Annotated in this window: 51 protein-coding genes and 1 tRNA gene (1 of these 52 running past the window's edge); 36 read left to right on the forward strand and 16 right to left on the reverse strand. The window is 65.7% G+C overall.

Annotated elements, in window-relative coordinates; all coding sequences use genetic code 11:
• Positions 1 to 263: 263 nt before the first annotated feature.
• Positions 264 to 1,892 (forward strand): ABC-F family ATP-binding cassette domain-containing protein, encoded by a 1,629-nt coding sequence (locus VM054_11085; protein HUT99602.1) that lies wholly within the window; start codon positions 264 to 266, stop codon positions 1,890 to 1,892.
• Between the two features lie 81 nt (positions 1,893 to 1,973).
• Complete coding sequence (locus VM054_11090; GenBank protein ID HUT99603.1) at positions 1,974 to 2,918, forward strand: hypothetical protein; 945 nt, start codon at positions 1,974 to 1,976, stop codon at positions 2,916 to 2,918.
• A 453-nt stretch (positions 2,919 to 3,371) separates the two neighbouring features.
• Here VM054_11090 and VM054_11095 read toward each other — a convergent pair whose 3' ends face one another.
• Positions 3,372 to 3,857, reverse strand: coding sequence for a tetratricopeptide repeat protein (locus VM054_11095; protein HUT99604.1), 486 nt, complete (start codon positions 3,855 to 3,857; stop codon positions 3,372 to 3,374).
• A 78-nt stretch (positions 3,858 to 3,935) separates the two neighbouring features.
• On the opposite strand from VM054_11095, the gene VM054_11100 reads away from it, so the two are divergent.
• Positions 3,936 to 4,802, forward strand: a complete 867-nt coding sequence (locus VM054_11100) for a GNAT family N-acetyltransferase (protein HUT99605.1) — start codon at positions 3,936 to 3,938, stop codon at positions 4,800 to 4,802.
• 132 nt (positions 4,803 to 4,934) lie between these two features.
• Here the strand turns inward: VM054_11100 and VM054_11105 are convergent, their stop codons facing one another.
• The 3 genes from VM054_11105 to VM054_11115 form a co-directional block, all read right to left on the reverse strand.
• Positions 4,935 to 5,114: a hypothetical protein gene (locus VM054_11105; protein ID HUT99606.1), complete on the reverse strand. Its 180-nt coding sequence runs from the start codon at positions 5,112 to 5,114 to the stop codon at positions 4,935 to 4,937.
• The gene (locus VM054_11110; GenBank protein ID HUT99607.1) at positions 5,111 to 5,629 is read right to left on the reverse strand and encodes a hypothetical protein; all 519 of its coding nucleotides are present in this window, start codon (positions 5,627 to 5,629) and stop codon (positions 5,111 to 5,113) included. Before VM054_11110 ends, VM054_11105 begins: the two co-directional genes overlap by 4 nt.
• Before the next feature lie 66 nt (positions 5,630 to 5,695).
• The gene (locus VM054_11115) at positions 5,696 to 6,112 is read right to left on the reverse strand and encodes a universal stress protein (protein ID HUT99608.1); all 417 of its coding nucleotides are present in this window, start codon (positions 6,110 to 6,112) and stop codon (positions 5,696 to 5,698) included.
• A gap of 128 nt (positions 6,113 to 6,240) precedes the next feature.
• Between VM054_11115 and VM054_11120 the strand changes: the two genes are divergently transcribed.
• From VM054_11120 to VM054_11175, 12 genes are all read left to right on the forward strand, one after another.
• On the forward strand, positions 6,241 to 6,576 hold the full coding sequence (locus tag VM054_11120) for a hypothetical protein (GenBank protein ID HUT99609.1): 336 nt from the start codon (positions 6,241 to 6,243) through the stop codon (positions 6,574 to 6,576).
• Between the two features lie 12 nt (positions 6,577 to 6,588).
• Complete coding sequence (locus tag VM054_11125; protein HUT99610.1) at positions 6,589 to 7,260, forward strand: hypothetical protein; 672 nt, start codon at positions 6,589 to 6,591, stop codon at positions 7,258 to 7,260.
• Between the two features lie 128 nt (positions 7,261 to 7,388).
• A complete protein-coding gene (locus VM054_11130) occupies positions 7,389 to 8,120 on the forward strand; it encodes a ParA family protein (GenBank protein ID HUT99611.1) in 732 nt (243 codons plus the stop codon).
• A 392-nt stretch (positions 8,121 to 8,512) separates the two neighbouring features.
• Positions 8,513 to 9,058, forward strand: a complete 546-nt coding sequence (locus VM054_11135) for a hypothetical protein (protein HUT99612.1) — start codon at positions 8,513 to 8,515, stop codon at positions 9,056 to 9,058.
• A 30-nt stretch (positions 9,059 to 9,088) separates the two neighbouring features.
• Positions 9,089 to 9,847: a zinc ribbon domain-containing protein gene (locus VM054_11140; protein HUT99613.1), complete on the forward strand. Its 759-nt coding sequence runs from the start codon at positions 9,089 to 9,091 to the stop codon at positions 9,845 to 9,847.
• A 158-nt stretch (positions 9,848 to 10,005) separates the two neighbouring features.
• Entirely contained in the window at positions 10,006 to 11,985 is a 1,980-nt protein-coding gene (locus VM054_11145) for a hypothetical protein (GenBank protein HUT99614.1), read from the forward strand.
• A 179-nt stretch (positions 11,986 to 12,164) separates the two neighbouring features.
• Positions 12,165 to 13,004 (forward strand): inositol monophosphatase family protein, encoded by an 840-nt coding sequence (locus tag VM054_11150; GenBank protein ID HUT99615.1) that lies wholly within the window; start codon positions 12,165 to 12,167, stop codon positions 13,002 to 13,004.
• Between the two features lie 10 nt (positions 13,005 to 13,014).
• On the forward strand, positions 13,015 to 13,896 hold the full coding sequence (locus VM054_11155; GenBank protein HUT99616.1) for a tetratricopeptide repeat protein: 882 nt from the start codon (positions 13,015 to 13,017) through the stop codon (positions 13,894 to 13,896).
• Positions 13,886 to 14,683, forward strand: a complete 798-nt coding sequence (locus tag VM054_11160) for an RsmE family RNA methyltransferase (protein HUT99617.1) — start codon at positions 13,886 to 13,888, stop codon at positions 14,681 to 14,683. The genes VM054_11155 and VM054_11160 overlap by 11 nt, the downstream gene beginning before the upstream one ends.
• 15 nt (positions 14,684 to 14,698) lie before the next feature.
• Complete coding sequence (locus VM054_11165) at positions 14,699 to 15,040, forward strand: histidine triad nucleotide-binding protein (GenBank protein HUT99618.1); 342 nt, start codon at positions 14,699 to 14,701, stop codon at positions 15,038 to 15,040.
• Complete coding sequence (locus tag VM054_11170; protein ID HUT99619.1) at positions 15,040 to 15,816, forward strand: biotin/lipoate A/B protein ligase family protein; 777 nt, start codon at positions 15,040 to 15,042, stop codon at positions 15,814 to 15,816. The genes VM054_11165 and VM054_11170 overlap by 1 nt, the downstream gene beginning before the upstream one ends.
• 31 nt (positions 15,817 to 15,847) lie before the next feature.
• The gene (locus tag VM054_11175) at positions 15,848 to 16,765 is read left to right on the forward strand and encodes a peptidylprolyl isomerase (protein HUT99620.1); all 918 of its coding nucleotides are present in this window, start codon (positions 15,848 to 15,850) and stop codon (positions 16,763 to 16,765) included.
• A gap of 31 nt (positions 16,766 to 16,796) precedes the next feature.
• Here VM054_11175 and VM054_11180 read toward each other — a convergent pair whose 3' ends face one another.
• Positions 16,797 to 18,218 (reverse strand): radical SAM protein, encoded by a 1,422-nt coding sequence (locus VM054_11180; protein ID HUT99621.1) that lies wholly within the window; start codon positions 18,216 to 18,218, stop codon positions 16,797 to 16,799.
• A gap of 134 nt (positions 18,219 to 18,352) precedes the next feature.
• Here VM054_11180 and VM054_11185 point away from each other — a divergent pair, with 134 nt between their 5' ends.
• Positions 18,353 to 20,137 (forward strand): M14 family zinc carboxypeptidase, encoded by a 1,785-nt coding sequence (locus tag VM054_11185; GenBank protein HUT99622.1) that lies wholly within the window; start codon positions 18,353 to 18,355, stop codon positions 20,135 to 20,137.
• 242 nt (positions 20,138 to 20,379) lie between these two features.
• Here the strand turns inward: VM054_11185 and VM054_11190 are convergent, their stop codons facing one another.
• Complete coding sequence (locus VM054_11190) at positions 20,380 to 21,729, reverse strand: sigma-54 dependent transcriptional regulator (protein HUT99623.1); 1,350 nt, start codon at positions 21,727 to 21,729, stop codon at positions 20,380 to 20,382.
• Positions 21,730 to 22,102: 373 nt separating this feature from the next.
• A complete protein-coding gene (locus VM054_11195; protein HUT99624.1) occupies positions 22,103 to 23,155 on the reverse strand; it encodes a branched-chain amino acid aminotransferase in 1,053 nt (350 codons plus the stop codon).
• A gap of 596 nt (positions 23,156 to 23,751) precedes the next feature.
• Between VM054_11195 and VM054_11200 the strand changes: the two genes are divergently transcribed.
• The 7 genes from VM054_11200 (at position 23,752) to VM054_11230 (ending at position 28,700) form a co-directional block, all read left to right on the forward strand.
• A complete protein-coding gene (locus tag VM054_11200) occupies positions 23,752 to 24,018 on the forward strand; it encodes a hypothetical protein (protein ID HUT99625.1) in 267 nt (88 codons plus the stop codon).
• A 74-nt stretch (positions 24,019 to 24,092) separates the two neighbouring features.
• Positions 24,093 to 24,581 carry a LysM peptidoglycan-binding domain-containing protein gene (locus VM054_11205; GenBank protein HUT99626.1) on the forward strand — a complete coding sequence of 163 codons (489 nt, stop codon included), beginning with the start codon at positions 24,093 to 24,095 and terminating at the stop codon, positions 24,579 to 24,581.
• 434 nt (positions 24,582 to 25,015) lie between these two features.
• Positions 25,016 to 25,092, forward strand: a tRNA-Val gene (locus VM054_11210).
• Between the two features lie 261 nt (positions 25,093 to 25,353).
• On the forward strand, positions 25,354 to 26,217 hold the full coding sequence (locus VM054_11215) for a hypothetical protein (GenBank protein HUT99627.1): 864 nt from the start codon (positions 25,354 to 25,356) through the stop codon (positions 26,215 to 26,217).
• A gap of 4 nt (positions 26,218 to 26,221) precedes the next feature.
• Entirely contained in the window at positions 26,222 to 26,683 is a 462-nt protein-coding gene (locus VM054_11220; GenBank protein ID HUT99628.1) for a DUF488 domain-containing protein, read from the forward strand.
• A gap of 75 nt (positions 26,684 to 26,758) precedes the next feature.
• Entirely contained in the window at positions 26,759 to 28,291 is a 1,533-nt protein-coding gene (locus VM054_11225) for a Do family serine endopeptidase (protein ID HUT99629.1), read from the forward strand.
• 22 nt (positions 28,292 to 28,313) lie between these two features.
• Positions 28,314 to 28,700 (forward strand): hypothetical protein, encoded by a 387-nt coding sequence (locus tag VM054_11230; GenBank protein HUT99630.1) that lies wholly within the window; start codon positions 28,314 to 28,316, stop codon positions 28,698 to 28,700.
• 242 nt (positions 28,701 to 28,942) lie between these two features.
• Here VM054_11230 and VM054_11235 read toward each other — a convergent pair whose 3' ends face one another.
• The 6 genes from VM054_11235 to VM054_11260 all read right to left on the reverse strand — a co-directional run bounded on the left by VM054_11235 (position 28,943) and on the right by VM054_11260 (position 36,500).
• Positions 28,943 to 29,611 carry a tetratricopeptide repeat protein gene (locus VM054_11235; protein HUT99631.1) on the reverse strand — a complete coding sequence of 223 codons (669 nt, stop codon included), beginning with the start codon at positions 29,609 to 29,611 and terminating at the stop codon, positions 28,943 to 28,945.
• Positions 29,612 to 29,729: 118 nt separating this feature from the next.
• Complete coding sequence (ppdK, locus tag VM054_11240; protein ID HUT99632.1) at positions 29,730 to 32,444, reverse strand: pyruvate, phosphate dikinase; 2,715 nt, start codon at positions 32,442 to 32,444, stop codon at positions 29,730 to 29,732.
• A gap of 280 nt (positions 32,445 to 32,724) precedes the next feature.
• Entirely contained in the window at positions 32,725 to 33,393 is a 669-nt protein-coding gene (locus VM054_11245) for a GDSL-type esterase/lipase family protein (protein HUT99633.1), read from the reverse strand.
• 209 nt (positions 33,394 to 33,602) lie between these two features.
• Positions 33,603 to 34,859, reverse strand: coding sequence for a Glu/Leu/Phe/Val dehydrogenase (locus tag VM054_11250; GenBank protein HUT99634.1), 1,257 nt, complete (start codon positions 34,857 to 34,859; stop codon positions 33,603 to 33,605).
• A 195-nt stretch (positions 34,860 to 35,054) separates the two neighbouring features.
• Positions 35,055 to 35,396, reverse strand: coding sequence for a hypothetical protein (locus tag VM054_11255; GenBank protein ID HUT99635.1), 342 nt, complete (start codon positions 35,394 to 35,396; stop codon positions 35,055 to 35,057).
• 102 nt (positions 35,397 to 35,498) lie between these two features.
• The gene (locus VM054_11260) at positions 35,499 to 36,500 is read right to left on the reverse strand and encodes a hypothetical protein (protein ID HUT99636.1); all 1,002 of its coding nucleotides are present in this window, start codon (positions 36,498 to 36,500) and stop codon (positions 35,499 to 35,501) included.
• A gap of 278 nt (positions 36,501 to 36,778) precedes the next feature.
• On the opposite strand from VM054_11260, the gene VM054_11265 reads away from it, so the two are divergent.
• From VM054_11265 to VM054_11305, 9 genes are all read left to right on the forward strand, one after another.
• Positions 36,779 to 37,855 carry an alanine--glyoxylate aminotransferase family protein gene (locus VM054_11265; protein HUT99637.1) on the forward strand — a complete coding sequence of 359 codons (1,077 nt, stop codon included), beginning with the start codon at positions 36,779 to 36,781 and terminating at the stop codon, positions 37,853 to 37,855.
• A gap of 78 nt (positions 37,856 to 37,933) precedes the next feature.
• A complete protein-coding gene (locus tag VM054_11270) occupies positions 37,934 to 38,842 on the forward strand; it encodes a hydroxyacid dehydrogenase (GenBank protein HUT99638.1) in 909 nt (302 codons plus the stop codon).
• A 135-nt stretch (positions 38,843 to 38,977) separates the two neighbouring features.
• On the forward strand, positions 38,978 to 40,975 hold the full coding sequence (locus VM054_11275) for a tetratricopeptide repeat protein (protein HUT99639.1): 1,998 nt from the start codon (positions 38,978 to 38,980) through the stop codon (positions 40,973 to 40,975).
• A 124-nt stretch (positions 40,976 to 41,099) separates the two neighbouring features.
• Positions 41,100 to 42,590, forward strand: a complete 1,491-nt coding sequence (gene glnA / locus VM054_11280; GenBank protein HUT99640.1) for a type I glutamate--ammonia ligase — start codon at positions 41,100 to 41,102, stop codon at positions 42,588 to 42,590.
• Positions 42,591 to 42,976: 386 nt separating this feature from the next.
• Entirely contained in the window at positions 42,977 to 44,221 is a 1,245-nt protein-coding gene (gene coaBC, locus VM054_11285; GenBank protein ID HUT99641.1) for a bifunctional phosphopantothenoylcysteine decarboxylase/phosphopantothenate--cysteine ligase CoaBC, read from the forward strand.
• Positions 44,222 to 44,381: 160 nt separating this feature from the next.
• A complete protein-coding gene (locus tag VM054_11290; GenBank protein ID HUT99642.1) occupies positions 44,382 to 45,005 on the forward strand; it encodes a uracil-DNA glycosylase in 624 nt (207 codons plus the stop codon).
• Positions 45,006 to 45,014: 9 nt separating this feature from the next.
• On the forward strand, positions 45,015 to 45,860 hold the full coding sequence (gene kdsA / locus VM054_11295; protein ID HUT99643.1) for a 3-deoxy-8-phosphooctulonate synthase: 846 nt from the start codon (positions 45,015 to 45,017) through the stop codon (positions 45,858 to 45,860).
• Complete coding sequence (locus VM054_11300; GenBank protein ID HUT99644.1) at positions 45,853 to 46,425, forward strand: hypothetical protein; 573 nt, start codon at positions 45,853 to 45,855, stop codon at positions 46,423 to 46,425. Before kdsA ends, VM054_11300 begins: the two co-directional genes overlap by 8 nt.
• 363 nt (positions 46,426 to 46,788) lie before the next feature.
• Positions 46,789 to 47,784, forward strand: coding sequence for a KpsF/GutQ family sugar-phosphate isomerase (locus VM054_11305; GenBank protein HUT99645.1), 996 nt, complete (start codon positions 46,789 to 46,791; stop codon positions 47,782 to 47,784).
• A gap of 153 nt (positions 47,785 to 47,937) precedes the next feature.
• Here VM054_11305 and VM054_11310 read toward each other — a convergent pair whose 3' ends face one another.
• Complete coding sequence (locus VM054_11310; protein ID HUT99646.1) at positions 47,938 to 48,912, reverse strand: M23 family metallopeptidase; 975 nt, start codon at positions 48,910 to 48,912, stop codon at positions 47,938 to 47,940.
• A gap of 220 nt (positions 48,913 to 49,132) precedes the next feature.
• Here VM054_11310 and VM054_11315 point away from each other — a divergent pair, with 220 nt between their 5' ends.
• Positions 49,133 to 50,011, forward strand: a complete 879-nt coding sequence (locus VM054_11315; GenBank protein ID HUT99647.1) for a DMT family transporter — start codon at positions 49,133 to 49,135, stop codon at positions 50,009 to 50,011.
• A gap of 261 nt (positions 50,012 to 50,272) precedes the next feature.
• On the opposite strand, the gene gyrB is transcribed toward VM054_11315, so the two are convergent.
• Both gyrB and VM054_11325 read right to left on the reverse strand, forming a co-directional pair.
• Complete coding sequence (gene gyrB, locus VM054_11320; GenBank protein HUT99648.1) at positions 50,273 to 52,681, reverse strand: DNA topoisomerase (ATP-hydrolyzing) subunit B; 2,409 nt, start codon at positions 52,679 to 52,681, stop codon at positions 50,273 to 50,275.
• A gap of 24 nt (positions 52,682 to 52,705) precedes the next feature.
• Positions 52,706 to 53,413, reverse strand: coding sequence for a DUF5683 domain-containing protein (locus tag VM054_11325; GenBank protein ID HUT99649.1), 708 nt, complete (start codon positions 53,411 to 53,413; stop codon positions 52,706 to 52,708).
• 323 nt (positions 53,414 to 53,736) lie between these two features.
• Between VM054_11325 and VM054_11330 the strand changes: the two genes are divergently transcribed.
• From VM054_11330 to VM054_11340, 3 genes are all read left to right on the forward strand, one after another.
• Positions 53,737 to 56,205: a PBP1A family penicillin-binding protein gene (locus VM054_11330; protein ID HUT99650.1), complete on the forward strand. Its 2,469-nt coding sequence runs from the start codon at positions 53,737 to 53,739 to the stop codon at positions 56,203 to 56,205.
• A gap of 70 nt (positions 56,206 to 56,275) precedes the next feature.
• The gene (locus tag VM054_11335; protein HUT99651.1) at positions 56,276 to 56,845 is read left to right on the forward strand and encodes a DUF5655 domain-containing protein; all 570 of its coding nucleotides are present in this window, start codon (positions 56,276 to 56,278) and stop codon (positions 56,843 to 56,845) included.
• A gap of 8 nt (positions 56,846 to 56,853) precedes the next feature.
• Positions 56,854 to 57,671, forward strand: the 5' portion of a protein-coding gene (locus VM054_11340) for an NlpC/P60 family protein (GenBank protein ID HUT99652.1). Its footprint extends 490 nt past the window's final position; only the first 818 of its 1,308 coding nucleotides appear in the window; it begins with the start codon at positions 56,854 to 56,856; the stop codon falls past the right edge of the window.

The following is a 57,671-nucleotide window of genomic DNA, read 5'->3' on the forward strand; positions in this document are numbered from 1 at the left end:
TTGGGGCGGGTGTCCACACCCGCCCGCCTCTCCTTGCCGAATCCCGCCGGTTCGACTATACTCTATCCGTGCCTCCTTCCGACGGTGGATGACGACTCAACCAAGGGAACCCCGCCCGATGTTCTAAGGCGCGACCCGACCCGACCTCCCGGTTCAACCGCGTTTAAAAAAAACGCGGTGCGCTTCGCGCCGTATTTATAAAACAACTGAACCTCTGGGGCGGTCGGCGAACCCGGCCGCCCCTTTTTCTTTGCAGGGAAAAAATGCTGCAACTCCACGCCATCCGCAAATCCTTCGGACCCGCGGAGGTCCTGCGCGGCCTGGACCTGTCCGTGGGCCGCCGGGACCGCCTTGGCCTGGTCGGGATAAACGGCAGCGGCAAATCCACGCTCCTGCGAATCGCTGCGGGCCTCCTGACCCCGGACTCCGGCACGGTGGCCCTGGCGGGCGACGCGACCGCGGCCTACCTGGAGCAGGGGGCGGCCGAGGAGGCCTGGCGCTCGGGGACCGACGGAGATGAAAGCAGGCGTTCGCTCCTCGTGCGCGGCCTGGACCGCCTGGAACGGACCTTGGGCGCGCTTTGGGAAAGAAGCCTGACCGGCGACACCGGCGCGGTGGACGAGCTGGTGGCCCGGAGTGGCTACGAGAAGGTCGAGCGCGTCTCCCGCCTCACCCGGCGGCTGGGCCTGACCCCGGAGCGGCTGGAGCGCCCGGCGCTCGAGCTCTCCGGCGGCGAGCTGGCCCGCTTCGATCTCGCCCTCCTGTTGGCCGGGGAGCCGGACCTTCTGCTCCTGGACGAGCCGACCAACTTCCTCGACGTGGACGGCCTGGCCGAGGCGGAGAAATTTCTCTCGCGCTACGGCAGGGCCTTCATCGCGGTCAGCCACGACCGCGCATTCCTCGACGCCGCGGTGGGGGGGATTCTGGAGCTGGAGGACGGGCTCCTGCGGCGCTACCACGGCGGTTACACGGATTACCGCCGCCGGCGCGAGGAGGAAATCGCCGCCGCCTGGGAGGATTTCCACCAGGCCAAGCGCGAGCGGAAAAAGCTCCTCGAGGGGCTGAACCGGAGGCTGGGGCTCCTGCACCGGATGGAGGGGGGAGGATTCACCGGCACGGCCCACGCCAACCGGGCCGGCTCGGACACCTTCAGCCGCCGCGCGGCCAAGGTGGCCCGCACCGCCCGGACCGTCAAGCGCCGCGTCGCCCGCCTCGAATCCGACCGGCTGGTCCAGCCCAAGACCTACGGGCTGAAAATCAGGCCGCCGTTGAACTCGCCCGCCCGCGCCGGCGAGGTCATCGCCCGGGCGGAAAATCTACGCTTCGCCCACCCCGGCGGCGCCGAGCTCTTCCACGGCCTCGATTTCACCCTGTACCGCGGCGAGCGGGTCCAGCTCACCGGCCCCAACGGCTCGGGAAAAACGACCCTCCTGCGCCTCCTGTTGAGCGAGCTTAAACCGGCGGGCGGCGCGGCGGGGCTGGGCCTCAACGTGCGCGCCTTCCACGCCGACCAGCGCTCCCTGGGACTGCCCGCCTCCGGGACGGTCTTCTGTGCGCTGCGCCGGAGCACCGAGCTCACCCGCAACGGGATACGCTACCTCCTGGCCAGGCTCCTCTTCCGGCGCGAGGAGGCGGAGAAGCCGGTGGCCTCCCTCTCGGGCGGCGAGCGCGCCCGGCTCTTCCTGGCCGTCGTCTCCGCCACCGACGCCAACCTCCTCATCCTGGACGAGCCGACGGCCCACCTGGACCTCGCGTCAATCGAGGCCCTGGAGGGGGCGCTGGCGCGGTATCCGGGGACGGTGCTCTTCGTCTCCCACGACCGGGCCTTCGGCCGCACCGTTGGTAGTCGCCGATTCACGCTCGCCCCGACGATTTTCTTGAAATCGGAGTGAAAAGCTGCTACTATTAGTCAATTCGCCTGTCAACGCTAGTCCAAGCTATCCCCCCGAGGGGGCAGAACGAAAGGACCTCCAATGAAACGCCTCTTCGTCATTCTTCTGGCTCTGGGCCTCATATCCGGAGCCCTCGCCGTCACGGCGCAGATAGACACCACCGGCAACATGATCAAGGTCGAGCAGCGCTCCACCCAGGAGCTCGAGGGCGGCAAGGCCGTCACCACCATCTTCCTGGAGTGGGGGAACATCAACGAGGTGTCCGGCGTCGGTTTCCACGCCTTCGACGGCTTCGTGGACCCGGAGCACGGTGAGATTGCCGTAACCGACGTGCGCATGTTCGATTCCGGCGGCGCGTACCGCATCGGCTGCGACGACAAGGTCACCAACGAGGGCCCGGACTACGTCGAATGGCGCGCCAGCACCCTGGGCGCCACCGACGGCCTGACAGTCCGCATCGTCAGCGACCGCGACACGGCAATCCACGTCAAGGTGGGCGATTGGTACGGCGAGTTCCAGCTCAAGGCCGGGAAGGTCGTAACCGACTCCCTGCGCGCCACCACCAGTGTCTGGAGCCCCGGCAGCTCTGCCTCCGCGACCGTTCACGTGACCACGACCACCGGCACCAACCGCGCCAACGCCTGGACCAAAGACATGATCATCCTGGTCCGCTGGGGGAATCTGGACAAGTACGACACCACCCCCTTCGAGAGCTTCGACGGCACCGCCACCGTCATCTCGGGCGACGCGACCATCAAGGTCGAGAACTGGGTCAACTGGGAGAAGGGCGGCCAGTACGCCCAGGGCAAGGACGACTCGGTGACCAAGAACGGCCCCAAGGAGATCAAGTGGCGCGCCTCGATCAAGGCCGGCGACACCGACGGCATTGACATCCTGGTTACCCCCAAGTCCGGCACCGTCAAGGTCAAGGTCGTCGTCGGCGACTGGAGCAAGACCTTCACCTTCAAGACGACCACCAGCAGCGGCGGCGGTGGCGGCGGCGGCGTCTGGGGCCCGACCCCCTAAGTCCGACCGTTGATAATAAAGAGGGATCCCAAGGGGTCCCTTTTTATTGGGGGAAGAGGGCCGCCTGCGGGTCGGGGTGAGAGTCGTGGCGGTCCCCCTCTCCCCGTGGGAGCGGCGCGCCGACGGGACCGGGGTGAGGGCTGCATTAGAAAAAAGGGCCGACATGCGGTCGGCCCGAGACCGCGAATCAAACCCGTAGGGGCGACCGTCCACGGTCGCCCGTTCGATTGTAACTCGTAGGGGCCGACCTTCAGGTCGGCCCGCGGGCGGGTGTGGACACCCGCCCCTACGTCATCGCAAACCGGGGTGAGGGGCGCATCGGTTTCCCTCTCCCCGTGGTAGAGGGGTTATGGGTGAGGGCTACATTAGAAAAAAAGGCCGGAATTATCCCGAAAGCGGCGGCCCGTAGAAGGACCGCCCTACGGCATGGCAAGCCCCGTACCGCGCCACGGCTCAACCCCCGGCGCCGTTCCGCTCCAGGCCGCGCAGGCGCCCCAGAAGAGCCCGGATACGCTCCCCCTCCACGGCGTCGGCACGCAGCCGGAGGTACGCCTCCAAGTGCTCGATTCCCCGGGCGTAGTTCGTCGTGACCGCGGCGTAGGTCATCCCCAGGAGGTAATGGGTGTCGGCGTCCCCGGGGTTGAGCTCGAGCTCCTGTTCCAAAACCTCGATGGCCCGGTCGTAGAGCCCGGTTTCGGAGTAGGCCAGCCCCAGGTTGTGGTAGGCCAGGTGGAGGTCTTTTTTTATCTCCAGGACCCGGGTCAGGTCCTTGACCGCCTGGTCGTACCAGGGCTCCTCGACCAGCGGCTCCACGTTGAACCCCCGCCCGCACCAGGCGCAGCGCACCCGGGGCTGAGGGCGGGTCGGGTAGCTCGCGCGCCGGCAGTACGGGCAGCGCAGGACCCTCTCCTCGCGACTTACCGGCGGACCGTCGGTCATCGAAATCCTTTTCTATCGGGTGCCCGGTGGGCTATTATAGCGGAGAGGTGAACCCACCGCCACACCCGAGGAGGGGAAGTGGAGTTCCGACCCGCCGGTCCCGAAGACGCCGAGCGCGTCCGTGAAATCTGCCGCGACATCTGGGAGGGCCGCGACTACCTGATGCGGGCCATTGACCGCTGGATCGCCGAGGGCGGGGTCTACGTGGGAGTCGTGGGAGGCGCCCTCGTCGGGATGTCGCGGATCAAGCGGCTGGGCGCCGACGACTGGTGGCTCGAGGGCCTGCGCGTGGCGCCCGGAAGGCAGGGGAAGGGTTACGGCAGGCTCCTGCACCGGGCCACGATGGAGGAGCTGCGCCGGCGCGCGCGCGGGGTGGTCCGCTTCTGCACCGCCGACACCAACCGCTCGGTGCCGCTGGCCCGCCGGGACGGTTTTACCGAAATTTTAAACCTCCCCTTCCTCGACCGGAGCTACGGGGGGGAAAGTCCCGGGCCGCTGGAGGAGGCGCTGGCGCGGAACGGCGCCCGGGAGGCGAAGCCCGGTGAGCCCGGGTTGCTCGAATTTTTACTCAAGGCCTGCCGGGGGGACTACGCCGGGCTCCTGCCCCGGGGCTGGCACCACCGGACGGCCACGGCGCCCACACTTTCGGAGGAGCTGGCCGGGGCGCGGATTCTGGCCCGGGGCGGCGCCGGAGTCGTCGAGGCGGCACTGGTCTCCAACCCCAGCTCGCAGTACGACGGGGACCTGGACCTGAACCTGGTCGCGGGCCCGCCGGAAGCGGTCGGGAGCCTCCTGCCATGCCTGGGGCCGCTGGCCGTGGAGATGGGGCGGACGGAGGTCGGAGGCGCCGTCCCGGAGAGGTTTGTGGAGAAATTCCTCTCGGCCGGGTTCCGGGTCCCCGAGGGGTTCACGCGGCAGATGGTCTTCGAGCTGCGGTTGCCGTGATGGGAATCGGCGATTTTCTTGCGGGCGACCGTGGAGGACTCGTCCTACCGGTCGCCCCTACGGGTCTGTTTCGCGGTTTACGTAAAGGCGGGTACCCGCACCCGCCCGCCGAATCACCGCTCACCCGGCCCCTCAGGCGTTGACCAGCCCCACGATCCACAACGCCCAGAACGCCAGCAGCAGCCCGCCCCAGAAGAGCGCCTTCGGGCCGATGAACTTCACCTCGGGCGTCACGGCCCGGCGCAGGAATCCGAAGGCGCAGCCGATCCACCCCAGAAAGCCGATCACCACGGCCGCCGACCAGAGGCTCATCCCTCACCCCCCGTTGCGCCGTCGCCCACGGCGGCGAAAATTTGCATGAGCTCTCCGGTCGCCTCCGCGGAGACACCGGTGAAATCGTCGTCGGCGAAGAGCACCAGCAGCAGGTTTCCCGAGACGGTCCACCGCAGCGGGGGACCGTCCCCGCCTTCCCAGCGCTCCCCGGCCTCCCGGGCCTTCGATTCGTCGTCGAAGGTCCAGAACAAGAGGTCCACCCCCACGAGGTCGCAGCGCAGCGCCCGACCGCCGTCGGCGCCGTACTGGTTGGGGTCGGGGTTGACGATGGCCGCCAGGGGGTAGCGGGAATCCTCGAGCCGCTCCTCGACCCGATCCAGGTCGGCCTGCGTATCCCACAGATGGAGGGTGACTTCCGACGGAGCGGAGCCGGTCTGGGATCCGCCGTGGGCGACCGGCGGTTCATCCCTGGTGCACCCGGCGACCAGGAGAAAGACGAAAAAAGTGGACGCGAGTAGCGCCGGGGTCGTGCGCCTACGGAAACGACCGGCCACGGGCCCGGCCGACCCTTCTCGTTTTTTATTATTGGATACGGGTCGGTTCATGACGGGGGACGGATTTTAGAAATCCTCCAGGCTGGGAACCAGAAGGATGGGGACGTTGGTCAGCCGCGACAGCTCCGTGATGACCTCGTCGGGGGCGTTGTCGTCGGGTCCCAGTCCGAGGGTGATGATGTCGGCCTCCTCCTCGGCGGCGACCTGGGCGATGACCTGGGGTGCGCGACCGATGCGCAGGAGCGTGCGGACGTTTATCTTGGCCCCCTTGACGTCGTACAGGGATAGGGCCCAGTCCCCGTCCTGCCACCGGCTCTCGTCCTCGATGACGTGGAGGACCAGCAGCTCGGCGCCGAGGTGCTCGGCCACGTGGATGATGTAGGCGCCCTTGTGCCGCGCCGGGACGCTTCCCGAGGTGGTGGCTAAAATCCTCAAACGTCGGCCGCCCTTGCGACCGAAGATTCCAAGGATACCCTTTTTCAAAGACCCTCCCCCTGGCTTTTTTAGTGGAAAGGAGCCGTGACCGACCGCAAGTCCATTATAGCCCAGCCGGTCGCCGTTGGCAAACCCGAACGCTTGACAGGGGGGAGGCTCCGGGTTAAGCTTTTTACGTGGCAAAGGCTTGGCTCATCCGCTTCTGGTCCCTCGGCTCCCTCTTTCTGGCGGCTCTCGGGGCCCTCCTGGGGCTCCTTCCCTTCACCACGGCCTGGGGCGTGGTCCTTTTGTCCCTTTCTCTCGTCTCCGGAGCCGCTTTTCTCATCGTGGGGAGGGGCCGCTTCGGGGAAGCCTGGCCAAAGGCGGTCCGCTTTTTCGGCTGGTGGACCGTGGCCCTCGCCGTTTTCGCTCTGACGCTGACCCTGTTGCTCACCGGCGCCTTCGGTGGTTGCGAGCGCGAGGTCGAGGGCGCGGCCGAAGGGGCGCGGAACCGTGAAATTGTGGGTGAGTGAGAGGAGGTCTGTATGACGGGAGAGGATTTACGGCTACGCCGTCGCAGATACACGACCCGGGCGCTGGGGACGGCCGCCCTCACCGCGGCGCTCCTCGACCTCCCCGTGGCCGCGAATTACCTGGTGCCTGTCTTCTTCGAGGTTTACCTCGAGCCCTGGTTCTGGCCCGCACTGGCCGCCGTCGTCACCTGCGCCGTTTTCCTCCGGCTGCTCTTCTCCGCCCGGCGCTCCGGGGAGGGGAAGCCCTTCCGCACGGCGCTCCGGGGGATGATCTTCCTGGGATCGAACGACCACGCCGCGCGGTCGGTACTGCCCGCCGTGGTCTGGCCGATCTGGGCGGCGGCCCTGGTGATGGGTTTCCGCGCAGTGGGGCCGCTTTCGGTCTGGCCCGGCGCCGCTCTGACCCTCGGGGACGAGGCCGGCTCCCTGGTGGCCCAGCTCAGATTCACCCTCCCCTTCGTCGTCTGGCCCGCTCTCAGTCTGGCCCTGGGTGTCGCCGCGCTCGTGGTCGCGCTCAGGAAAAGCCGTCCCGTCGTTCTGCCCCTCGTCGCCGTGGCTCTATCCCTTTTATTCATCGCCGGGGACTTTATCCTGCGCTCCGTGGGAGCCCGAATCAACGCGAGTTCCGAGGAGATGCTGGAAGATGAGATACAACGGATGATCGAGGAGGCGAAGACGGAATGACGCAATCCATTGACAGTTAATCTATTCTACATTAAAATCTCTTGTGGATTGTCGGATTAATCCGCATCCGGTGGCCCATAGGGGCGTCGCGGGGCGGCTCGGGTTCACATTAAGAACATTCAGGAACCGTGAAGAAGCTCAGCGTATTCATCGCCAAGGGCGGCACTGGCAAGACGACTACCGCGGTCAACCTGAGCGCCGGCCTGGCCGAGCGCGGCAAGCGGGTCGTCCTGGTGGACGCCGATCCGCAGGGTTGCGTCTCCTCCTACTTCAACATCGCGCCTACCGGTGGGCTGGCCGAGCTCATCCTCGGCGAGAAAATCAAGCTGGTGCGGCTGCGGAACAACTTCGTGGTGATGACCTCCGGCGGGTCCTGCCTGTGGGACGTGACGGGCAAGCTCAGCCAAACTCCCGATCGCTACAACCACGTCTCGAAGGCTTTCGCCCGACTGCGCGATTGCGACTTCATCGTCTTCGACTGCGCCCCGAGCCTGGACGTGCTGACCTACAACGTGCTCAACTACACCGACAACGTTCTCGTCCCGGTCTCGATGGACTATCTCTCCGCCCTGTCGGCGGTGGAGACGGTCAACGCCATCCACCAGTTCAGGGAGACGGGGAACGGCCGGGTCTTCGGCGTGCTCCCCACCTTCTACGATAAGCGCACCCGGATGTCCCGGATAATCCTGCGGATGATCAAGGATCACTTCGGCAAGCTGGTGACCGAGACCATCATCCGGACCAACACCCAGATAAACGAGGCCCCGAGCACCGGTTCCACCATCTTCGAGCACGCCCCGTACTCTTACGGCGCCGCCGACTACCTGAACCTCGTGGACGAGATAGACGCCAGGCTCTAGGCGCACCGGTCGGATTGGACGGTGACGGTCGAGCGGGCGTGACGATAAACGGTGCGGAATCGGCGGGCGTGCGTCCTCGGCACGCGATGCCCCGGGTAAAGCGGAGTACGCGACCGACGACCGAGCGGCAGGCCCGCTCCCGGTGGAACTACCGGGGTATGGAAATTGCTGTTCACATCGGACCGAAAAGCTGGTAATCTTTCCCCTGTGTATCCGGGTCCCAAGACAGCGTAGTGAGCTTGGCGGTCTGGAGGACCTGACTTTAACCCCCGGTTTTCCGAGCTCGATCCAGACCGTTCCGGACCCCGTACCGCGGCGGCAGGACTGTACGGGACAGGCGCAACGTCCGGGACGGCCCGCACCGACCTAGGACCGAATCTTCTGGAGGATAAATGGCCGCAGAAAAGGCCAAGAACGGTGAAACGGTACTGGAGATGATCATCCTGAAGCAGCGGATGCATTGGTCGGAACGCGGCTTCAGCATTCTGTTCTCCTGGGTGATGATCGCGCTGGTCATTGCCGGAGGCTTTTTCACCTCGCGGATCATCAACCTGTTCGAGAGCTACGGAATCTATCTGGACTTATCCATGGTGGTGTTCTGGATTCTCGTGATCCCGTTCATCGTCAATATATACATCACGCGTCTGTCCCAGCCTTTCTACGCCGTGACCGACACCCGGGTGGTCATGACGAAGTCGTACTCGAAGGACGTGGCCGTAGCTCTCCCCTTGAATGAAATCGTCCGGGCGGAGATAGTCTCGAAGCGCGGCGGTTCCGGCAACGTAAACATTTACACCAACGTGAACAGCGGCAACCGCCTCCTGATAACCAGCGAAGGGGAGTTCGGCGTCGCCTCGATGACGAACGTGGCCAAGCCGGAGAACTTCGTCAACACGCTCAACGCTGCCAGACGCAGCCTGAGCATGGGCGGCGAGTAGGGGTGCCGTTCAGGGTCTGGGGTTTTGTTCATGGGACAAATCGAGTGCCAATCCTGCGGTCGGTCCATCTCCTCTGACTCCACCGCCTGTAAATACTGCGGCGAACCGGTGAAGTCGGCGCAGGTCGTAGAGTCCACCCTTTCCAACACAGTCACCTGTCCCGGGTGCGGCCAGACCGTCAAGGCCGGCTTGGAAGTCTGCCCCCACTGTGGTTTCGAGCGGAAGGTCGCGAGGAAAAAAACGCCCCTGAAGACGAAGCCGGAGAAGGCTCCGCCCCAGGTCATCGTCCCCCGGAAGAAGGCCGCCGTCGAAGCGCCTCCGGCCGCAAAGGTCGCACCGCCTCCGGCCGCGAAGGCCGTCCCGCCTCCCGTCGCCAGTGTCGCGCCTCCACCGGAAGTTCATGCCACCGAGCCGAATGTGGCCCCTCCGGGTAAATCGGAGCCGGCCACCTCGACGAGGGAGCCCCGGACCCGGACCCCCGAGCCGCCGACAAAAATTGACCAGGAGCGCATAGACGCCACGAGGCATACTTCCGCCACCACGGAGCTGCCACCACCGCCTCCGGGTCTGGACTCCGACTACCTGCCGGAGCGCCCCGAGGGTCTGATCTCCAGCAAAATACACGTCTTCCTCCGCGGCCTTCAGCTCGGCGTCAAACCCATGGACTACCCGGCCCTCATCACCAACATCCGCTCCCACAAGGTCAAGCTCAACGATTTCATCTATGACGAGGCGTGGAAGAGCTGGCGGACCATCGCCGACATGTTCAACCTGCCCGAGATGGAGTGAAACTGCGGTTTGAGTTGGCGGCGGCGGCATGTTGACCTTCACTTACCACCGGGCCCGGCCCGGTTTTTTAAAATGAAGTAAAACCTTTGCTGAAAAAAGTAACGGTCCCGGCGAAACGAAGTGACGCCCCCGGCGACACTACAACGGCGCTGCCGTGAATGGCCTTTCCACTTTTTAAGACACCGAAGAGACTGGCGGTCTTCCTCCTACTGACCGCCGCGGGACTGCTGGCGGCGGCGCACTTGGCCGTCGGCTGGCTCTGGCCCGCGGCCGATGAGGCGCGGGAGCTCCGGGAGAATCTGCGGACCGCGGGCATCGGCCTGAGCTGGGAGGCCGCCGGGCGCGACCTGGCGCTGAATCTGGTCCTGGACGGTGTCGAGGTGGGCGGGCTCCCCGCCGAGCGGCTGACCCTGGGGGCCGACCGGTTCGCCCTGGAGGGGGCGGCTCTCGGGGTGGACGAGCTGGCCTCGCTCGCCGGGATGGCGCGTGCGCTGGGGAAAAGCGGCCTGTCGCTCGGGGGAACCCTGGACCTGGGTCGGGGTCTTCGTCTCCTCGGTGTGTGGAACGGCGTCGTCGCCGACGACCGGCTTACACTGGCCGGGGACGCAGTCCTCGCCCGCCGGGGGCGCGAGCTCGAGGTTTTCACGTCATTTCACCTCGCCCGTGGGGCGATTTGCCTCACCCTGGAGTCGGAGGGGAGCCTGGTCGTCGGACGGCTCGACTCCGGGGGCTTTTTCTTTTCCCCCCGTCTGGAGGCGGCCGAGCTCACCGGGCTCTGGGGCGGCGATCCGGTTCAGGCGGGCGGAACCGTCTGCGGCCTGGGTTGGCCCGGCGAAAATCGCTGGCTCGTCTGGAGCTCCGGCTTCGGGTTGCGCCGGCGGGGGGCGCCCGAGGAGTTCTCCTCCGGGCCCTTCTTCTTCGAGTACGACGGGGGAGACTGGACCGCCTGGCTGGCCGATACGGGAACGGCCCGCGGAACGGACGGCGAGCTCGCCGAGCTTTCCCTCTCCGCCGACCTGGACGTCCGCCACCTGGCCCGGTCGGTGCTCCCCCTGGGCAGCACGGGGTCCGGCCTGGTCGGGTGCGAGGTTCTCTTCCACAGGCTGCAAGCGCCGCGGCTCTCCCTCACCGCCGAGGGGGTCGCCCTGGGCCTTCCCGATGGGACGCGCCTGTCCCTCGAGGGCGGGTTGTCTCTGACGGACGGCGTTCCCCGGGCCGACTGCCGCTTCGACACGGGGGGCGGTTGGCTGAATTACGGCATCGGCGATGACGGGGGCGCGACCCTGGCCGGGGAGGGTGTCGCACTGGACTCCGCCTGGCGCGGCTGTCTCAGGCTGCGCGAGGTCATCCCCCCGCTGGGATTGCTGGACCTCGGACCGCTCATCGCGCCCCCGACCCTGACGGTGGAGCTCGACGACTGCCGCTGGGGTGACTCGCCGCTGGGGCGGGTGAGCGGCGTCGTCAGCCGGGCGACCGCCGGCTGGACCGCCAACCTGACCCTGGATATGGACGGCGGTCGGGCGCGGTGCGTCTGGCGCCTGGACCTCCTCGGCGGTCAGCGGATCCGGGGGAGCTTCCGGAACCTCCCCCTCGCGCTCATCCGCGTCCTGGGGGCTGAAGAGGCCGGTCTGGAGCCCACCGGCGGGCGGATGGAGGGAAGTGTGGAGATGACCCTGCGGGGAGCCGAACCGGATTCCCTGACCTTGAACCTCACGGCGACCGGGGTGGAGGCGCCGCTGCCGCCGTTCTTGACATCCCTCTGGCGCTGGGCGGACACCGGCGCCGACCCGCCCGCGCTCACCGGGGCGGGGCTCGAGTTCGCCTGGAGCCTCCGCGGTGGTGGACCCGGTGAAATGGCCCTCCGCTTGACCTCCCCCGACCTGCGTGTTACTTTAAGCTCCGGCAGCCGGGCGGCCTGGGCGGGTGCGTTGGACATTTCCGGGCGCCTCGAGGTGCCGCCGGGGGTGGCCCGGCGGATGTCGGAGCGAGGCGTCCTCGTCTTCCGCACCCCGAGCGGCTGGGGTGCCGTGCCCTTCCATCTGGGCGGGACCTGGACCGATCCCCAGCCCCGTTTGGATCTCGTGCAGTCCCGGCTCCTCGCCGCCTCCGAGCCGCCGCCCGGGACGGTGGGCTGGTAGGGCGGGAAGTTCCGAGAACTCCCCGTTGAAAGCCGACCGCGTTGGAGGGTCCACCCCACGCCTTTCCGGGATGAAAGCCGGTCTGTTGGCCGGTGCGGACGAAGAAGGCGTCCACCCCACGCCTTTCCGGGATGAAAGCCGGTTTTCCGCACGACGATCAAACTCCTGGAGTCCACCCCATGCCCTTCGGGGATGAAAGCCCCGCCGCGTCGGGGAAGGCGAACCTGGCGCCCGTCCTGGCCGAGGCGATAGACATCGCCCGGGAGGCCGGGGCGCTCCTGCGCGACCTCTTCTTCAAGCCCCGCGACGTGCGATACAAGGGGAAGATAGACCTCGTCACAGACGCCGACAGCGCCGCCGAGGAGCTGATTCTGGGGCGCATCGCCCGGACCTTTCCAGACCACGCCGTCCTGGCCGAGGAGTCCTCCGGCGGCCGGATTCCCCGACCCGATCCCCCGCCCCGCCACCTGTGGCTGGTGGACCCCCTGGACGGCACGACCAACTACGCCCACGGGTTGCCCATCTACGCGGTCTCGATCGGTTTCCTGGTCGAGGGGGCGCCGGCGCTCGGGGTGGTGTACGATCCCTCCCGCGACGAGCTCTTCCACGGCGGCGTCGGCCTGGGCGCCTACCTGAACGACCGTCCGGTCCGGGTCAGCGCCGAGGCCGACCTCGAGCGGTCCATCCTGGCCACCGGTTTCCCCTACGACCTGCGGGTTTCCGCGGACAACAACCTGGACCACTTCACCCGGTTCAGCTACGCCACCCAGGCCATCCGGCGCCTGGGGTCGGCGGCCCTCGATCTGTGCTACGTGGCCTGCGGACGGCTCGACGGCTTCTGGGAGCTCAAGCTCCACCCCTGGGACACGGCGGCGGCCGCGGCCTTCATCCCCGAGGCGGGGGGGAGGGTCAGCGATTACGCCGGCGGCCCCTTCGACGTCTTCGGTCTGGAAACCGTGGCCTCGAACGGTCTCATCCACGGGGCGCTGATCCGGGTCATCTCTTCGGACGAATCGTAAAGGAGCGGCTATGCGGTGGAAGGCGTTGCTTTTCGGTGGGTTGGCGGCCCTCCTCCTCGCCTCCTGTGGCGGCGGGGATGAGCCCCCGGCCGATGAGACTCTCGACCTCACCGCGCCCCCGGACGGCGGAGCCGTCGCCCCCGTCGAGGTGCCCACCGCCGAGCGGTACGCCGAGGTGGCTGAGGGCCCGCTGAACCTGCGCGAGGAACCCACCGTGGATTCGGCGGTCATCGTCCAACTGCCCGTCCGGGCCCGGGTGGAGATTCTGAGCGAGGGGCGCCAGGAGACCGTCGGGGAGGACACCGACCGCTGGTACGAGGTGCGCACCGCCGACGGAAAACATGGCTACGTTTTCGGGGCTTTTTTAACGCTGGACGCACCGGCGCCGGCCCAGGGGACGCCCGCTCCCCCGACCACCCTGGAGCTGCCGGGCTCGGCGACCCCGATTCCCGGGGACCTCGGGCCCGTCGAGCTTTTAGGCCTGTCCGAGGAAGCGGAGACGACGGGCCGACTGTTCGAGGCCGCGGATTACCTGGCCGCGGCGCTCTCCGCCAACCCGGAGAACGTAAAGGGCTACTTCCACCTGAGCGATTTGTACTTCGAGCTGGAGCGCTACGCCGACGCCGCGACCGCCCTGGAGAATTACATCGCGGGCGAGCCCGACAGCTTCTGGGGGCACAACAACCTGGGCCTGGCCTACATCCGGGTCAAAAACTACCCCCGGGCCATCGCCGTGCTGGAGCGGGCGGTGCAGCTCGAGCCCGAGGGCCGCTCCGGGGAGGCCGGAAAAGAGGCGGTGCGGCTGGCCTACCGCAATCTCATCGCCGCCTACCAGGCCAACCGGGACACCGAGGGCGCCGAGCGGGCGCGTCGGCGGATGGATGCCCTGTAGCATGTCAACCCTCGGCGAGCGCTTCGCGTTCCTGCCGCGCTTCCGCTGCGAGGAAGAGCTCGCCGCGGGGGGGCGGGTGGAGCTCGTCGGCGAGGAGGCGCACCACGCGCTCCGGGTGCGGCGCCTGCGCCCCGGCGACGCCCTGGCGCTCGTCAACGGTCGGGGAACCACCGCCCGGGGAACAATCCTCCGCCTGACCGCGAACGGATTTTTCGTCGGAATAGAGGAGACGGCGGAGCGGTTGGGCGAGTTGCCCCAAAAAATCGTCCTCTACCTGGCCCTGGTCAAGCACCGCCGCTTCGAGGAGGCCCTGTACATGGCGGTGGAATTGGGCGTTTCCGCCGTCATTCCGTTGGTTTCCGAGCGCAGCGTGGCTCGGCCGAACCCGGAGCGGCTGCCGGAGCTCCTGTCGCGCTGGCGCCGGGTGGCCTGGGAGGAGACGAAGCTCTGCGAGCGCAGCGTGGTCCCGGCGGTGGGGGCGCCGGTAGACCTCGCCACGGCGGCCAACTGCAGTGCCTGCAACCACAAAATAATTCTCACCCCGCGCCGCGGGGCCCCGGCCCTGGACCGGCTGGTGGAAAACCTCGGCGCGCGCGAGGGGGAACGCATCGCCCTGGTCGTCGGACCCGAGGGCGACTTCACCGACACCGAGCTGACCTATGCCCTGGCCCGCGGCTGCCGGGAGGCGAGCCTGGGTGACCGGCTCCTGCGGAGCGAGGTGGCGGGTGTGGCCGCCGTGACGGCGACCCTGGCCGGTCTGGGCGCCCTCGAGGAGTTCAAAAGGTAAGCTGGGAGAGATTCCATGCGGGATTGCATCTTCTGCCGGATCGTCGCCGGGGAGATTCCCTCGGCCAAGGTTTTCGAGGACGAGCGCTACTACGCCTTCCGGGACATCAACCCCAAGGCGCCGGTGCACTTCCTGGTCATCACCCGGGAGCACATCGGCGGGGTGGCCGACATGGAGGGGCGCGAGGAGCTCCTGGGCGGCCTGGTGACCACGGGGGTCAGGTTGGCCGCCGAGCTTGGGCTCGCCGACGCCGGTTACCGGTTGGTTCTGAATCAGGGGGCCGACGGGGGGCAGAGCGTGCCCCACGTACACCTCCACGTCCTGGGCGGGCGCGCGCTGGCCTGGCCGCCGGGGTAATGGAAACGCTGCGCGTGATTTTCTCCCCGCCCGGCGACGCCCGGTGGAACATGGCCGTGGACGAGGCCCTCCTAGCGGGGGTCATCGGGGGTGGGACCGGTCCGACGCTGCGGCTCTACTCCTGGCGACCGCCGGGGATCAGCCTGGGACACTTCCAGCCGGCGGGGATGGCGGACCTCGGAGCCTGTGCGCGGCGCGGGGTGGAGGTGGTGCGGCGCGTCACCGGCGGCGGAGCGGTTTTCCACCACGGCGACGTGACCGCCTGCCTGGTCTGCCCGGCGAGCATCCTGCCCCGCAACGTCCGGGAGAGCTACCGTCTGTTATCCGGGGCCCACGCCGCGGCGATTCGTTCCCTGGGTCTGAACGCCGGGGCGGGCGGCGAGGCCCCGCCGCTCCCCCGCAGGTTGCGTCCCGGCTACGACTGCTTCGCCCGGCTCACCGAGTGCGACGTCGCCGTGGGCGGGGTGAAGGTGGCGGGAAGCGCCCAACGTAGAAAAGGCGGGGCGGTCCTCCACCACACCAGCGTCGTCTGGGAGCCCCAGCCGTCGGAGCTGCTCATCGAACTTCTGCCCGGCGCCGCGTCCCTCGGTCGTCCGGCGGCGGTGCTGGAACTCGCCCCGGGAGCCGACCGTAGGGGGTTCGAGGAGCTTCTAGCCGGCGAGGTCGCCCGGGCCCTCGGCCTGGAGCCGCGGATCGGTGAGTTGACCGGCGACGAAATATCGAGCGCCCGGCGACTGGCTGGGGAAAAACGCTTGGAAATCGTTCAACCGGGGTAGGACGCCCCTTTACGTAACACTGCGAGGTTCCATGAGGTTGAAACCGGCCCTGCTCTTTTTGATACCGCTCTTTCTATCCTGCACCGGCGGCTCCCCAGTCGGGGACCAGGATTACATCGTTGCCCGCGTGGGCGACGCCACCCTGACCCGCCGCGAGGCCGGACGCCTGCAGATCGAGGCCAAGCAGGGCAACCTGGTCTTCCCCACGGTGGAGAGCGTGGTGGAGAGCTGGGTCCTGGACCAGCTCGCCTACCAGGAGGCCATGCGCCAGGGGATAGACAAAGAGGAGGAGATGGCCTGGATGCTCGAGCGGCAGGCGATCACCCTCCTGCGCGCCGCGCTCATCAAGCGGGAGGTGCTGGATCGGCTGCCTCCGGTGACGGAGGCCCAGGCCGTCGAATTCTACGAAAAGCACAAGGAGGATTTCCGGGCCAGGGAGCCGCTGGTCTGGGTCTGGATGCTCGAGCGCAACGACGAAGAGAGCGCCTGGCAGGTTCTCAGCCGCCTGAAGCCAGACGGCTCCAACTTCCGCGCCGAGGCCCAGCTCTGGAGCCAGGGCGTGTCCCAGCCCAAGGGCGGCGACCGGGGCTACATCGGCCAGTCGAGGCTCAAGCCCGAGCTGTGGGCTGTCTGCCAGGCGATTCCACTGGGGAAGGTCTCCGCGGTGATTCCCTACCGGCAGGGTAACATCACCCTCTTCGCCATCGTCCTGGTAAAGGATAGGATTGACACCGGCGAGTTCCAGAAACCGGAGGGGGTGGGGTACGACCTGCTGAAAGAGCGGGCGGCCGCCTTGCAGTACCGCGATGTGCTCGAGTCCTACATGGACGGCTTGCGCGAGAAGACCACGGTGTACGTGGACTCCGACGCCGTCGCCAAGCTGGACGCCGAGGCGACGCGGACCGAGGAGGAGATAGAGAACCCGGTACCCATCCTGGGCGAGCCGTAAAAAAAAGGACGCGGCCCCGGGCCGCGTTTTTTTATCGCCGGTCCACGGCCTCTTTTATCAGCACACCCCTGGTCTCACCGGCCAGGAGGCGCGAGAGGACCGTCCCGTCGCCCCGTGTCAGCGCCGCCTGCCAGAGCGCCTGGCGCGGCGATTCGCCGGTGAAGGACTGGACGCCGGCCCGGCGCAGCACGCCCGCGAGGAGCTTCCGCCTCCGCCTCAGCTCCCGCTCGCCCAGGAGCGGTACGTCGGCCAGCGGCGTGCCGGGCTTGGGGACGAAGGGAGAGGCCGACACCGTCAGGCGCGTCCGGTCGAGCTTTTTTTTGATTTCCGCGGTCAGGGAACCGGCGGCGCGGAGGTCGTCATCGGTCTCCCCGGGCGGGCCGTACATCAGGTACAGCTTGAGACCGCGGGCTCCGGCCTTTCGCGCGGCGTCGGCGGCGGCGAGGATGTCCCCGTCTGAGAGCCCCTTGCCCAGCTTATCGCGCAAGCCCTGCGAGCCCGCTTCGGCGGAGAGGGTCAACGTCCGCTGGCCCAGCTCCACCAGGAGGCGGGCCGTGTCCCCGTCCAGGAGGTCCGCCCTGAGGGAGCTGGCCGTGGCCCGCAGGCCCCTCCCCTTCAGCCACCGGAGGAGGTCGCGGAAACCGTCCCCCTCGGCGACCGCGGCGCCGACGAGCCCCACCCGATTCACGCCCAGGTCCCCCGTCACCCTGAGAATCTGTTCCCTCAGGGCGTCGGGATCGGCCGGTCGGAAGCCGCCCGCCGTCCAGCACACGGCGCAGAAACGGCACCTGCGGGGACAGCCGCGCCCCAGCTCCACCAGCGCCGTCTCGCCGAAGTGTCCCGCGGGGTGCACCGTCTCACTCGCCGCGTAGGAGCCGGACGTCCAGACCCGGCGCTCCCCCGGCGCACCGAGGGCGTCAACGTGGAGGCCGAATTTTCCGAAGAGCGACCAGGCCTCCTCCCTCGTGCGGGGCGGATTTTGAAAAGTCCCCTCCAGCACCGACGGCAGGACGGTCTCGGCGTCTCCCCGATAAACCGCGTCGAAAAAGGGCGCCAGGGGCAAGGGGTTCAGACCGGGGGCGACGCCGCCGGCGATTAAGAGCGGCCCCCCCCTCTCCCCGTGCCCGGCGAGGAGGCCGGCGGAACGCAGCGTGTCCAGGAGCGCCGGGTAGTCGTTCTCGAAGGAAACCGAGGCCAGGACCAGATCGAAGGAACCGAGGGGGCGGTCCCAGGCGAAGGAGAGGGGCCGGCCCTCCGACCGGTCGAGGGTGTAGAGTCGGTCGGCGGACCAGCCGGGGGTGTCGTCGGTCAGCGCCCACACGCGCTGGTGGCCCAGGTTCGCAAGGCCGGACGCGTAGTCGTTGCCCCAGACGACGCAGGCGGAAAGCGGGGCACCGGGTCGGCTCCGGCGGCCCCGTTCGCTTTTACGCAACCGGACGATCTCGCGCTTCATGCTCCGGCGGGCTCCTCCGCGCGCGTTTCGAGGGACCAACCTTACCACCGACCGGTCCCGCTGACAAGAATGCCTTGAATCCGCGCCGTTTTTAAGTTTATACTTGAGATGGTGGGTGGAGAATAGGACGTGGGATGAAGAGACCGTTTAACGTGTTGCTATTCCTCGCGGTGCTCTGGGCGTCCGCCGCGCCCGCGGGGACGCAGTGGGTCGTCGTCGAGGCGTACAGCCGCGGCGATTTCAATCAGCTCGCCCCCCTGGACCTGGACGTCCTCTCGTACAACACCGCCGACGGGCTGCACGTCCTGGCCACGGACTCAGACCTCGAGGCCCTGGCCTCCCTGGGCTACCGCTGGCGGGTGGTGGACTACGATTTCTCCCAGGTGCGCTTCGGCTCCCGGGGCGGCGACTCCTTCTACGGCGGCTACCGCACCATCGCCGAGACCGAGGCCGAGCTTCAGGAGCTGGCCGCCGACCACCCCGACATCTTCGACCTTTTCAGCCTGGGCCACAGCTACCTGGACCGGGACATCTGGTGCATGAAGGTCAGCGACAACCCCGCGGTGGACGAGGCGGAGGGGGAAATCTTCATCCACGGCAACACCCACGCCCGGGAGATAATGACCCTCGAGATTCCCATGTATTTCCTCAACCGCATCGCCGAGGATTACTACACCGACCCGGAGCTGGCCTACCTCATTGACGCCCACGAGGTGTTCATCGTCCCCTCGATCAACCCCGACGGCCACGTCTGGGTGGAGGAGCATCACGACGGGAGCCCTTACGGCTGGCGGCGGAAGAACATGCGGCCGCCAGACGGCGTGGACCTGAACCGCAACTACGGCTACATGTGGGGCTACGACGACCACGGCTCCAGCCCCAACCCCTGGTCGGATCTCTACCGCGGCACCTCTCCCTTCAGCGAACCGGAGACTATGGCGGTCCACGACTTCTTCCTGGACCGGGAGTTCCAGTTCGCCGTCAGCTACCACAGCTTCGGCGAGCTGATTCTGCTCCCCTGGGGGTACGTGGACGAACCGACCCCCGACGAGGCGACCCTCCGCGAGTACGGCAACGCGATGAACGCCGTCATCACCGGCCAGGGGCACGGCCCGTACGAGGTCGGGCGCCCCGGCGAAATCCTCTACCCGGTGAACGGAGATTTCGACGATTGGTCATACGGAGGGGATTATTTTCCCGATGGGATCTCCCCCGATGATGCCTTCGAGGGTGGGGTGCCGGGCTTCTCCTTCGAGGTGAACACGGAGGAGGAGGGGGGCTTCGCGCCGCCGCCCGCGGAGATCGAGCCGACCTGCGAGCTGCACTGGCCTGTATTTCTGTGGATGCTGGAGAACGGGGCCGACGCGCCCGCGGGATCCCTCACCGACCTGGCGGCAACGCCGGTGGGCGACGGCGTGCGGATAAGCTTCAACGTCTGCGGCTGCGAAGAAATCTACTTCATCCTCATGCGCGAGGAGGCCGACGGATGGCGGCCCTTGAATGAGAGGCCCCTCGAGGGCTACACCGACGTGATGTACTACGACCTGGACGTGGAGCCCGGCGGGACCTACCGGTATCGGGTGGACGTGCTGGGCCGGTACGGCGACCCGACCAGCTACGGCCCCGTGGAAATTACCCTGCCCCCGGACGGCGGGCGGGTGGTGGAGCTGCGCAACGCCTTCCCCAACCCGGCGGTTGGCGGCACCAATATTTCCTTCTACATGCCCGAGGCCGGCGAGGTCGAGCTGGCGGTGTACGACGCCGCGGGCCGCCGGGTGGCCACTCTGGCCGACGGGTACGAGACCGCCGGCGAGCACGCGGTGTCCTGGGACGCCTCGGGTCACGCGCCGGGCGTCTACCTCTACCGCCTTACCGCGGATGAGGCCGCCCTCGTCCGCCGGTTCGTCGTCAGCCGGTAGTTGTGGACGGTAGGAGGGCGGGGGTTTTCGTATCCCGTTCTTTTTTTTATGTGCAGCGGCCCTCACCCCGGGTTGTGATGATGTAGGGGCGGGTCTTTAGACCCGTCCGCGGGCGACAGTGGACGGTCGCCCCTACGGGGTGGATGCGCGGCGGATAGGCCTAGAGGCGGGCCTTTAGACACACGGGCCGACCTGAAGGTCGGCCCCTGCGAGGGGGTCTCGTAGGGGCGGGCGTTCTCCACTCACTCCAGGTTGTACCGCTTGCGCTTCTCCAGAAGGGTCTTGCGGTTGATGCCCAGAATCTGGGCGGCCTCGGCCTTGTGACCGCTGGTCCGGGCCAGGACCGCCTTGATGTACTCCCGTTCCAGTTCGTCCAGGGAGAGCCCCTGGGCCACGGCGTGCCCCAGAAAGCCGTCCTCGGCGGCCAGGATGTTCTCCGGGAGGTTTTCCAGGGTGACGTTGACCCGCTCGCCGTCGGTGAGCACGACGATGCGCTCGATCAGATTTTCCAGCTCGCGGACGTTTCCGGGCCAGGGGTAGCGTTCCAGGGCCTCGACCGCCCCCTGGGAGATGCCCTCCAGTCGGCGGTTGTACCGCTGGCAGGTCCGCTCGAAGAGCGCCTTGGTGATGAGAATGACGTCGCCCTCGCGCTCGCGCAGGGGCGGCAGGGTGACGGGCACCACGTTGAGGCGGTAGAAGAGGTCGCGGCGGAAGCGCCCCTCCTCCATCTCCCGTTCCAGGTCGCGGTTGGTGGAGGCCACGATGCGGATGTCCACATCGCGGACCTGGTTCTCGCCCAGACGTTCGAAGCGGTGCTCCTGGATGAGCCGCAGGACCTTGGCCTGGAGCGGCAGGTCCAGCTCCGATATCTCGTCGAGGAAGAGGGTTCCGCCGTCGGCGTTCTCGACACGCCCCGGCTTGTCGCGGTGGGCCCCGGTGAACGCCCCCTTCTTGTAGCCGAAGAGTTCGCTCTCCAGGAGCCCCTCGGGCAGGGCGGTGCAGTCTATCTTGATGAAGGGCCCGTCCCTCCGCTTGGAGTTGTAGTGGATGGCCTTGGCCACCAGGTCCTTGCCGGTGCCGTTCTCCCCCCGGATCAAAACGGTGGAGTCCACGTCGGCCACCTTGGCGATGAGCTTGAAAACCTCATGCATCTTCCTGGAGTTGCCGATGATGGTTTCGAAGGTGTAGCGGTCGGCCAGCTCGCCCTTGAGCTCCCGGTTCTCGCGCAGGAGCTTCCGCTTTTCCAGGGCGCGTTCGATCTGGACCAGGACCTCGTCGCGCTTGATCGGCTTGGAGAGGTAGTCCTCGGCGCCGCGCCGCATCGCCTCCACCGCCGTCTCCACGCTCCCCTGGCCGGTCATCATTATCACCGGCAGGTCCCCGTCAACATTCTTGGCTTCCAGCAAAAAGGTGAGGCCGTCCATCCCGGGCATGACCAGATCGGTGAAGACCACGCCGATGTCCTCTCCGCGGATGATGTCCAGCGCCTCGGCGCCCTGCGAGGCGGTCACCGGTTCGTAGCCGCCCTTCTTGATTATGGCGGACAGCAGGGCCAGGGTGGGCTGGTGGTCGTCTATGATCAGTATTTTCATGGGGCTCCCCCTGCGGCGGTTTGTTACATCACGGTAATAATGTAACACAGGGGTTAAATTGTATCCACACTCGCGGTGTTATAAAAAGGTACACACACATCCGGGTAGGACCTGCCGAGGTTTTTTAACGAGGGGGCCGGTGCCTCGTGGTGCTTTAGGGCGGGGATGTTGGTCCCCGCCGTGTCTTTTTATCAATAGTGCTCCTCACCCCGACCCGTGAGCGAAGGCTCCTCCCGCAGGGAGAGGGAAAATGTAGGGCGGCCCCTCTGCGGGCCGCCGCGGGCCGACCTTAAGGTCGGCCTCTACGAGCCATTACGGGGCGGTGTGGAATACAAAGACCCCTATTCCGACTCCCTCCTCGGGTGGATGCCGATCAGCCCTTTATCTCGTGGCGCCAGCCGAAGGGATCGGGCCTGGCCGCCGTCTGGATGCCCACCAGCTCGTCGTAGAGCTTCTGCCAACGTTCGTCGAAGGGGAAGGTCCAGCTCTTCTCGGGCCCCACGATTTCCTGAACCCAGACGAGCACCGCGGCGGTGCCGCAACAGGCGGCGGCGTCGAGTGTGTCCAGCTCCGCCAGCGGGATTTTCCGGGTCTCGGTGGGCCACTTGAAGACCTTTTCCGCGATTTCCATGATCGAGCGGCGGGTGATGGAGGGGAGGATGGAGTGCGACTCGGGCGTGATGAGCGCCTTCCCCTTGAGACCGAGGAAGTTGGCCGCCCCGATCTCCTCGATGTAGGTGTGAAGGGCGGGGTCGAGGTACAGCGCCTCGGCGTAGCCGTGGCCCTTGGCCTCGTGTCCGGCGATGAAGCTGGCCGCGTAGTTGCCGCCGGCCTTGATGTGCCCCGTGCCCCGGGGCGCCGCCCGGTCGTGTTCCGACACCCGGAAGCGCTTGCCCTGGTCGGGTCCGAACCCGCCCTTGAAGTAGGGACCCACCGGGGTGACGAAGATGCGGAAGATGTAGCTCTTGGCCGGCTTGACGCCCACGTTGTCCCCGACGCCCAGATAAAAGGGCCTCACGTAGAGCGCCGCCCCGGATCCGTAGGGCGGCACGTAGGGCAGGTTGGCCAGCGTGACCTCCTCGATGCCCCGGATGAAGAGGTCCTCGGGTATCGGCGGGGCCTGGAGGTACCTTGCCCCGTCGTTCATCCGTCGGGCGTTCTCCAGGGGACGGAAGGCGTACACCTTCCCGTCGGTGCCGGACTGGACCTTCATCCCCTCGAAGAGCTCCTGGCCGTAGTGCAGCGCCTGGCTGCCCTCGGGTAGGTGCATCACGCTGTCCTCGATGACCCCCCGCGTCCGCCAGATTCCGTGCTCGAACACCGCCTCGAAACGGTAGGGGCAGCGGAGGTAGTCGAAGCCGAGGTTCGAGAAGTCAAGCTCCGCCGTTTTCCCGCCGTTCAGGAAGTAGAAACGTGGTTTATCCATCCCTTCTCCCGTTACGTTGACGTTGGGGACGACCAACCTCGGCATGATAACCGATACGCACCGCCCTGACAACCCCGGGCGCCATTTGCACAATTTTGCAAAAACGGATGAAATATGGTATGATTCACAATTACTCAGTTGGAATTAATTGGAACCAAGGAGTTGGGGAAACATAAATCGCCAATCGGTCGCCGCCCTGCAAACCGATTCCCGACCGCGCCATCGCGCTCATCGTCGCCCGGGGTATACTTTGGGGGCCGGCGGGATTGCGGAGTGGGTGGAATCCGCTGCGGTGAACGAAGCCGAGGTCGAGGATTTATCCCCCCTCAGCGGTAATTCTCGAAAATGTTTTAATCCGGCAATGGCAAAGAGATACAAAAAAACTTGACATTTAAATAACTCCCGGTTAGCATCACAGTGCAGTCCAATCAAAAGAGACGCGGATAGAGGGTCCTCTATTTAAGTAAGACAAGGCTTTTTCTTCACTTATGAAGTTCCGAGGTCAGGATTCCACAGGAGTGTCCTGACGTAATTCCAGCCGAGCAAACCCAGATCCCTTTAGACCGGAGGTGGTGTCAAGAATGCGGAAATCGACCATGAGGTGGCTGGTTCTCGCCTTCGCCTTCGCCCTCCTCGCCATCGTTCCCTTCATCACCAGCTGCGGCTACTCCGATGCTGAGCTGAAGGAGTACGACGTAGCAAAAGCTGGCAAGGTGAGCGCTGACAAGAGGCTGAACGCTGCTCAGGATGAGAATGAAAGCCTCAAGGCCAGAATCGAGCAGAAGGATGCGGAGCTCGAGAGGGCTAAAGAGAACCTCGCTCAGAAGAAGGCCGCGTACGAGGAATGGGAGGCTTCCCGCTAGAACCGGGGAGTCCCGACCTCACGAAGTTAACCGATAACAAACAAGCACATAGAGGAAGGGGGCGGTAAGTCCTTATGAAGAAATTCTTCCCGATCCTCCTGGTTATCCTCTTCGTTCTCCCGGCCTTCGCTCAAGGTGAAGTGGAGCTCTCCGACGTGGAGAGGGATCGCATCAAGGCCGAACTCGATGCTGACGAAGAGGGAACCGGACTGAGCCGTGAAGAGCTCGTCGAGAAGTACAACGGCGAGGCTGCCGACCTGAACGGCAAAGCTGAGCCCATCGAGGCCGAGAACGAGACGCTACGCGCTCGTCTGAACGACCTCGAGAAGCAGATCCAGGATGTCAACGCCGAAGCCCGCAAGTACGAGATTCCCGTCGAGCCGCCGAAGAAGTACGACACCTACGTCGTAGTTGACGGTGACTGCCTCTGGATGATCGCCGAGAACGTCTGGGGTTGGCAGCGTTGCGCCGAATGGCCGCGGATTTATGAGGTTAACAAGGACCTCATCAAGGACCCGGACCTCATCTATCCCGGCTGGAGTCTCAACATCCCTCTCGACTGATCTTCCTTGATAAAAAGGGGCCCGAAGGGGCCCTTTTTTGTAGGTGTATGGCGACTGGTGTTTTGTTCCGAGTTACCATCCAACCTCAATCGTGGAGAAGGGCCCGAAGGGGCCCTTTTTTGTTGAGTAGAGAGCCGTTGCCTTTCTGGAAAACGAAGTCTCCTGTGTAATTCCGTTTCTTGGGGCCCGAAGGGGCCCTTTTTTGCAAGTGGTTCGCACCGATCCGTTGAAACCGATGGATTGACACGTATCCCTTATCACTGACCAACGATCCGAGGGGGTCCTTTCTCATCTCGGACGTGCAGTCGGGATCTTGAAAAATTGCCGCCGCTCCCTCACCGACCGTGGAGCACGAATCGCACCCCGTGCGGGTCGCGACCCCCGCCGCCTTGACAACCCACCCCCTCTCTGGTAACTTCTCCCTGCCGCGTCTTGGGCGATTAGCTCAGTTGGTTAGAGTGCTTGCTTGACATGCAAGAGGTCACTGGTTCGATTCCAGTATCGCCCACCACGGGCCCGGGAGGGCCCGCTTTTTTTAGGGACGAGATTCACGCGGACCTGGGATGGCTCCCGGATCGGAGCGGCCGGTTCACGTGCACGGGGCCGCTTTTTTAAAAACTAAGCACCCGAGGGGGCTCCCGGCCTGCTGGAGAGAAACGTCTCCCCCGATCGGAACCCCGTTACCCCAGGTGTCGTAAACCAACCGTGTCCTTGACCGGCCGACCGGTCCCTGCTAAGATGCCGTCGTGAGCCCCCCGTCAGGAGCCAGCGGATGCGCACCGTTTCAACGATAATCCTCGCGGCCTTTCTCGCCGCCGCCGCCCGGCCCTGCGCCGTCGAAAAAACGGCGCCGACGCCCTCCTCCCCCTACGTCCTCCTGGTCGCCGACGAGGAGGACGGGGTGGACTTCCCCCAGCACTTTTACACGGGCTACGAGACCCTCCTGGACGCGCTGGGCGTAGAGTACAATCTCTGGGACCACGACGACAGCGGCGAGCCGGCCACGGACGACCTGGCTCCCTACGACGTGGTCATCTGGGTGACCTGCAATTCCTGCGGGCGCCCCGCCTCGGACCCCGTTTACGGCCACTCGGCCCTGTCCCCGGCCGAGGAGGAGACCCTGCGGCAGTGGCTGGCGACCGACGGCGGTCGGGGGCTGATGCTCTCCGGGATGTGGATAGCCTGGAACTGCGTCGCCGACGCCGACTCCGAGGACCAGATGCCCAGCCCCTTCTTCGATTGGTTCGTCGGCCTGGACTACCCCCGCGACAACTTCACCGACTGGATCGAGGTGGACGACGACTGGTCCCTCGAACCCACGGATAGCGCCCGGCTCATCACCGAATCCTACGACATCAAGTGGGTGAGCGTAGAGAATTTCCCCGACCAGCTCGAGTCCGCCGTGGGGTGGACCGAGGCCCACTGGACCGACCCCGACGGCGTCCATCACCACAAGGCCGTCATCGCCAACGAGGGCTGCAACTGGCGCACGGTTCTGTTCGCCTGCCCCCTGGAGGCCGTTTCCGGGGAGGCCAACCGCCGGGACATCCTGGACCGGGTGCTGGTGTGGTTCATGGAGGGTGAGGAAAACGTGGTCGAGTCTAGCTGGGGGGAGATAAAGGCGCGGGAGTGGTAGGCGCATGGGGTACATCTTCACCATCGGTTACGAGGGCGCGTCCCTCGTTTCTTTTATCGGGACGCTCGAGCGCGAAGGTATAGCGACGCTCCTCGACGTCCGGCGCGACCCCTGGTCCCGCCGGCCCGAATTCCGAAAGCGCGGGCTGGAAGAGGCCCTGGCCGTCGCCGGCATCGCCTACCGCAACGAGCCCCGGCTCGGGGTGCCGAGGGACATCCGGGAGCGCTTCCGCGACGGAGCGGCTCCGGAAATTTTCGCCGCCTGGTACGCCGCCGAGGTGCTGGCCAAAAACACAGACCTGCTGCGGGAGCTGTCTGAATCAGTAAAGTCAACGCCGACCGCCCTTCTGTGCTACGAGGCCGACCCGGCCCGCTGCCACCGGGCTCTTCTGGCCCTGGAGCTCGCCCGCCTGACCGGCCTTCCCGTCCGCCACCTCGCCCCGGCGACCGCGGCGGAGCAGCCGTAAAATTTGGAACTCCGATCCGCCGTCCTTCGTTTAAATTACTGATTTGCCACCCCGAACGCGAAGGAAGTGAGCTAGATGGACCCCGTGGACGAACTGGCCCTGAGGAAGTGGAAGGTTTTGACCTTTACTTTGGCCGCGCTTGTTCTAGGTTTAGGCGTGCTCCTGACGGTCGTGTACGTGAACGGCCCCGGCGAGGCGGCCCCCGCGACGACGAGCACCGTGCAGGCCATCAATCCCGAGGACCTGCCCAAATTCGCCGACACGAACAAGGCCTTCGTGGCCGTGGCCCAGGTAGTCGGCCCGGCGGTGGTGCAGGTGCAGACGGTGACCAAGGTCACCGGCTCTTCCTTCCCCGGTTTCGATTTCAGCCCCCCCGATTTCCCCGGCGGGGACCCGTTTGAGTTCTTCTTCGGCCCCCACGGCGGGCAGGAGAAGGATTTCTACGCCGAGGGGAACGGCTCGGGGGTCATCGTCTCTCCCGAGGGTTACATTCTGACGAACAATCACGTGGTGGAGGGGGCGAAGGAGATCCGGGTCGCCCTGACCGACGGGCGTGAGTTCGACGCCACGGTCGTCGGCGCGGATCCCTCCTCCGACATCGCCGTGATAAAGATCGAGGCCGAGGGGTTGCCCGTGGCGCCCCTGGGTAATTCCGACGACCTCCAGGTTGGGGACTGGGTGGTCGCCCTGGGTAGCCCCTTCGGCCTTGAAAACACGGTCACGGCCGGGATAGTGAGTGCCACCGGCCGGACCAACATGCGCCTGGCGGACTACGAGGACTTCATCCAGACCGACGCCGCCATCAACCCGGGCAACTCCGGCGGCGCCCTGGTCAACCTCGCCGGCCAGGTCGTGGGCATCAACACCGCCATCGCCAGCCGCACCGGCGGCTACATGGGCGTGGGCTTCGCCATCCCGGTCAACCAGGCCAGGGGCGTCATGGATCAGCTCATCGAGACCGGGACGGTGACGCGGGGCTGGCTGGGGGTTTCCATACAGGACGTCACCCCGGCGCTGCGCGAGACCCTCGGGCTGGATGAGGCCGTGAAGGGCGCGCTGGTGGGCGAGGTCATGAGCGACACCCCGGCCGGGGAAGCCGGGATCAAGGTCGGCGACGTCATCGTCGGGATGGACGGCAGGGCGGTGTCGGACGCCAACGATCTGCGGAACCGCGTCGCGGCCGTCCGGCCCGGCAAAAAGGTGCGCCTGGAACTGCTCCGCAACGGCGATGAGCAGGCCGTGACGGTGACCGTCGGCGAGCGGCCCTCCGATCTGACCCCGGCCTCCTCCACGACCCCCGGCGGTCCGCCCACGAGGGGCGGCAAGGAAACCGTCCGCGGCATCACCGTGGGCTCTCTTACGCCCGAGCTGAAGTCCCGGTTGGGTTACGAAGGCAACACCGGCGTCGTGGTCCTGGACGTGGAGGGTTACGGCGAGGCCGCGCGGGTCGGCATCTCGCCCGGTATGGTCATCCTCAAGGCCGACGGCGTCTCGGTGAACGACCCGGCGGAGCTCGGGAAAATCGTCGGGAAAACGGAGGGGCCGGTTCTGCTCTACGTCTGGAGCCACGGCGGGCGGAGCTTCGTCGCCCTGCCCGAGGAGAAGTAGGACCCGAAGGGAAGGGGGAGACGTGCGCCGTTTCCGGTGGATAATTGCCCTGGCGGCGATCGTGCCCGCGGGGGTGCTCCTGGCCAACATCGCGGAGCCGGCGGGGCCGATCGTCGGCTGGGACCAGGTGGGACCCGTTCTCGCCGGGAGCTGCAAGAGCTGCCACGACGCCGAGCTGGCGCTGGGCGGGGTGAACCTGTCCTCCTACGAGGCGGCGTTGTCCGGGGACAGCCCCCCCGCCGTCCCCTACGACATGGGCTCGCCGCTGGTCCGGGTGCTGACCGAGGCGCCCCGCTCGGGGATGCGGGGACCCGACCACACCGCCCTCCTCTCCGCGAAGGAGAAGGACCTCGTCTTCGACTGGATCGAGTGGGGCTGCTACGAGGTGAGCTGGGGCGGGTTGGATTGACCACGCTGACGGTCGTTGAGCGGAAAGTGTCGGGATTGTTCCCGACCCTTTTTGTCATGGTCTCGGGGGCGATGTGCGCCTGGAGAGCGGGCCGACCTAAACGGCGTGCCGTCGGTCGGCCCCTACGAGGGTGATGTGCAGTTCAATAAATTCCCGTAGGGTGGGGGCTGAATACCCTGCCTGTTAATTCGCTCCCCTCCCCGACCCGCTCTCCACGGCCGAATTGATATCCTCCATCATCCCTAGAACTGACCGGATTGATCTAGCTGCTCAAGCCTCTGCGTCAGTTCTCTTCTGGTACTTTCAATCTTCATGGACACTTCGGTGTCGCCCGGATCAATTTCCCTTGCCTTCTCGTAGTAGACGAGCGCCTCTGTAAGGGCGGTGATGGCATGATACTCGGGATTGTCCTCCGGGCTTTCGGCGGACCAAAAGGACTCGGTTAAAGTGATCAAGAAGGGTGATTCTTCCTCAACGGGTTTTATCTTTGCATCGGCACTCTCGCTCTTTGTGTCCCCCAAGCCGACATATGCTTCTGCGATCTCCGGGTTGTCGGAGTTTTCCGCAATCGCTTTAGTCAGATACGCGCTGGCCTCTTCGATATTACCCTCCTTCAGCGCCTCCCAAAACAGATTCAGATAGTGCTCGTCCAGATTCACACCGCCGACAATGACGAGCACGAGTACGATGGAGACTGCGATTAGCCTAATAGTCGTACCGTTACTGCGACGTTGAAGCTCAGCTTTACGAGAAGGCTCCTGGTGGGACGTCAATTTTTCTATTTCTTCGGTGTCCTCCTTTTGTTGTTTGACGGACTTGCGACCCGTTACGAAGTAGTAGATGTTGAGGAAAATAGCTACGGCCGTGCCCAAGTACTTCAACGTCGTCCCCAGAACGTCTACATTAGTCATCATGCGTCCTTTCAAGAGAAAATAGCAGACCCCTCACCATCATTGTAAATTTTCTTTCTTTAAATATGCAAGAGGGACCGGCTGACCGGTCCCTTATTTTGATTGTTTACGCAGTTTTCTAGCTCGCCCCGCGCTTGTCCTCCACGGCGGCCTGGGCCGCGGCCAGCCGGGCGATGGGCACCCGGTAGGGGCTGCACGAGACGTAGTTGAGGCCCACGCGATGGCAGAACTTGACGCTCCGGGGCTCGCCGCCGTGCTCGCCGCAGATGCCCACCTTGAGGTCCGGCCTCGCCTTCCGGCCCATCTTGGTCGCCCAGTCCACCAGCACACCCACCCCCTCCTGGTCGAGCACCTGGAAGGGGTCGTGGGGGAGGATGCCCTTTTTCACGTACATCGGCAGGAACGTCCCCGCGTCGTCGCGCGAGAGGCCGAAGGTCGTCTGCGTCAGGTCGTTGGTGCCGAAGGAGAAGAACTGGGCCTCGCGGGCAATATCTTCGGCGGTGAGCGCCGCCCGGGGCAGCTCGATCATCGTCCCCACCTTGTAGTCCACCCGGATGCCTTTTTCGGCAAAAACCTCCTCGGCCGTCGCCACGACCACTCTCTTCTGGTCGGCAAACTCCTCCCGGCAGCTGGTGAGCGGGATCATGACCTCGGGGCGCGCGTTTATCCCGTTCTTCTTGCACTCGCAGGCGGCCTCGAAAATGGCCCGGACCTGCATGGCCGTTATCTCGGGGTAGGCTATGCCGAGGCGGCATCCGCGGAGACCCAGCATGGGGTTGGACTCGTGGAGCTCGATTACCCGGGCCCGGATTTTCTCCAGCGGTACGCCGACGGCCTGGGCCAGGTCGCGCTGGTCGTCCTCGGTGTGCGGCAAAAACTCGTGCAGCGGCGGGTCCAGGGTGCGGATGGTCACCGGCAGCCCGTCCATGGCGGTGAAGATGCCGATGAAGTCCTCGCGCTGGTAGGGCAGGAGCTTGCCCAGGGCCGTCTTGCGCCCCTTCTCGTCGTCGGCCAGAATCATCTCCCGCATGGCCAGAATCCGCTCGGGGTCGAAGAACATGTGCTCGGTGCGGGTCAGGCCGATGCCCTCGGCGCCGAAGCGCAGCGCCACCTTGGAATCGTGGGGCGTGTCGGCGTTGGTGCGCACCCCCAGGGTGCGGAGCTCGTCGGCCCAGGCCATGAACTCGCCGAAATCGCCGGTGAGCTCCGGGTCCCGGGTCGCCACCTGGCCCTGGATGACCTCGCCGGTGGAGCCGTCGAGGGAGAGCCAGTCGCCCTCCTTCAGGGTCTTGCCGGCGGCGGTGAAGCATTTCTTCGCGTAATCTATGGCGAGGTCGCCGCAGCCGGCCACGCAGCACTTGCCCATCCCGCGGGCTACCACTGCGGCGTGGGAGGTCATCCCCCCGCGGGCGGTGAGGATTCCCACCGCGGCGTTCATGCCGTGGATGTCCTCGGGGCTCGTTTCCAGGCGGACCAGGATGACCCGCTTGCGCTCGCCGGCCCAGGCCTCGGCATCGTCGGCGGTGAAGACGATCTGCCCCGTGGCGGCGCCGGGCGAGGCGGGAAGGCCCTTGGCCACGGTGGTCGCCTGATTTTTCGCCTCCTGGTCGAAGACCGGGTGGAGGAGGTCGTCGAGGCGGTTGGGCTCCACCCGCATGATCGCCTCATCCTTGTTGATGAGCTTCTCCTTCACCATGTCCACGGCGATTTTTACCGCGGCGGCGGCGGTGCGCTTGCCCCGCCGGGTCTGTAGCATCCAGAGCCGGTCCCGCTCGATGGTGAACTCCACGTCCTGCATGTCTTTGTAGTGCCGCTCCAGCTTAGCGCGGATCTCCTCCAACTGCCGGTAGACCTCGGGCATCAGCTCTTCGAGGGAGGGGAACTTGGTCCGGCGCTCATCCTCGCCGATGCCGTTGCCCGCGGCCCATTCCCGGCTGCCGGGGCGGCTTATCTGCTGCGGCGTGCGTATCCCCGCCACCACGTCCTCGCCCTGGGCGTTGACGAGGAACTCGCCGTAGAAGTAGGCGTGGGCGCCGGTGGCCGGGTTGCGGGTGAAGGCCACCCCGGTGGCCGAATCGTCGCCCAAATTGCCGAAGACCATGGTCTGCACGTTGACCGCGGTGCCCCAGTCGTCGGGGATGCCGTTGAGCTTGCGGTATGTGACGGCGCGGGGGGTCTCCCAGGAGCCGAAGACGGCGCCTATCGAGGCCCAGAGCTGCTCTTTGGGATTCGTCGGGAACTCCTCGCCCAGCTCCCGCCGGTAAATTTCCCTGTACCGCCCGACCAGCCTCTCCAGGTCGGCCGCGTCCAGGTCGGTGTCCAGCTCGACGCCCTTGGCGTCCTTGGCCTTCTGGAGGTCGTGCTCGAAGTTTTCCCGGTCCACGCCCCGGACCACGTCGGCGAACATCTCGATGAAGCGGCGGTAGGAATCCCAGCCGAGGCGCGCGTTGCCGGTGGACGCGATGAGGCCCCGGACAGTCTCGTCGTTGAGGCCGAGGTTCAACACGGTGTCCATCATGCCGGGCATGGAGACCCGGGCGCCGGAGCGCACGCTGAACAGAAGCGGGTTTTTCGCATCGCCGAAACGCTTACCCAGAATCTTCTCGGTGGCCGCGAGCGCCCGATCAACCTGGGACTCCAGGTCGGCGGGGTAGGTCTTGTCGTTCTCGTAATAACCCGTGCAGACCTCGGTGGTGATGGTGAAGCCGGGGGGGACGGGGATGCCGAGGCTCGACATCTCGGCCAGGTCCGCGCCCTTGCCGCCCAGGAGGTCCCTCATTTTGGTCGAGCCCTCGGCCTTCCCGGCGCCGAAGGTGTAAACGTACTTCGCCATGCGGTTGAGCTCCTTAAAAAAATCCGGTGTGGCGTCGGGCGCCAGGTGGATAGGTTTGGAGCGGATGATAGCACAGCGGGCCCGGAAGGGCAATCCTCGCCGCCGTCGGTGGGAAGGGGCGTCGCCGTCGTCTTGCCGCTTAAAAAAACCGGGACAGTTTCGGATTGGCTGGAGTCGGGCGGGAAGGATTCGTCGGAGGCGTTGTGTCGTTTCGCCCCTCGCCTAAAAGAAACGCCCCGCGGGGGGCGTTTGAGATCGAAAAAAGTCTTCCGGGTGCGCATCAGCGGTAGAGGGCCTTTATCCACCCGAAGGTCGCATCGGCGGTGGTCAGCTCCACGCCCTCCAGGGTGGGAATCACGTGGGGGCCGAGGACGTCGTAGCCGTCCTGGTTGGGGTGGAGTCCATCGCCGTCGTGGTACTGCCGTGGCAGTTGCCCGTCGGCGTCGGCGATCCAGGTGTAGTAGTCCATGCACTCCCAGCCGTTGGTCGCGCACCAGCTACGGACCCAGGCGTCGAACTCGATGATGTCGTCGAGCTGGGCCTGGGTGTTGTCGCCGTAGCCCACGTCAATGGGCAGCGTGGTGGCCGGAACCGGCACCGCTCCGATACTCTCGCAGAAATCGGCGATGTCCTGCATGAAGCCCTTCATGGCCTCCAGATCGGTGTCCCCGCCCGTATCGAAGTAGGCCCCGCATTCCTTGAACGTGACGATGTCCGGACCATACGCCTGCACGTCGGGGAAAACCGACGACTTGTCCGCCTGGAATTCGATTACCTTGTGAAAATCGTAGTCGGGGAAGAACTCGTCGTAGGTGGGGTAGTGGAACGCCTCGGTGATGGAGGCGCCCAGGAAGACGACCACGGCGTCGTCAAGGTCGGTTGGTCCGGCTCCGGTGGTGGTGGTGCAGGAGACGCACAGTATGAGGGACAAGAGAAGAATGTTGCGCATGGGTTCCCCTCCCTTTTCTGACGGTGTTTCTTTTACGGTTGGAGCATAAACCTGCGGCGCGGCGGATTCAAGGGAAAAAGGGCCCTCCGATGGAAAGCCCCTCGGCCTTTCGATGCGCCATCGTTGAACGTGGTTTTCAAGTGCGGACGAAGCCCGTCGAACGTAAAAAAGAGGGGCCCGCGGGCCCCTCGTGCTCAGGCGCGATAGGACTACACCCAGCCGCGGAGTCTGACCGCGTCGGCGACGCGCTTGACCGCGACCATGTACGCCGCCAGCCGCATGTGCACGTTCTGCTTTTTGTGCATGTCGTACACGGCGTAGTAGGCGTTGGTCATCTTCTCGTCGAGCTGCTTCCGCACGTCCGGGAGCGTCCAGTAGTAGTTGTAGGTGCCCTGGACCTGCTCGAAGTAGGAAACGGTCACGCCACCGGCGTTGGCCAGGAAGTCGGGGATGACGTGGATGCCGTTCTTGTGCAGGATGACGTCGGCGTCCGGTGTCGTCGGGCCGTTGGCCAGCTCGCAGGAGATCTTGCACTTGATCTTGGCCGCGTTCTCCTTGGTGATGACGTTCTCCAGGGCCGAGGGGTAGAGGACGTCCACGGGCAGCTCGAGGAGCTCCTCGTTGGATATCTTCTTCTCGGCCTTGGGGTAGGTGGTGACGGTGCCCTTCTCGAGCTTCCACTTCACCAGGTCGTGCGGATCGAAGCCCGCGGCGGAGTAGATGCCGCCTCTCGAATCGGACACGGCGACCAGCTTGCCCCCGCCCAGAACTTCCTTGTGGAGGGTGGCGGCGAACTGGCCCGCGTTGCCGAATCCCTGGACGGCATAGGTGGCCTTGGCCGGGTCAATCTTGAATATCTTGCAGGCCTCGCGGACGGTGAAGATGCCGCCGCGGGCGGTGGCGTCACCGCGGCCCTGGGATCCGCCGAGCTCCAACGGCTTGCCGGTGATGACGGCGGGGTGGTTGCGGCCGACGATGGTCTCGTACTCATCCATCATCCAGGCCATGATCTGGGGGGTGGTGTAGACGTCGGGGGCGGGGACGTCACGGTGCTCGCCCAGCTCGCGGGCGATGACGCGCATCCAGCCCCGGGCCAGCCGCTCCTTTTCACCATCGGAGAGCTCTTTGGGGTTGCAGGTCACGCCGCCCTTGGCGCCGCCGAGGGGGATGTCCACCACGGAGCACTTCCAGGTCATCCACGCCGCCAGGGCGCGGACGGTGTCTATGGTCTCGTCCGGGTGCCAACGGATGCCGCCCTTGCCCGGGCCACGGGCGTCGTTGTACTGGACGCGGTAGCCGTGGAAAACCTTGGTCTTCCCGTTGTCCATTTTCACCGGGATGGTGAATTTGTACTCGCGGCGGGGCCAGCGCAGGATCTCGCACATGGGGGCCTCGAGGCCGAGCTTCTTGGCGGCCTCGTCGAACTGGGCCTGGGCGATCTTGAAGGGATTGAGTTCTTCGGCCATCTATCAGCTCCTTGGAGGTTCAGATGGTTGCGGTGTTACGGGCGCCTGAAGGGGGGCGCCGAATTCCCCCCGGCCTTCGGGGACCGGTTGTTTACACGAAGCTTATAAATCCTCTCCGCTGAGCCGCCGGGGCGGTTCTCCCCGTGTCCCCCCGGCAACGGCGCCGAAAGCGGTATGATTCCTAATCAGCGACCGCTACTCCTTCTTCTTCCACCGTCTCGTGCGGATAATCTCGCCGTTCCCGCGCCAGAAGATGATGACGCCCAGGAGAAATCCCAGGTCGTAGGCCCACCCCACGTTGGCCGCCTCATAGACCTTTACCGTGTCCGTGAACAGCGAGATGATGAAGCTAAACAAGAGGATGAATCCGTGCCAAAGACCGGCCCAGAAGTCGGCGGGGCTATCACCGTTGAAATGCTCCACGTTCCCCGCCGCGCATCCGGCGAACGTCAGGGTGACGCCCGCCAGAACCAATATGCAGAATACCCGGCGCAGTCGGGCCCGTCTGGTTTTTGGGGGGTTGAGTTCTTCGGACATGTGCTCGTTCCTCGAAGGTTCAGCGGGTCGCGGTTTCAGGGACGTCGTTACTGATGACCCTCTCCGCCCCTTTAAACTCGATGACCGACCGCGCTCTTCCTCTTACAGACCGGCCTCGTCCGCCAGGGCCACGACCAGGTCGGTGGTCCCCGGCACCACGGAGAGGCTCAGGGTGATCTTTTTCTCCTCGGGGTCCACGAGGCTGAGCGTGCCCGCCCGGTCCACCACCACCAGGTTGCCGTCGGGGGCCACCGCCCCGTCCACTATCTCCGCGCCCCCGAGCCGGATGGCCTGAAGATCGAAGCTCACCAGAGGCTCGTTCAGGTAACCCGTCCAGGTGGTGAAGACACTGTCCCTGGAGGTGAAGAGAATCTCCCCGCCGTCGGGGGTGAAGCCGACGAAGCGGACCGGGTCGGCCAGCTCCTCGGTGTAGGTCACCTCGGGATTCTCACCCAGAGCGATGAGGGAGACGTCGCCGTTGGCGCAGCCGACGGCCGCGTAATCTCCCCTCGGGGAAATCGCCACGCAGAGCGGCTCGGCTCCCAGGTTGACGTGCTGGCCGGTGGACTCCTCCAGGTTGCACACCGTCACCCGCTCGTAGATCGGCGTGTCGGTTATCCCCTGTTCGCGCCAGTCCACGAAGCGCTGCGCGTAGATGAACCACCGGGCGTCGGCGGAGACGGCGTAGGCGAAACTGTTCTGGGTGTCCGGGAGGTAGGCCAACTGATCGAATTTGTAGCCGTCCACCTCGTAGCGGAAAACGCCGCCGAGTCCCGGGGCGTAGTAGTGCGCCGAATCGTGGGCGCTAAAAACAGGGTGAACGTAAGGAAGCCTCTTGACCGGGCTCCCCGTGAAAGGCCGGAGTACGTGGGTCTGTCCGTCGGAGCGGCAGGAAACGTAGAGGTACTCCAGGTCCGGGGTAAGTGAGAGGTGGGTCGGTGCCGCGTCGAGGTCGAAGCTGGTGAGAATCTCCCCGGTCGTCAGGTCCAGAACCTCGACCCGCTCGGCCTCCCCCGAGGCGACCCATGCGAGCAGGTGTTCGGCGGCGATCGAAGCCGATGAGAGCAGGATGGCGACCCCTGCAATCCACACACGGCTGCGCACAACCCTCCCGGTTTTTCGCTTCGCGTTACTTCGTTTCTGCCGAAAGACCTTGGGCAGTATATTTGCGGCGGCATTCATTGTCAACCCCGGCGGGGATTCTATTCGTGAAAAAAATAGCGGAATTCAACCGCCGCCCCATCACCCCCTTGACGAGTGAAAATCGGCTTGGGTAGGCCATTTTCCCTATCTGGGTTCCCCTTGACAGTCAACCGCCCCTCGCGTACAATTGCCCCCGCTCTAGAACCGGCATTTCTACCTCTTTAAGTCCAGGAGGATCGATGCACAAGAAGCTCTTCATCCCGGGCCCCGTCGAGGTAACCCCCGAGTCGCTCCACGATATGGCCGTACCTATGGTCGGGCACCGGTCCAAGGATTACGAGAAGATCCACGCCTTCTGCGTGGACAACGTGAAGAAGGTCCTCTACACGGACAAGTTCATCTGGATCGGGACCTGCTCCTCCACCGGGCTTATGGAGGGGGCGATTCTCAACCTGTGCAAGAAAAAGATCCTCTCGGTCGTCGTCGGCGCCTTCAGCGACCGCTGGCACACCATCGCCGCGGCCAACGGCAAAGACAGCGAGCGTCTGGATTACGAATGGGGCAAGGCGGCCAAGCCCGAGGACATTGACAAAATGCTCGCCAAGGGCGGCTTCGACCTGGTGACCTTGGTCTTCAACGAGACCTCCACCGGGGTGATGTCCCCGCTGAAGGAAATTGCGGATGTGGTGAAAAAATACCCGGACGTGATCCTCGCCGTGGACGCGGTTTCCGGGATGGCTGCTGCCAAAGTCGAGGTGGACGCCTGGGGCATAGATTACATCCTGGCCGGCACCCAGAAGGCCTGGAGCCTGCCTCCGGGACTGGCCGTGGCCGCGGTGAGCGAGAAATGCTTCCAGCGCGCCGAGACGGTGGAGAATCGCGGCTTCTACTTCGATCTCCTCAGCGCCAGGGAGTACGCCGCCGGCAAGCGAACCAACCAAACCCCCTCGACCCCGGGCATCAGCCTGGTGTACGCCCTGGGCAAGCAGGCGGAGCGTTACTCCAAGGATCTGGAGGCCCACTGGGCCAAGCACGTCGAGATGGCCAAGCTCGTCCGTGGATGGGCCAAGAGCCGGGGATTCGAGCTCTTCCCCGAGCCCGGCTACGAGAGTCTGTCCCTCACCTGCATCACGAACACCAAGGGCATCTCCGTGGCCGACCTCAACTCCGAGCTGGGCAAGCGCGGATACTCGCTCTCCAACGGCTACGGCAAGCTCAAGGAGAAGACCTTCCGCATCGCCCACATGGGGACGATGACGCTGCCCGAGGTCCGTGACCTCCTGTTGAACGTGGACGACATCCTCGGTTTCAAATAGGTTGAAGGGGTCGCCCCCTAGCGGGCGGCTTCCTCAGTACCCATCCCGAAGGGATTTTAGACTCCGATTGGAGGAGCGATGAAGGTTCTCATCTGCGATGCCGTGGCCGAGGACGCCGTCAAGATGATGCAGGACTTGGGCCACGAGGTGATCGTGAAGACCGGAATGACCCCGGAGGAGCTGGTCGCCGAGGTGCCGAGCTACGAAGTCGCCATCGTCCGTTCGGCGACCAAGTTCCGCCAGCCCGCCATTGACGCCGGAACCAGCCTCAAGCTGATCATGCGCGGCGGGGTCGGTATAGACAACATAGACGCCGATTACGCCCGCGAGAAGGGCATCCTGGTCTGGAACACCCCGGCCGCCTCGAGCGCCGGCGTGGCCGAGCTGGCCGTCGGCCTCATGTTCGCCGTGAGCCGCCACATCTGCCGCGCCGATGTTTCCGTGAAGAAGGGCCAGTGGGAGAAGAAGCTCTTCAAGGGCAACGAGCTGGGCGGCAAGGTTCTGGGCATCATCGGTCTGGGGCGCATCGGTACCGAGGTCGCCAAACGCGCCAAGGGCCTGGGAATGAGCGTCATCGGTTTCGACCCCCTCGTCGAGGAGTGCGACTACGCCCGTATGGTGACCTTCGACAGGCTCCTGGCCGATTCCGACATCATCACCCTCCACCTGCCGCATACCAAGGACACCCACCACATCATCTCGGACCCCGAGTTCGCGAAGATGAAGGACGACGTGATTCTGATCAACGTCGCCCGAGGCGGAGTGGTCAACGAGGAGGCCCTTGTCCGGGCGCTCGAATCGGGCAAAGTGGGCCGGGCCGCCGTGGACGTCTTCGAGGTCGAACCGATGGACCCCAAGAACACGCTTAAGAAGTTCGACAACGTGATACTCACCCCCCACATCGGCGCCTCGAGCGTGGAGAGCCAGGGCCGCATCGGCTACGAGCTGGTGGACAAGCTGGAGCGCTTCGCCAAGGGCAATTACTAGAAGGCCCGTCACGAGCCAGGGCGGCCTCGGCCGCCCTTTTTTTGGGCTGACAAAAGGAGGATTTTGTTGTAATGTAAAAAGATGCAGCGGGTTTTCGCCAATCCACGCCTTTGACACGCTCAACAGAGCGCTGCCATGAGTGATGTACTCAAGCGATTCGAAGAGGCCCTGGTCCGCCTGGGGAGCCTGAACGGGCTCCCCCCGCCGGCCTTCCCCACGTGCCTCGGGGGGACCGGGGCGCTGGAACATCTTCTCGCGGCCCTGGAGGAGGCGTCCGCGGGACGCTGGAACGCCGTGGTGGACGCGATTCGCAGCGCGGACAAGGCTTCCGATACCGACGCCCGGCGGGCGCACGTGTACAAGGCCGCCGGGTTGCTCCGGTATCTGCGCGGGGACTGGGAGGGGGCGGCGGAGGCTTACGCGGACGCCCTCGCCCGCGCCGAGTCCGCGGCGGACGAGACGGCCGAGCTCGAGTCCCTTGCCGGCCTCGGCAATAGCGAGCTGAAACGCGCGAATACGGAGCGGGCCGAGGATCTCTTCCACCGGGGACTGGAGCGGGCCGCCGATTCCGGACGGCGGGACCTCGCCGGAACTTTCCTCGCAGGTCTGGGGCGCGTCTGCCGGGTGCGGGGGGACTCCGACGGGGCCCTCGGGCGTTTTTCCGAGGCGCGGGAGGTATTCAAAGAAATAGACGACGGGCTCCACGAGGTCGCGATGCTCGTCGAGCAAGGTGCGGAGTACCGCACGAAGGGCGACTACGCCCGGGCGGTGGAGATTCTCGATTCTGCGCTCGGACTGAGCGCCGGTCAGCCGGTTGCGATGGCGAAATCGCTCGTCGAGATGGGCCGGGTCCACGTCCGCACGTGCGACTACGAGGCGGCGAAGCAGGTCTTCCAGCGGGCCAGGGACATCGCCGAAGAGATCGGTGATCAGCGGCTCGTCTCCAGCGTTTACAACAATCTGGGCAACGTGCACTTCTACGAGTGTGACTACTCCTCCTCGATTCAGGCCTACGAGAAGGCGCTGGCCATCAACCGGCGCCTGGGCGACCAGGCCGTGACGAGCCACATCATCCACAACCTCGGCTCGGTTTTTTTCCGCAAGGGCGATTACCCCGCCGCGCTGCGGGCCTACGAGCAGGCGCTGGAGCTCGAGCGCCGGCAGGGGAACACGACGGCGGCGGCCCGTTGCCTGGGCAACGTGGGCATCATCCGACGGGTGCGCTGCGAGTTCGGGGAGAGCATCGCGGCCTACCGCGAGGCCCTGCAAATAGACATCGAACGCGACGACGTGTTCGGCCAGTCGGTCACGATGTCCAACCTTTCGAGCGTGTACCTCGAGATTGGGGGATTCGACGAGGCCGGGGAACTGCTTGAGAAGACCCTGGAACTAAACCGGCGCTCCGGCATCCCCGTGACCGAGGCCCACTGTCGGGGGAACCTCGGGCTGCTCGAGTTCTACCGGGGGGACTTCGACCGGGCGGAGGAGCTCTTGAGCGAGGCGCTCCGGATTCACGCCGGGATCAAGAACCACTTCCTCGAGGCCTGGACCCTGAACTCCCTCGGGCGGGTGGCGTGTGAGCGTGGCGACGACGGGACGGCCCTGGAGCATTTCACCCGCGCCCTGGACCTGCACCGACGGCTGGACCACCGGGAGGGGCAGGCGGAGTCCATGTCCAACCGGGGGCTGGTCCTTTCACGCCTGGGGAGGTGGGGCGGGGCTCTCGCCGACCTGAAGGGGGCGGCCCACATCGCCGAGGGGATACAGAACCCCGTCCAGGAGGCCCGGGTGATGTGTCGGCTGGGCGAGGTGCTGGTGGCCAACGACGACTACGTCACGGCTCACCCACTGCTGATGCGCTCCTACCGGGTTTTTCACCGGTACGGCGTCCCCCTCGAGCGCACCGAGGCGCTGGGGCTTTTGGGTCGGCTGGCGCGGGGGCTGGGACATGGGGAGCTGGCCTGCGCCTATCTCCGGGCCGCGGTGGAGGGTTACACTTCCCTGGGTGCGCTGCCGGGGCGCATCGTCCGGCTGAATGGGCTTCTCGCCGAGTGCGGCGCGGGGATTGATTCCAAGGAAGTCCCCGACCTCGACCTGGACACACCCCCGGAGATTCCGCTCGCGTCCGGGTGAAATACGCGCCGGTCCGGGGGGATTGACGGGCCCCTTGGTTGACAGGCGCCGGCGGGGCGGATAGAATCCACTTAACTGACAAAGAGCGGGCGTTCCCTTTTTTTACCCCCACGGGGAGACGGTCATGTACAAGTTCGACTTCAACCACGAGACCACGGCCGAGGAAATCAAAAGCCGCTTCGAGGAGGAGGAAATCACCACGGTGGACCTGAAGTACGTGGACCTCCCCGGCCGCTGGCACCACGTGACCCTCCCGGTGGAGTTTTTGGACGAGAAGGTCTTCACCCGGGGGGTGGGCTTCGACGGCTCGGCCATCGCCGGCTTCCAGCGCAAAGTCACCGGCGGGGACATGGTGCTCATCCCGGACAAGACCACGGCGATGGAGGACGTCTTCTGGGAGGAGCCGTGCGTTAGCTTCATCTGCGACTGCTGCACCGCCGGGACCGGCGAGCCCTTCTCCGGCGATCCCCGGCAGGTCGCCAAGCGGGCTCTGGCCTACGTCCGCAGTTTCCTGAAGAAGAACAAGCTGGCCGGGGAAGCCGGCGCCGCCGACGCCCTCTTCTCCCCCGAGTTCGAGTTCTTCATCTTCGACAAGGTCGTCTTCACCAAGCGCGACAACGCCCTGGGCTACGAGTTCGACTGCGACGAGGCCGATTGGAACTACGGCCCCTCGGAGCACGGGAACCTGGGATACCAGATCAAGCACCAGGACGGCTACCACGCCGTCAACCCCCGGGACAAGACCCACGACCTGCGCACCGAGGTGATGCGGCTCTTGACCGAGATGGACATCCCGGTGAAGTACCACCACCACGAGGTGGGTGGTCCGGGGCAGCAGGAGATAGAGGTCCTCTTCAACGACCTCGCGCGCACGGCCGACAACGGGATGTGGATCAAGTACGTGATACAGAACCTGGCCGTCCTCGCCGGGAAAACCGCCACCTTCATGCCCAAGCCCATCTACGGGGTCAACGGGTCTGGGATGCACTTCCACCAGTACCTCTGCCGGGGCGACGGGGAATCCGCCTTCGCCGGGGACGACGAGACGGGTCTCAACCGTCTGGCGCGGGCCTACACGGCGGGTGTGCTCAAGCACGCCCGGAGCCTGGCCGCCCTGTGCTGCGCCAGTACCAATTCATACAAGCGGCTGGTGGAGGGCTACGAGGCGCCGGTGTGGCTCTTCTACGCCATGGCCAACCGGGAGGCGGCGGTGCGCGTCCCGGCCTACGCGTCGCCCGAAAAGCGGCGGATAGAGTTCCGCCCCTCCGACGCCACCGGCAACATCTACCTCTCCCTGGCCGCGCAACTTTTAGCCGGGCTGGACGGCATCAAGGACGCCCTGGATCCAGCCGAGCTGGGCTACGGACCGTTCGGTCCCGAGGGCATGGGCCGGATGAGCGGCCTGGTCGGGCCCGAGCGCAAGAAGCACCTCATGCCCCGCGACTTCGTCCAGGCGCTCCACTCCCTGGAGAACGACCACGCGTACCTCAAGGCCGGGGGGGTGTTCGATGAGGAGCTCATCGCCGCCTACCTCGCCTACAAGCGGGAGAACGAGATAAATAGAATCGTCAACCGCCCGCACCCCTACGAGATTTTCCTGTACTACGACCTGTAGTTTTTGGTTGTGTAAAAAGCGGCGGGGACTGAAGTCCCCGCCCTACGTTTAGTTCAACGGAGGTTGACACAATCACGGGCGGGTGTGGACACCCGCCCCTACGGCCGATAGACCGTCGTTGGCGTAGGACGGCGATTTTGTGTGCCTCCACGGTTTCCCTCTCCCTGTGGGAGAGGGGTAGGGGTGAGGGCTACATCAGGAAAAACGGCGGGGTTGGGAAACCCCGCCCTATGGGATGTAATTTAATCGCGCGTCACCCTCGTAGGAGCCGACCTTTAGGTCGGCCCGAGGGCGGGTCTGAAGACTAGCCCCTACATCAGAGCAATCCGGACCCCCCGCCGTGTTATAATGCCAACGTCTTTTTAAGCGGGTTTTGGGAGGCTCGTATGGACCGCGCAATCGACTACGAACGGGTGAGGGGGAGCCGGGTCCTCCTGGGCGTGACCGGAGGGATCGCGGTCTACAAGGCGTGCGAGCTGGCGCGCGAGTTCGTCCGGCACGGCGTCGAGGTGGACACCGTCCTGACGGCCAACGCGGCCCGGTTCGTAACGCCGCTGACCTTTTCCTCACTCACCGGCCGGCCGGCCCTGGTCGAGATGTTCTCCTCCTCGGGCGAGCCCGAGTACCGCCACCTGGACCTGGCCCGGGAGGCGGACCTCTGCGTCGTCGCCCCGGCCACGGCCAACCTTCTCGGCAAGCTCTACTCCGGTGTGGCCGACGACCTGCTCACCACCACCCTGTTGGCGGTGAAGTGCCCCGTCCTCATCGCCCCGGCGATGAACACCCGCCTGTGGACGAACTCCCAGGTGGTGCGCAACGTGCGGGAGCTCAAGGTACTGGGCTATCATTTCGTGGACCCGGTGGAGGGCGATCTGGCCTGCGGCGAGGAGGGAGTCGGGCGGCTGGCGCCCATCGAGACTATCTCCATGCGCGCCCTGGAGCTTTTGTCCCAGACCCAGGACCTGGAAGGCTTCAACGTGCTGGTCACGGCCGGGGCCACGCGGGAGGCGCTCGACCCGGTGCGGTTCATCTCCAACCCGGCCTCGGGGAAGATGGGGTTCGCCCTCGCCGAGGCTGCGCGGCTGCGCGGGGGGAAGGTGGCCCTCGTCTCCGGCCCGACCTCACTGACGCCGCCCGCCGGGGTCCGCTTCCACCAGGTGACCACCGCCGTGGAGATGCTCGATGCGGTAGAGCGGAGCTACCCGGACTGTCACATCTTCATCTCCGCCGCCGCGGTGAGCGACTACGCCCCCGAGATTGTCGCCGGCGAGAAGATAAAGAAGGGTGATAAAGATATCAGCGTCAAGCTCAAGCCGGCCCCGGACATCCTCCTATCCTTTAGCGAGAGGAAGGGCAGGCGCGTCCACGTGGGGTTCGCCATGGAGACCAGCGACCTGGTCTCCAACGCCACCGCCAAGCTGGAGGAGAAGAACCTGGACCTCATCGTGGCCAACGACATCACCGTGGAGGGCGCCGGCTTCGCCGTGGACACCAACGTGGTGACCGTCATAGACTCTAAGGGCGCCGTGGAGACCTACCCCAAGATGTCCAAGCGGACCCTGGCCTACATCATCATTGACCGGGTGGTGGAGTTGGTCCAGGAACGGCTGCAGTTATCGAGCAAGCCCTAAACCGGTGGGCGGCGGTGGCTCACTCCTGGCGGAGCAGCTTGCCCTCTGGGCGAGGGTGGGTCTGGTGTACCTCCCCCGGCCCGTCCCCGCGCCGTCGGTGGAAACCCCCGAGCCGGCCGCGAAACCGGAAAAAACCATTCCTAAAAGCGACGACGGTGTGATGCCTTTGACCGCCCTGCCGCCCGAGGGCGACCTCTTTGCCGAGAAGCCCGGGACATGGCCCGACCTGGCGGCCTGTGAGGCCGACGCCGCCGGATGCACCAAGTGCGAGCTCTCCCGGACCCGCAACAGCGTGGTTTTCGGCGAGGGGGCGCCCGACGCGCGGCTGATGTTCATCGGCGAGGCTCCGGGGGCGGACGAGGATGCCCAGGGCCGTCCCTTCGTAGGGCGGGCCGGGAAGCTCCTGGACAAGATGATCGCGGCGATGGGCCTGGCGCGGGGTGAGGTTTACATCGCCAACATCCTCAAGTGCCGGCCGCCGGGCAACCGGGACCCGCTGCCCGCCGAGGCGGCCGCCTGTCGTCCCTACCTGGAGGCCCAGATAAACCTCATCGCGCCGGAGTTCATCTGCTGCCTGGGCCGACACGCCGCCATCCGCCTCCTGGGCCGCGACGAGCCCATCTCCCGGCTCCGGGGCGCCATCCACCGATACAACGAGCGCACCCGGGTCATCGTCACCTACCACCCGGCCTACTGCCTGCGCAACCCGGACTCCAAGCGCGACGTTTGGCAGGACCTGCAGGTCGTCATGGGTGAGCTGGGGCTCGAACCCCCGCGACGCTAGGGTAATTTAATGGAACCACTGAGCGTGTTCAACGTCGGTACGGTGGAGCTGGGTCGGGAACTGGTCTTCATCGCCGGCCCCTGCGTCATCGAGGACCGCGACTCGACCCTGCGGGTGGCGGAGCGTCTCGCCGACCTGGCGATGGAGCGCGGCTGCGGCCTCATTTTTAAATCCAGCTACGACAAGGCGAACCGGACCGGCGGGGAGAGCTTCCGCGGCCCAGGCCTGGAAGAGGGGTTGCGCGTGCTCGTCGAGGTCCGGGAGGCGATCGGCCTGCCGGTGCTCACCGACGTCCACTCCCCCGAGGAGGCCCGGGCGGCGGGGGAGGTCGTGGACTGCCTCCAGGTGCCGGCCTTCCTCTGCCGCCAGACCGACCTCGTCACCGCCTGCGCCCTTACGGGCAAACCGGTGAACGTGAAGAAAGGGCAGTTTCTCGCTCCCGACGACACACGGCACATCGTGGCCAAGCTGACGTCGGCGGGTTGCGACCGGATCATCCTCACCGAGCGCGGCTACGCCTTCGGCTATCATGACCTGGTGGTGGACCTGCGTTCGCTGGCGGTGATGCGGGAGATCGGAGCCCTGGTCTGCTACGACGCGACGCATTCGCTGCAGCAGCCGGGCGGGGCGTCGGGTCAGACCGGCGGCCTGCGCGCGTTCGTGCCGCCGCTGGCCCGGGCCGCCGCGGCCTTCGGCGTGGATGCTCTTTTCGCCGAGACGCATCCCGACCCTCCCCGGGCGAAGTCCGATCCGGCCACCGTCTGGCCCCTGAACAGCTTCGGGCGGTTGATGGATCAGATATTGGCGGTGGACGGTCTGCGGCGCGAACTGGGAAAGCTGGGTCCCGATGTTTGAAAAAATCTCCTTTCCCGGTGAGGCCCGGGTCGCCGACCTGGAAGAGCGCGCCCGGCGGGTGAGCCTTCTGGTCATGGACGTGGACGGCGTCCTCACCGCCGGCGGGATGTTCACCGACTCGGACGGCGTCCCGGTAAAAATCTTCGACGTCAAGGACGGGCTCGGGCTCTACCTCCTGGGCCGGGCGGGGATCAAGCGGGCCATCGTCACCGGCAAGTCCAGCCGGGCGGTGGAAAGGCGAGCGGAGGAGCTGGGGCTGGAGCACTGCCTCCAGGGCGCGCTGGACAAGGGGCCGGCGGTGCGGGAGCTCCTGCGGGCGTCGGACTGCGCGGAAGACGGGCTCTGCTACATCGGAGACGACCTGAACGACCTGCCGGGCCTGGTCATCGCCGGGCTGGCCTGCTGTCCCGCCGACGCCGCCCCCGACGTGCGCGGGCGGGTCCACTACGTCTGCGCCGCCAAGGGGGGGCGGGGCGCCGTGCGCGAGGTCTGCGAGCTCATCCTGCGCGCCCGCGGCGAGTGGGACGCGATGGTCAATCAGTGGATAATGGGGGAATTTAAATGAGTTGGTTGTTATTCCTCGATGAAAGCGGGCACGACCATAAAAAAACGCCCTATGAGGTGCGTGGTGGCAATGCGTTGAAAGATAGTAAGATATAGCCTCTTATCGATAGTGCCGATTACGCCGTGATGAAGTTGCCGTCGAAGGTGTAAGGAAACAGGTTTATGGAATCGTGTATGTGCCTGATCCTTATACTCCAAGGAGCTAAAAAAAGTAGCGGTAACGCCCTCGGGGCCCCTGCTTTTACACAGTAACCCCTCGGCCGAACCGCCATCAACAGTCTAGCCCTTTTTGTACGTTTTTGTCAAGTTTTTGTTAAGGTTTATTTACGGCTAAAATGAGGATTTACACGACGGTGAGCATCCCATGAAAACGGACGCGGAAATCACGGCCCGGGGGCGCGAGGTGCTGGCCGTCGAGGGCGAGGCGCTGGCGCGCGTGGCGGAGCGTCTGGACGAGAGTTTCGCCGCGGCGGTACGCATCCTGCACGGCTGCACCGGGCGGGTCATCGTGGCCGGGATGGGCAAGAGCGGGCACGTCGCCGACAAGATAGCCTCCACCCTCTCTTCGACCGGCACGCCGGCGTTCTTCCTCCACCCCGGCGAGGCGGCCCACGGCGACCTGGGGATGGTCACCCCGGGTGACGTGGTCCTGGCGGTCTCCAACTCGGGGCGGACCCGGGAGCTCCTGGCCATCGTGCCGAACCTGAAGAAGCTGGGCGCGCGGCTGGTGGCCCTGGTCGGAACCCCAGACTCCCCCCTGGCCCGCGAGGCCGAGGTGGCCCTCGACGCGAGCGTGGAGCGGGAGGCGTGCCCGTTGAACCTGGCGCCCACCTCCTCGACGACTGCGGCGCTGGCCTTGGGCGATGCCCTGGCCGTGGCGCTGATGGAGCTGCGTCAGTTCAAGGCCGACGACTTCGCCCGCTTCCACCCGGGGGGTCTCTTGGGCGACCGCCTGCTCCTACTCACAGTGGACGAGGTTCTCATTACGGGCGCTCTATTCCCCAGCGTGGGGGTCGGGGCCGATTTCGCCGAGGTGGTCGGGGAGCTGGCCGGCAAGCGGCAGGGGATAACCGCGGTGGTCTGTGGCGGAGGAGGGCTGGCCGGCGTCATCTCCAACGGCGACGTGCTGCGTATTTTAGCCCAGAAACGTGACACCGCGCACATCTGCGCCGAGACGATGATGACCCATAATCCCAAGACGATCCCTCCCGGGACGAGCGCCGAAAATGCCGTGGCGGTCATGGAGACCCACAACATCACCGCCCTGGTCGTGGTGGACGATGAGCATCGGCCCCTGGGGCTGGTACACCTCCACGACCTGCTGGGCCGGAAGACTTTCTGGCAGCCGCCCGACGGTTAGGCAGGACGGAATTCTCCGACGGGTTGAAGCCGTTTGACGGGAAGACCGCCCGGAAGCGGCCTTTTTTTATACGGTCGGGCTCGCGGGCGTGTCAATCTCTTCCAGCAAAAAGACCGCCCGAGCGGTCTTTTTATGAGTGCGAAGGTCGGCCCCCTAGTCGAACTCGTAGTCGGGGAAGATGTAGGCCATGGGGTCGGTGACGCTTCCGTCCACCAGGACCTCGTAGTGGAGGTGAGGCCCGGTGGACATGCCGGTGGAGCCGACGTCGGCGATTATCTGCCCCCGCTTGACCTCGTCGCCCTCCTTGACGTGGAGCCTGGAGCAGTGTCCGTAGCGGGTCTGGTAGCCGTAGCCGTGGTCAATGAAGCAGGTGGTGCCGTAGCCGCCGCGGGTGCCGGCGAAAATCACCACGCCGTCCGCGGGGGCGAAGATGGGCGTCCCCCAAGGCGCCTGGATGTCAATGCCGCGGTGGAAATGTATGAGACCGGTGATGGGGTGGATGCGGTTGCCCATGAAGCTGATGATGTGGCCGACGACGGGCTTGATGGAGGGCGTGTGGGCGCGGATGTCGGCCTCGCGGCGGGTCCGCTCGATGGTCTGGTTCACGAGGGAAATTTCGTAGTTGATCGAACCGGCCAGGCGTAGGGAGCGCTCGAAGTAGCGCTGCGTCGTTTCGTCCAGGGGGGAGTCGGTGATGCGGGGGAAGGAGGCGATGGCCCGGCCCAGCTCCACGCCACCGATGCCGCCCTCCCGCTCCGAGTCCGGCACGAGGGGCAGAGCGTGGGCCAGCCGGGCGACGTCGTTGGCCTCCCGGACGACCGCTAGCTGCTGGTTCAGGTCGCCGATGTCCTCCTGGGCCTTGGTCAGCTCACCCTGCTGGTCCTCGTTCTCCAGCTCGAGGGTGAAGAGGTCCAGCCGCTTGCGCAGGTTGTCCGAGTAGAAGAAGAGCAGGACCACGGCGCCGACGATGACCGACACCGTTATCCAGACGAAGCGCCGGATGCCCCGGCGGTCCAGGTCCCGGTGGAAGGTGCCCAGGGCTCCGTCCCGACAGATGACCAGGCTGAAACGCTCCGCCTTTTTGCGTTTCTTATTGAGGGGATGGAGCTTAAGGGTTGCGGCAGTCAATGGTTCGGACGGATCTTTCCCCGCGGTGGGTGTTATAGGTTAAGCAGGATCAACGACAAACAAACCCAGCATCATTGTATGGAGACGGGGGCGAACTGTCAAGGGTGATGATTGTAGTGGGCAAAAAACGTCCGCTTCGGAAAAAAATCCGTCCGCTCACCTTCACCCCGACCGATGGTACAATCTGCGAATGCCCTCTTGCGAAGGCGAAGACTGCGCCATGGACCGGACCCGCAAGGCTAGAGCTTATCTCGGTGTCGCCACCGTCATCTGGGGCTCGACCTTCATCGTGCTCAAGCTCCTGTTGACGCGGGCCACCCCGTGGCTGTTGGTGGGGGTCCGGTTCGGCCTGGCCGCGGCGGTTTGCCTCGCGGTTCTTCTCTGGCGGCGGTGGCGCGTCGAGGGCAAAGTCCTTAGGCGAGGGGCCTTCCTGGGCCTTCTGCTCCTGGGGGGTTACGCCCTGCAGACTTTGGGGCTGGTGCACACCGGGGCGGGGAAGTCGGGGTTCATCACCGCGCTCTACGTGGTGCTCACGCCTTTTTTCGCGTGGCCGGTGTGCGGGCGGCGGATTCGATGGCGGGAGCTGGGCGCCGCGGCGGTTTCCCTGGCCGGGGTGTACCTGTTGGCCGATCCCTCGGGGCCGGTGAATCCGGGTGATTTATTGACCCTGGGCAGCGCGGCTATCTTCGCGCTCCACCTGGCCTTCATTGACCGCTGGGCGCCCGCGGAGGAAAATGAAGATTCACAGCTCCGGCACGAGTTCACCCTGACCACGGTGCAGATGGTGGTGGTCGGCGTGGGGGCTATGACGCTCTCGCCGCTGTTGGAGACGCCGCGATTGGCTCTGGACGCGGTGTCCATCCCGGCTTTTCTGTACCTCTCGCTGGCGGCGACTGTGCTGGTGGTTTTCTGGCAGATGCGGTGGCAGCCGAAGCTGGGGGCGGGGCGGGCGGCGCTCATCTACGTGGGTGAGGCGGTCATCGCCGCGGCGGGCGGGGCGGTCTTCTTCGCCGAGCGGCTGCCGTGGTACGGCTACGCGGGGATGGGGCTCATCCTGGCGGCGATTCTCTGGGGCAACCGGCGGGGAACGCAGACGTGAGAATGTAGGACGGGGACTTCAGTCCCCGCCGCTTTTACCCCTCACCCCAACCCTTTCCCCAGAGGGGAGAGGGGGTAAAAGGCAGCCCTCACCCCCGACCCGTGCCTTGCAGACCTCCCACGGGGAGAGGGGGGCCGTTTTTAAGAAGACCCTCACCCCGGCCCGTGCCTTGCCGATTGCGATGATGCGGGCCGACCTGAACGGCGCGCCGTCGGTCGGCCCCTACGAGGGTGGTGCGCTATTCTCGACGACCGGTCGGCCTCAGATGTCCAGGTTGGCCACCTCGAGGGCGTGGGAGCGGATGAACTCCCGCCGCGGCGGCACCTGGTCCCCCATCAGCACGCTGAACATCTCGTCGGCGGCGAAGGCGTCCTCCACCGTCACCTGTAGCAGCGTCCGGCTCGCCGGGTCCATCGTCGTCTCCCAGAGCTGGTCGGGATTCATCTCGCCCAGCCCCTTGTAACGCTGGACGGAAACCTCCCGATTGCCGGTCCGGCGCAGGATTTCCAGAAGCTCCAGGGGGTCGGTCAGCTCGAACCGCTCATCCTTGCCCAGGTGGAGGGTGATGCCGGGCTTTTTCTGCGCCGGGAAATCGAGGCCGAACTCCCTCAAAGCGCCTCGGAGCTCCTCCAGCTCGGTGGCCTCACCCAGCTCCTCCGGCTCGTGCTTCCTCCATTCCGACCGCTGGCCCAAAAGGTCGGCCAGCTCCTCCCCCGCCTCGGCCTTCTCCTCCAAAAGCCCCAGCTCCTGGTCGGTGTAGGCGTATTCGATGTCGCCGGTCTCGAGGTCGCGCAGGTAGTATCGCGGCAGGCGACCGTCCCGCTCGCGGCCGAGGTATTCCTCCACGTCCAGCCCCCGACGTTCGAGACGATCGAAGGAGAGCTTCACCCGTCTGAGGTGCCTGGTCAGGCCCAGGAGGGCCTTCTCGTCGAGCTTGGCGCCGTTTATTTCCGCCCGAGCCCCCCGGCAGCCCAGCTCGAGGAGCAGACGGTCCATCTCCCCCTCGCTCTGCATGTAGAACTCCTCGCGGCCGCGCTTGACCCGGTAGAGCGGCGGCTGGGCGATGTAGATATACCCCTGCTCCAGAAGCGGCCGCATCTGGCGGTAGAAGAAGGTCAAAAGAAGGGTGCGGATGTGGCTGCCGTCCACGTCGGCGTCGGTCATTATCACGAGCTTGTGGTAGCGCAGCCTCTCGAGCTCGAACTCCTCGGCGATGCCGGTTCCGACGGCGGTGATGATGGTGATGAGCTCGTTGTTGGAGAGAATCTTGTCCAGGCGGGCCTTCTCCACATTCAAGATCTTCCCGCCCAGGGGAAGGATGGCCTGGTAGGCGCGGTCGCGACCCTGCTTGGCCGATCCGCCGGCCGAGGGGCCCTCCACGATGAACAGCTCGCATTTCTCCGGTTCGCGCTCCGAGCAGTCGGCGAGCACTCCGGGGAGTGAGCTCCCCTCGAGGGCGCTCTTGCGCCGGGCGAGGTTGCGGGCCTTGCGGGCCGCCTGGCGCGCCCGGGCGGACTCCAGCGACTTGGTCACAATCTTGCGGGCCGTGTCCGGGTGCTCCTCGTAGTAGAAGGTCAGCCCCTCGCCCACTATCTGCTCGACTATCCCCTTGAGCTCGCTGTTGCCCAGCTTGGTCTTCATCTGACCCTCGAACTGGGGGTTGCCGATTCTGACGCTCACCACGGCGGCCATGCCCTCGCGGATGTCCTCGCCTAAAAGCGGCGGTTCGTCCTTCTTCAACAGGCCCTGGACCCGGGCGTAATCGTTGGTCGTCCGGGTCAGGGCGGCCCGGAAGCCGGATAGGTGGGTCCCGCCCTCCTCGGTGTTGATGTTGTTGGCGAAGGTGAAGATGTTCTCCGTGTAGCCGTCGGAGTGCTGCATGGCCACCTCGAGGGAGACCATCCCCGAGTCCTCCGTCTCCTCCCGCACGCCCTCGAGGTAGACGATGGTGGGGTAGATGGGCGTCCGGCCGGCGTTGATGTGCCCGATGAACTCGACGATCCCGCCCGAGTAGGAGTACTGGACGCGGCGTCCGTCGCGCTCGTCGGAGAGCTCGATGGTGAGCCCCTTGTTCAGGAATGCCATCTCGCGCAGCCGCTTGGCCAGGAAGTCGAAGGAGAAATCCGTCGCCTCGAAGACCATCGGGTCCGGGATGAAGCTGATCTTGGTCCCCCGCTTCTTGGTCTTGCCGATGACGCTCACCGACCCCTGGGGTACCCCGCGGATGTAGCGCTGGTGGTGGATGTTCCCGTCGAGCTTGACCTCCACGTCGCACCAGGCGGAGAGGGCGTTGACGACGGAGACGCCCACGCCGTGCAGGCCGCCGGACACCTTGTACGTCTTCGAGTCGAACTTGCCGCCGGCGTGGAGGGTGGTCATCACCACCTCGAGGGCGGAGCGGTTCTCCTCCTTGTGGATGTCCACGGGGATGCCGCGGCCGTTGTCCACCACGGTCACCGAGTTGTCGGGGTGGATCGCGACCTCGATGTGGTCGCAGAAGCCGGCCATGGCCTCGTCCACCGAGTTGTCCACCACCTCGAAGACCAGGTGGTGCAGGCCGCGTTCGCCGGTGGAGCCGATGTACATCGCCGGGCGCTTGCGGACCGCTTCCAGGCCTTTTAACACCTGGATGTCGTCGGCGGTATATGAGTTTTTCTCGTCCTTGGGCATGCGGAGTGTAAACCTCCTGATCCGTCAATAAACGATGGAAAGGGAAACGCCGGCGCCTGGATTTCCGCACGAGTCGGTGTAGAAGCGGGGAGCGAGCTCCACCGAAAACCCCTTCCCCGCTTCCCCGGTCCCGGTGAGCTCATCCCCGGTCTCGAAGTCGGCGAGGTGGGCGTCCACGTAAGCGTCCAGCATGGAGTACACCACGACCAGGGCGGCCAGCCAGATGTGCGTCTCGTAGTCCACCCGGTAATTTTTATAAAGATCCAGGTGGTAGTCGCGCAGGGCGAAGACGTCGGTCAAATCCGGGCTCATCCTATCGTCGGGGATATCGAAGCCTTCGAACTGACGGCGCTCGTAGGCCGCGGCGTCGGCGTAGTAAATGATGCCGTACACGGTGAGCGCCTCGAGGCCGAAGAGGACGACCCCCTTCAGGTACTCCTCGTTGTAGAACTGTCCCCAGCCGGCGATGACCCCCGAGCGCCAGAGCGCCTCCACGGGGTCCGGCCGCCAGGGCGCCGGGGACTCGGCGGTCTCGGTCGCCGTCGCCGATTCGGTGATTTCAGTCCCCGGTTCGGACTCGACCGTTTCAGCCGCCGGTGCGGACTCGACGGAATCCGACTCCCCGTCGGTCGGGGGCGTTTCGCCGTCGGGAACGGGGGGCTCTTCGGCCGCCAGAACCGAGAGGGGCGGCCCCGCCAGGAGGAGAAGGATCAAATGGAACGGACGGGTCAAGGGGGCTCCGGGCTCGGTCGTCGGACGGGTTTCGTGAACGTAAGTGCCTTTATTTTAAATAAAATCCGTCTAAAGGTCAAGGCGCGGGCTTTGGGATATGTGCTATATTATCAACGGATTGCGGTGTTTCATTCCCCGACTGGATGCCGCGCGGGAAGAACCGCTCCGGGTGCCGGTCGCTCCGTGTTGAACCGGGGGCGTTCCACGGGGTATAATCGGGGGGTCGCCACGGGGAACGGTGGTGCAAGACGGGTCGTAGGATAGCCGTCCGACTCCCTTTACCGTTTCCCCGATCCGTCACACTACCAACCGTTCGAGGACCGATGGGTTCCGTAAAAGCCAAGCACGCCAGGGCCGATGTGTTCACCCGGATCGGCGGGTGGTTCCGCCGCCTGTTCCAGCGTCCCGTGCCCGAAACCCTGGAGAGCGGTCTCTCCCATCCCGGGGTGGAGGCGAAGGCCGGGGTCCGCGCCCGGACGGGGGCTTTCTCCTGGCGGGTGGCCGGATACGTCGTCGTCATTTCATCTTTTTTCATCATCGGGTTGGGGCTCGGTCTGGTGCACGCCTTCTCCGGCGGGTTGCCGAAAATTTCCGGGCTGTGGAAGTTCGAGAGCTATCTGCCCACCGAGGTTTACGACGACAACGGCGAGCTGATCGCCACCTTCCTCGTAGAGCGACGTTACGTCGTGCAGATGAGCGAGATACCGGACAACCTGGTCCAAGCAACCCTGGCCATCGAGGACCAGCGCTTCTACGAGCACTGGGGGATCAACGTATGGCGCACCGGCAAGGCGGCACTCATAGACCTGATGGCCGGTGAGAAGCGCCAGGGCGCCTCGACCGTCACCCAGCAGCTGGCGCGAAACTACTTCCTCACCCTGGAGAAGAGCTGGGTGCGGAAAATCCGCGAGGCCATCCTGGCGGTCCAGATAGAGAAGGCCTACACCAAGGACGAGATACTCTACTTCTACCTGAACCAGATCTACTACGGGCACGGTTGCTACGGGGTGGAGGCCACATCGCGGTTCTTCTTCGGCAAGCACGCGCGGGAGCTGAGCCTGCCCGAGGCGGCGCTCATCGCCGGGCTGCCCCAGAACCCCGGCGGTTACTCGCCGTACTACCACCCCGAGCAGGCCAAGCTGCGACGGAACACGGTCCTTCTGATGATGGCCGACGTGGGGTACATCACCGAGGAGGAGCGGTCCTGGGCGGCGGCGCAGCCCATCGAGCTGGCCCAGCGTCGCCGCACCAAGTCGAAGGCCCCCTACTTCGTGGAGTACATCCGCTCCGAGCTGGAGAAGGAGTACGGCTCCAACGCCGTCTATCAGGCGGGGATGAAGGTCTACACCACCCTGGACTTGAGTATGCAGGAGCTGGCCGAAAAGCACGTGGCCCAGGGGCTGGAGCGGGTTCAGGAGCGCTGGAACTACAAGCCGTACCCCCGCAATGACAACCTCAAGATAGAGGACCTGGAGCTGGGGCAGATCCGCTCCGGAATCGTCACCGAGCGGGACGACGAGTTCGCCTACGTGGACCTGGGCGGCGGCATCACCGGCCGCATAGACATCACCCCCCTCTACTGGCACTGGCCCAACCCGCCCGAGGTGGAGATTCAGGAGGGCGCCGAGATAGCGGTCAAGGTGACCAGCCTGGTGCGCTCCACGGGCCGGGTGGAGCTGTCCCTGGAGAAGAAACCCTACCCCCAGGCGGCGCTGGTTTCCGTAGACCCGCGGACGGGCTTCATCAAAGCCATGGTGGGCGGGTCGGACTATGACGAGAGCCAGTTCAACCGGGCCGTGTACGCCCGCCGGCAGCCCGGCTCGGCTTTCAAGGTCTTCGTGTACACCGCGGCCATAGACAACGGTTACACCGCCGCCGACACCCTTCTGGACAAGCCCTTCGTGGTCAACGCCGACGGCGTGGTCTGGGCCCCGCACAACTACTCCATGGGCTACTCGGGTCGGCCGATGACCATCCGCACCGCCATCGCCATGTCCATCAACCTGGTGGCGGCGCGGCTGATTCTGGAGTTAGGCGTCGAGCCGGTGCGAACCTATGCCGAGCGCATGGGCATCCGCACCCCCATCGCCCACACATACTCCATCGCCCTGGGCTCCTCCGAGGTCACCCCCCTGGACATGGCCAGCGCCTTCGGCACCTTCGCCACCCTGGGCATCCACGTCGAGCCCACGGCGATAAAGCTCATCAAGGACCGCGACGGCAACGTCATCAAGGAGAACATCCCCCGGGCGGAGGTGGTCCTGCGGCGGGAGACGGCCTTCATCATGCGCTCCATGCTGCAGGGCACCACGACCGGCGGCACCGCGGCCCGCGCCGGACGCACCTTAAAGCGCCCCTGCGCCGGAAAGACCGGCACCACCAACGAGGCGGGCGACTGCTGGTTCATCGGCTTCGTCCCCCAGCTCTGCACATCGGTCTGGGTCGGATTCGACGACCACACCTCCCTGGGCTACAACGCCACCGGCGAGTCCCATGCCGTCCCCCTCTGGAGCGACTACATGGCCGACGTGCTCCAGAACTACCCCGTCGAGGAGTTCTCCGTGCCCGAGGGGCTGAAGCTCCAGCGGTACGTGGTTTGCGGCGACTCGGGGCTCTTGGCCAACCCCGACTGCCCGCACAAGATAGGCGAGGACTTCATTGACGGCACCGCGCCCACGGCGTACTGCGACCTGCACGGCCCGGGGTCGCGGGACTTCATCGCCCACGACGCCGCCCTCGCCGCCGGTGAGACCGCGCCCGAGTACGGCTACCGGTACGATGAGGAGAAGTAGGCCTGGGCTTGGCGGTGAATCGTAAATGCCAGAGACCTGTGGGTCGCCCGAATACCACGGGGGATAGAGATTGGGCCTGACACCGGACGAGCAGCGTGCGGCCATCGTCCGCAACTTCCCCGCCAAGACCGGCCATGACCTGGCCTGGTGGGTTGACCTGCTGAAGAAGACAGGACCCGCGGGGAAGCGGGAGCGTACGGCCTGGCTCCAGGAAAATCACGGCCTCGGCCAGCTCTACGCCCGGGCCGTCGTCGCCGGGACGGAGAAGACCGAGGGCCGCGTCGAGCCCACGTCCGAAGAGCTGGTTGACACCCAGTACGCCGGGGCGAAGGCCGCCTTCCGTCCGATTCACGACCGGCTGGTGAAGTGGGCTCGGGCCGAGCTGCCCGACGTGCGTGTCAATCCCTGCCGGACCTACGTCTCCCTCTTCCGCCGGCACCAGTTCGCGGTCATCGCGGTGAAGCGGGACGGTATCTATTTAGGTCTGGCGCTGCCCGGTGAGGAGCCGGGCGGGGCGTGGGAGCCGGCGAAGAATCTGGGCTGCGTGCGGATCACCCACCAGTTGAGGCTCGCCGAGGCGGGCGAGGTGGACGGCGGGGTGCTTTCCTGCTTGCGGCGGGCCTACGAGGCCGACGTCTGAGGAGTCGAATGCGCTTGTTCCGGGCGGAAATTCTCTTTTTTGTATTCTGCGGCGCGGCGCTGGGGGCTACCGTCCAAAGGGTGGACTACGACCCACAGAGCCGCACGGTGCGCGTCGCAGTCCAGTCCGATACCGAGCCCACGTACAAGGATTTCGAGCTCCCCGACCCCGACCGCGTGGTCCTGGACCTGGAAAACGCATCCTTCCCCGCGAACAAATTCGAGGCCACCGTGGGCGACGGACTGGTGGCCGGTCTCCGCGCCGCCCAGAACTCCGTTGATCCCGCCGTGACCCGGGTCGTGGTGGACCTGGAGGCCGGCGTTTCGGGCTACACGGTGGGCATTACCGGTTCGGCGCCCTCCTGGTCGGTCAACCTCACCGTCATCCCCGCCGGGAGCGTCGTCGCGGTGGAGACCGAGGCTAGGCTCATCGAGGAGGCGACCCTGGAGCCGCACGTGCTCCCCGGGGAGGAGCCGCCCCCGAAGGAGGCCCTCGTTTTCGCCGCCAGCCCCACCCCGGTGCGCGAATCGCCGGCCTCCAACGCCCGCCGGGTGAGCGAGGGGCTGGCCGGGGAGCGGGTCGAGGCCGTGGCCGAGCTGGGTGGGTGGCGCCTGGTCATCCTCACCGAGCAGGACGGCCTGGCCGGGTGGGTGCCCTCCTCTTCCCTCGTCACGGAGGGGAAGGTGGAGCGCGACGACGGCTCCGTGCGCGCGGTGCCCAATCCCCGCACCCCTCCCCCCGGCACCCCCCAGACCCCCCAGCCGAACCGGGCCCCGCTGCGCACCGAGGCCACCGATGGCTCGGCCATCATCGCCCACCTCTCCGC

This window comes from bacterium, from assembly GCA_035528375.1.
Lineage (GTDB): Bacteria > RBG-13-66-14 > RBG-13-66-14 > RBG-13-66-14 > RBG-13-66-14 > RBG-13-66-14.

Coding starts and splice junctions, on each gene's coding strand:
- VM054_11085 (HUT99602.1), top strand. CDS start 264: ATGCTGCAACTCCACGCCATCCGCAAATCCTTCGGACCCGCGGAGGTC.
- VM054_11090 (HUT99603.1), top strand. CDS start 1,974: ATGAAACGCCTCTTCGTCATTCTTCTGGCTCTGGGCCTCATATCCGGA.
- VM054_11095 (HUT99604.1), bottom strand. CDS start 3,857: ATGACCGACGGTCCGCCGGTAAGTCGCGAGGAGAGGGTCCTGCGCTGC.
- VM054_11105 (HUT99606.1), bottom strand. CDS start 5,114: ATGAGCCTCTGGTCGGCGGCCGTGGTGATCGGCTTTCTGGGGTGGATC.
- VM054_11125 (HUT99610.1), top strand. CDS start 6,589: ATGACGGGAGAGGATTTACGGCTACGCCGTCGCAGATACACGACCCGG.
- VM054_11135 (HUT99612.1), top strand. CDS start 8,513: ATGGCCGCAGAAAAGGCCAAGAACGGTGAAACGGTACTGGAGATGATC.
- VM054_11140 (HUT99613.1), top strand. CDS start 9,089: ATGGGACAAATCGAGTGCCAATCCTGCGGTCGGTCCATCTCCTCTGAC.
- VM054_11145 (HUT99614.1), top strand. CDS start 10,006: ATGGCCTTTCCACTTTTTAAGACACCGAAGAGACTGGCGGTCTTCCTC.
- VM054_11150 (HUT99615.1), top strand. CDS start 12,165: ATGCCCTTCGGGGATGAAAGCCCCGCCGCGTCGGGGAAGGCGAACCTG.
- VM054_11155 (HUT99616.1), top strand. CDS start 13,015: ATGCGGTGGAAGGCGTTGCTTTTCGGTGGGTTGGCGGCCCTCCTCCTC.
- VM054_11160 (HUT99617.1), top strand. CDS start 13,886: ATGCCCTGTAGCATGTCAACCCTCGGCGAGCGCTTCGCGTTCCTGCCG.
- VM054_11165 (HUT99618.1), top strand. CDS start 14,699: ATGCGGGATTGCATCTTCTGCCGGATCGTCGCCGGGGAGATTCCCTCG.
- VM054_11170 (HUT99619.1), top strand. CDS start 15,040: ATGGAAACGCTGCGCGTGATTTTCTCCCCGCCCGGCGACGCCCGGTGG.
- VM054_11175 (HUT99620.1), top strand. CDS start 15,848: ATGAGGTTGAAACCGGCCCTGCTCTTTTTGATACCGCTCTTTCTATCC.
- VM054_11180 (HUT99621.1), bottom strand. CDS start 18,218: ATGAAGCGCGAGATCGTCCGGTTGCGTAAAAGCGAACGGGGCCGCCGG.
- VM054_11185 (HUT99622.1), top strand. CDS start 18,353: ATGAAGAGACCGTTTAACGTGTTGCTATTCCTCGCGGTGCTCTGGGCG.
- VM054_11190 (HUT99623.1), bottom strand. CDS start 21,729: ATGAAAATACTGATCATAGACGACCACCAGCCCACCCTGGCCCTGCTG.
- VM054_11195 (HUT99624.1), bottom strand. CDS start 23,155: ATGGATAAACCACGTTTCTACTTCCTGAACGGCGGGAAAACGGCGGAG.
- VM054_11200 (HUT99625.1), top strand. CDS start 23,752: ATGAGGTGGCTGGTTCTCGCCTTCGCCTTCGCCCTCCTCGCCATCGTT.
- VM054_11205 (HUT99626.1), top strand. CDS start 24,093: ATGAAGAAATTCTTCCCGATCCTCCTGGTTATCCTCTTCGTTCTCCCG.
- VM054_11215 (HUT99627.1), top strand. CDS start 25,354: ATGCGCACCGTTTCAACGATAATCCTCGCGGCCTTTCTCGCCGCCGCC.
- VM054_11220 (HUT99628.1), top strand. CDS start 26,222: ATGGGGTACATCTTCACCATCGGTTACGAGGGCGCGTCCCTCGTTTCT.
- VM054_11225 (HUT99629.1), top strand. CDS start 26,759: ATGGACCCCGTGGACGAACTGGCCCTGAGGAAGTGGAAGGTTTTGACC.
- VM054_11235 (HUT99631.1), bottom strand. CDS start 29,611: ATGACTAATGTAGACGTTCTGGGGACGACGTTGAAGTACTTGGGCACG.
- ppdK (HUT99632.1), bottom strand. CDS start 32,444: ATGGCGAAGTACGTTTACACCTTCGGCGCCGGGAAGGCCGAGGGCTCG.
- VM054_11245 (HUT99633.1), bottom strand. CDS start 33,393: ATGCGCAACATTCTTCTCTTGTCCCTCATACTGTGCGTCTCCTGCACC.
- VM054_11250 (HUT99634.1), bottom strand. CDS start 34,859: ATGGCCGAAGAACTCAATCCCTTCAAGATCGCCCAGGCCCAGTTCGAC.
- VM054_11255 (HUT99635.1), bottom strand. CDS start 35,396: ATGTCCGAAGAACTCAACCCCCCAAAAACCAGACGGGCCCGACTGCGC.
- VM054_11265 (HUT99637.1), top strand. CDS start 36,779: ATGCACAAGAAGCTCTTCATCCCGGGCCCCGTCGAGGTAACCCCCGAG.
- VM054_11270 (HUT99638.1), top strand. CDS start 37,934: ATGAAGGTTCTCATCTGCGATGCCGTGGCCGAGGACGCCGTCAAGATG.
- VM054_11275 (HUT99639.1), top strand. CDS start 38,978: ATGAGTGATGTACTCAAGCGATTCGAAGAGGCCCTGGTCCGCCTGGGG.
- glnA (HUT99640.1), top strand. CDS start 41,100: ATGTACAAGTTCGACTTCAACCACGAGACCACGGCCGAGGAAATCAAA.
- coaBC (HUT99641.1), top strand. CDS start 42,977: ATGGACCGCGCAATCGACTACGAACGGGTGAGGGGGAGCCGGGTCCTC.
- VM054_11290 (HUT99642.1), top strand. CDS start 44,382: ATGCCTTTGACCGCCCTGCCGCCCGAGGGCGACCTCTTTGCCGAGAAG.
- kdsA (HUT99643.1), top strand. CDS start 45,015: ATGGAACCACTGAGCGTGTTCAACGTCGGTACGGTGGAGCTGGGTCGG.
- VM054_11300 (HUT99644.1), top strand. CDS start 45,853: ATGTTTGAAAAAATCTCCTTTCCCGGTGAGGCCCGGGTCGCCGACCTG.
- VM054_11305 (HUT99645.1), top strand. CDS start 46,789: ATGAAAACGGACGCGGAAATCACGGCCCGGGGGCGCGAGGTGCTGGCC.
- VM054_11315 (HUT99647.1), top strand. CDS start 49,133: ATGGACCGGACCCGCAAGGCTAGAGCTTATCTCGGTGTCGCCACCGTC.
- gyrB (HUT99648.1), bottom strand. CDS start 52,681: ATGCCCAAGGACGAGAAAAACTCATATACCGCCGACGACATCCAGGTG.
- VM054_11330 (HUT99650.1), top strand. CDS start 53,737: ATGGGTTCCGTAAAAGCCAAGCACGCCAGGGCCGATGTGTTCACCCGG.